This is a genomic window from Lentzea tibetensis, assembly GCF_007845675.1.
Lineage (GTDB): Bacteria > Actinomycetota > Actinomycetes > Mycobacteriales > Pseudonocardiaceae > Lentzea > Lentzea tibetensis.
The window spans coordinates 117,530-172,992 of the sequence record NZ_VOBR01000010.1 but is presented as its reverse complement, the minus strand read 5'-3'; the positions used below and the strand labels follow the sequence as shown (position 1 = coordinate 172,992).

Genomic DNA, 55,463 nt, shown 5'->3' with positions numbered 1-55,463 from the left:
TCAACGAGCGAGGTGTGACCTACTGCCTTGGGGATCGGCATCCCCGGCGCGCTCGTTACGCGATGTGATCCTTGCGGATCAAGGGTTCTGCCATTTGGTCCACCGAAGATGCACTCAGCGGACACGTGACTTGCGGAAGTTGCGGAGGGTATCCTCACGGCCTCTTCGCGTGAGTGAGACGAAGTCGTCACGCTCGGTTTATGAGTGACCTTCAATTATTCGTGATCCTAATTCCACATTTCCGTGACCGCATTGTGATCTTCGGATCAATGTGCATATGGTGATCGCCGCTGTGGGGCTGCCGCTTGCCCCGCGGTCGCCTCGGGGGGCGAAATGTACCCGGCTCGGAAGGATCTCATGTCCGCACGACCTCGCACGTCCGCGTCAGACTCGGCCAGCAGGAAGCCGAAGCTCGCGCTCGTGACGCTGCTGGGGGCAGCCGCCGCTTTCACCGCGGCGTGCGTCCCCGGTGCGGGAAACGCGCTGGTGCCGTCCTCGGCCACCAGCACGCCAAGCAGTACCGTCCCGGCCAGCAGCAGTTCCGCCACCAGCAGTTCCGCCGCAAGCACGACCACCACCGCGCCGACGTCCAAGGTCACGCAGCCCGTGAAGCCGCCCGCACCGGCTCCCGGCGGTTCCGTGGGTCCTGGCGTCGTCCCGAACGCGGGTCAGGTCGGTTTTCTCGGTGACCAGGGATCACTGAAGGTCATCGACGGTGCGGGAAATGCACCTGCCGGTTCCAAGTGGAACGCCGGCGTTCTCCAGGTGACCGCCAACGACCTGGTGCTCGACCGCGTTTTCGTGCGCGGCGGGATCACTTTCCAGGGGGGCGGCACGCTCACCATCAAGAATTCCATCGTCGAGGGAAACCGCAGCGCTCAGTCCGCGGTGCTCGGCCTGAAGGGCCACCTGGACATTTCGGACTCCACGATCCGCTGGAAGGCCGGTGACGGCGGTCCGCAGGCCCAGTGGGGCAACGGCGCCATCCACGGTGACTCGACGATGACGCTGCGTCGCAACGACATCTCGGGCACGCCGGACGGCATCCAGAACGGTCCCGGCCGGTCGACGATCGAGCAGAACTACATCCACGACCTGGCGCGGATCGGTGCGTACCCGAACAACACGCACAACGACGGCATCCAGAGCTACGGCGGCCCCGACCTGTTCATCCGGTACAACCGGATCGACATCGAGGGACCGGACGGCGTCGCGTACGACGGCACGCACCAGAACGGTGCCGTGTTCGTGCAGCCCGGTGGCGGCGGTGCGTCGAACCTCCAGGTGGTCGGCAACTTCCTCGCCGGCGGCGGTTACATCATGCGTCTCGAGGGCCCGATCACCGGTGCCGTCGTGACCGACAACAAGTTCGGCCCGACCACCGGCGGATGGGGTGAGGTGCTCTCCGAGAAGGGCGTCGCCATCGCCAAGTGGGCCAACAACGTCACGTCCTCCGGCAAGGCCATCGGCCAGCCGTAGTCCTCGATGAGGGGAGCTTTCACCAACCTGGAGTTGAGGAAAGCTCCCCTCATCAACGTGGCGAGGGCGATGAGGCGGAGGACACGAGCAGGCGGGGTTCGCCGCTGCCGTCCGCCGCGGACGCGTAGATCGCCGGTGCCTGGCCCTGCGGGACCTTCGCGTAGGCGAGGGTGGATCCGTCCAGCCACGCCGCCTGGTCGTCGAGGCCGTTGCTGCCCGGCAGCGGGGTCTCCTCGCCGCTCTCCAGGTCCAGCACGAACAGCTGCCACGCACCGAGCGTGCCCGCGCGCTTCTTGTACGCCACGCGCTTGCCGTCCGGCGACAGCGACGGGCACTCGGCGTTGGCGCGCAGGGTGCGCACCTCGCCGCGGGTGATGTCGCCCTTCACGAGCCAGGTCTGCGTGCCGGACCCGAGGGTGGCGTAGAACGTCTGGTCGTCGTCGGCGAACGTCATGCCCCAGAAGTTGAAGTTGTCGCGTTTGGTCGGTGTGCCGTCGATGTACGCGGTGTAGTGCTCCAGTGACTCGACGACGGTGCCGGTCCGCAGGTCCAGGTAGCCGGTGCGGGTGGAGAAACCGCCGGGCACGGCGTAGGAGTCACCGACCACGAAGACGGTCCACGACACGATCTTGCCGGACGCCGACACGCGCGCCCGGCTGGGCACACCGGGCAGGCCGACGGTCTTGAGCACCTCACCGGAGCCGCCGAGCACGGCCACCTCGTAGGACGGGCCGAGCCCCGCGAGCCGCAGGCACACGGTCGTGCCCGCCGCCGCGTACACGCGCTGGCAGCGCAGCGAACCCGCGGTGCGCGTGCCGTCCGGTGCCAGCTCGTCGACGCGGTTGCGGCCGTCGCTCTGGTCGACGAAGCGCAGCCCGGTCCCGCTGGCGCCGCCGGAGGACGCGGTCGCGGTGGGACGGTTGATCGTCCACACGACGTAGCCCGCTCCGAAGAGGACGACCGCCACGAGCGCGGCCACGCCGACCGCCACCCGGTTCACGCCTTCACCGCCGGGCGCATCAGCAGGTAGACCGCGACGAGCGCGGCGGCCAGCACCGTCACACCGAGCGCGACGGCAGTGCCGAAACCGAGGTACTGCAGCATGAAACCGAATCCGATCGACGACACCAGGCGTGCCATCGCCTGTCCGGTCTGGATGATCGACAGACCGGACGCGCGCAGCTCGGGCGAGATCAGCGTCGCCCCGTGCGCCATCAGGACACCGTCGGTGGCCGCGTAGAACAGGCCGTGCAGTGCCAGTGTGACCGCGACGAGCAGCCATCCGGTGACCGGGCCCAGCAGCAGGACGTACGCGAGCAGCAGCACCACGTGGCCCGCGAAGAACATCGCCCACCGGCCGAAGCGGTCCGCGAGCTTGCCGAGCGGGGTCGCGGCGAGCAGGAACACCGCCGCGGTGCCGACGGGCATCAGCGCCAGCCAGGTCGGGCCGATGCCGGACACCCGTTGCAGCACCACGAACACGAACGCGTCTGACATGGTCGCGAGGCCCAGCACGCCCGCCGCGATCGTGGTGCGGCGCACGCCGGTCACCCGCAGCAGGCCGGCGGACCGGCGCAGCGACACGCGTCGCGTCGGCGCCGAAGGCGGTGGCTGGCGCACGAAGAACGCCAGCACGATCACGCCCAGCAGCGCGAAGCAGAAGCTGATGACGAACACCGGCTCGGGCGAGGTGGTCATCCACGCCAGCACGGCGAACGTCGCGAGTGGACCGAGCAGCGCGCCGATCGTGTCCATCGTGCGGTGCACGCCGAACGCCGCGCCCAGCGCGTCCTCGGGCGTGGCGAGGGAGATCATCGCGTCACGGGGTGCCGTGCGCACGCCCTTGCCCGCGCGGTCGGCCGCCAGCACGCCGCCGATGCCGAACGCGGACGCGCCGACGAGCGGGAACGCCAGCTTGGTCACCGCCGACAGCCCGTAGCCGAACAGCGCCACGGTCTTGTGCCGGTTCGCCTTGTCCGCGACGTACCCGCCGACGAGCCGCAGCACGGCCGTGGCGCCGGTGTAGATGCCGTCCAGCACACCGAACTGGAGGTAGCTCATCTGCAGCCCGAACAGCAGGTACACCGGCAGGAACGCGGTCACCATCTCGGCCGAGATGTCGGTCAGCAGGCTGACCGTGCCGAGCGCGAAGACCGTGCCGGGCAACCGGGTCCGGAACTCGGTCTTGGCTGGACGGGACGAGGCGACGTACATGGGCTACTGCCTCGCCAGCTCGCGGTGCCACACCTCGAGCGACAGCAACGTCCACAGGCGCGGCTGCTCGTTGCGGGTGCCGGACGAGTGGTCGTCGAGCAGCGCGCGCACAGCCGGGCCGTCGAAAACGGAGCCCACGAAGGAGGACGGGCCGGTCAGCAGGTCGAACGCCATGTCGCGCAGCCCGTCGCGGAACCACGCGTCGAGCGGCACCTTGAAGCCGGACTTGGGGCGGTCGACGACGTCGGCGGGCAGGTGCTGGCGCGCGACCTCCTTCACCACCCACTTCGTGACGCCGCGGCGCACCTTCACGTCGCTGGGCAGGCGGAACGCGAGCTCGGCGACGCGGTGGTCGAGGAACGGCGGGCGCAGCTCCAGCGACGCGGCCATCGACATGCGGTCGCCGCGTTCGAGCAGGTTGTCCGCGAGCCAGGTGTGCGAGTCCGCGTACAGCATGCGGCGCAACGGGTCCCCGCCGCCGTTGACGTACGGGTCGAGCACCGACCGGGTCGCGGGACCAGCGAGCAGCGCGGCCCGCTCGGCCACGGTGAACGGCGCGAACCAGCCGCGCATCCGTTCCGCGTAGCCGGGTTCGGCCATCGCCCGCATCGCGATGCCCAGCCGTGCCTTGGACGCCGGCAGCATCTTCTCCGCCTTGCGCAGCAAGGAGCTCGGCAGCACGCCACCCCAGCGCGTGGGCAGTGCGAAGCGGTACTTGGGGTAACCGCCGAACAGCTCGTCGCTGCCCTCGCCCGACAGCACGACCTTCACGTCGCGGCGGGCCAGCTCGGCGAGCCGGAACACGGCCACGTCGGCCGGTTCGGACAGCGGTGCGTCGCGGTGCCAGCTGAGCTTCGCCCAGCTGTCGCGGAAGTCGTCGGCGGTGACGATCACGTCGTGGTGCTCGCTGCCGACGAGCGACGCGACCTTGCGCGCCCACGGCAGCTCGTCCACGCGCTCGTCGCCGAAGCCCGCGGAGAACGTGTGCAGGAGAGCGCCGTCGCGTTCCTTCGCCACGAGCGCGGTGATCAGCGACGAGTCGACGCCGCCGGAGAGGTACGCGCCGACCGGCACGTCCGCGACCAGCGCGTCGCGCACGGACGCCGTCAGCGCCTCGTCGACGAGTCGCACGGCCTCCTGCGGCGTGACGGACTGGATCTCGGGCTCGCGCGGCAGCTCCCAGTAGGCGCTGATGGCGATCGAGCCGTCCGGCCGCACCACGAGGTGGTGGCCCTGCGGGACCTTCCGCACGCCGCGCAGCAGCGTGTACGGCGCCGGAACCGACCGGTGCGCCAGGTAGTCGTGCAGGCTCTCGGCGTCCACCTCGGGGGAGCCGATCACCGGCAGCAGCGCCTTGATCTCGGACGCGAACGCGAACACGTCGCCGTCGCTGTAGTAGTACAGCGGCAGGATGCCGAGCCGGTCGCGGACCAGGTGCGTCTCACCGGTCGTCGAGTCGTGCAGCGCGTAGGCGAACTGCCCGCGCGGCTTGGAGATCCCGGCCGTGCCGTGCTGTTCGTACAGCGCCAGCAGCACCTCGGTGTCGCCGTTGGTGCGGAACGGGTACGCCAGCTGCTCGCGCAGCTGCCGGTAGTTCAGGATCTCGCCGTTGAACGCGATGTGCGTGTGCCCGCTCGCGCCGACCATCGGCTGCGGCGACCCGGCGAGGTCGATGATGGACAACCTGGTGTGCGCGAAGCCGACCGGCCCCTGCGCCCAGATGCCGCTGTCGTCCGGGCCGCGGTGGTGCAGCCGCTTCGCCATCTCCGCCAGCAGTTCCGGGTCGACGGCCCTGCCGTCGAACCGTCTGACTCCCGCGATTCCGCACATGACTAGTTCTCCTCGGCGAGCTTCATCAGCTCGCGAGCTCGGGAATCCCAGGACGCGGCCAGCACGGCGGTGCGCCGCTCTTCGGGGGTCTTGAGGCCGCCGTCGGCGAGCGTGCGGCGGATCTGGTCGACGAACGCGGTGTGGTCACCGGCGACCCTGATCACGTCGGAGTACCGCTCCACCTCGGGGAAGTCCGTGCTCACCACGGCGAGGCCGAGCGCGAGGTACTCCTTCATCTTGATCGGGTTCGCGTGCTTGATCCAGTCGTTGTCGAGCCACGGCATGAGCGCGACGTCGAAACCCGAGCCGTAGCCGGGGATCTCCTCGTAGGACTTGAAGTCGAGCCAGTGCACGTTCGAGAACTTGTCGTAGCGCTCCATCGAGCACGTCGCGTCGCCGATCAGCACGAGCGAGGCGTCGGGGAACTCGGCCGCGACCCGTTCCAGCAGGTCGAAGTCGACGAGGTAGTCGTCGAGGCTGCCGAAGAAACCGATGCGGGGACCGGGAATGCTCGCGAGGTCGGCGGGCAGCGCCGTCCTCATGGTGAAGTGCTCGAGGTCGACGCCGTGGTCGATGAAGCAGGCCCGCTCACCGGTCAGGCGCTGTTCTTCCTCTTGCAACGCACGGCTCACGTAGAGGACGTGGTCCGAGTTGGACAGCAGCGAGTCCTCCAGCGCCCTGATCGCGGACTGGTCCGCCTCGGGGAACGCCGAGTGCCGGTCCGAGCGGTTGAACAGCAGACCCTTGCGCTTCATGGGTTCCACGACGTCCCACGCGGTGGGAATCGTGGCGACCACGACGGGCGTGCCCATGCGGAGGAAGAAGCACACCGCGCGGACCTGGGCGCGCACGAGCACCGAGTTCAGCTTGCGCAGCCACGGTTTTCCGTAGAACGGCAGCGGAAGCGGCGTCATCACGTGGAATCCGGGCGTGTCCGGCAGCGGGCGGCGCACCAGCATCGCGACGCTGCGCAGCTTGCGCAGGATGCGGCGCAGGAACTGGGTGCTCTTGCCCGGCGTCGGCATGCGCAGGCCGATGCTGTTGACCAGCAACACCTTCCGGTGCTTCGCGACCCGGCGCAGCAGCTGGAAGTCCGAGTGCGCCCGGTTGTGGTACCACCAGTCCTGCGCCGAGAAGCACAGGTACGACGGCCCTTCGCCGGAGGTCTCCGCCGGCCACTTCGCCATCCCGAACAACTCGCGCAACGCCTTCCGGTGCTTGGGATCACGGGCCCGCAGCGCCTCGTTCAGCACCACCGCCAGCCACATGAAGAACGCCGCGAACCGGCCGTGCCGCTCGCGGTGCAGGCGGACCCGGTTCGTGGTGAGCAGCGACCACAGCCGCGGTGACGTGGACACCTCGCCGCCGATGTGCGTCGCCACCGCGCGGGGCTCGTACCAGACGCCGCCTGCCCGCAGCATGAACTCGGTTTCCTCGGAGTACAGGAAGTAGCGATCGTCCAAAAGGCCCAATCGCTCGATGCACGCACGTGAGATGAGCCACGCCGCACCGGTCGCCCATTCGGCCTGGTGCGCGTGCTCGTAGCTCTTCGGGTCCACAACGGTCTCACCGAGACCGATCCGGCCCGCCCGGCCACCGCCGAGCACGGCCTCGCCGAGCGAACGGAGGATGGTCGGCGTGCGCCGCAGGGAGTGGTGAAGCTCGCCCTCCGGCGAGACGAGACGGGGCGCGACGATGTCCTTTTCGTTAGCTCGCAGTGCTTCCACGGCTCCGGGGTGCAACCGGATGTCGGCGTTGAGCACGAGCACGTCGTGCCCCGCTGCCGCCTCGATGCCCAAGTTGACGCCACCGGCGAAGCCGGAGTTGACCGGGTTGCGGATGATCTCGGCACGGGGGAGTGCACGCTGAGCGACCGCCACGGTGCTGTCCGTGGACGCGTTGTCCACGACGATGACGCGGACGTCGTCAGGTAGCGAGCACAGGCATTCCGCGATCACCTGTTCGCTCTGGTAGCTGACGATGACCACCGCGACAGGTGACCGCTCCACCGCTTCTCCTCGCTGTGACGGCGCTTGTGCCCGCTACATCGAGAGGAGCGGAACCTCCGTTACGGATGTAACCGTTTTGCCCTCTGGAGCGAGAACACAGGCGTGACGCATTCCCCGCACGTGTTGATCGTCGTGCAGAACCTCCCGGTGCCGTTGGACCGCAGGGTGTGGCTGGAGTGCCGCGCTCTGATCGCGGCCGGCTACGAGGTGTCGGTCATCTGTCCGAAGGGGCCGGGAGATCCGGCCTACCAGCACCTCGACGGAGTGCACATCTACAAGTACGCTCCGCCGCCGCAGGCGGAAGGGGCGCTCGGGTACGCGTGGGAGTTCCTGTACTGCTGGGTGCGCACCGCGTTGCTGAGCGTGAAGGTCCGCCGCCGCAGCCGGTTCGACGTGCTCCAGGCGTGCAACCCGCCGGACACCTACTGGGCGCTCGCGCTGCTGTGGCGCCTGGGTGGCGTGCGGTTCGTCTTCGACCACCACGACCTCAACCCCGAGGTGTTCCTGTCCCGCTTCGGCGAGCCCACCGGGTTCGCGGGCAAGCTCCAGCTGCGGATCCTGCGCTGGCTGGAACGCCGCACCTTCCGCACGGCGCACCGGGTCATCTCCACGAACACCTCGTACCAGCGCATCGCGTGGGAACGCGGGGGAGTGCCGGTCGAGCACACGAGCGTCGTGCGCTCGGGCCCGGACACGTCGGTGATGCGTCCCGTCGAGCGGGTGGACGACCTGCGACGCGGTGGCAAACACCTGGTGGCCTACTTGGGAATCATGGGCCCGCAGGACGGCGTCGACGGAGTGCTGGAGGTGGCCCGCCGGATCGTGTTCGACCGCGGCCGCACCGACGTCCGGTTCGCGCTGCTCGGGTTCGGCGACTGCCTCGAGGACCTGAAGAAGCAGTCCACCTCGTGGGGACTGGACGAGTACGTGGAGTTCACCGGACGCGTCGGGCCGGAGCAGATCACCCGTTACCTGTCGACGGCGTCGGCCGGTCTCGGGCCGGATCCGTTGAGCCCGTTGAACGACGTCTCCACGATGAACAAGACCATGGAGTACATGGCGTACGCGCTGCCGGTGGTGTCGTACCGCCTCACCGAGACGGTCGTGTCCGCCGGTGACTGCGCGGTGTACGTGGAGCCGGGTGACGTCGAGGGGTTCACCACGGCTCTGCTCGACCTGCTGGACGACGCGGAGCGCCGGGCGCGGCTCGGCTCCGCCGGCCGCCGCCGCTGTGAGGCCGAGCTGGACTGGCGTCCGCAGGCGGCCAACTACCTCTCCGTCTTCGACGGGCTGACCGGGTTCGTGTCCAACGAGCCCGCGCCTCGGCCGGACCTCTCCGGCGGCGAGGACCAGTGGGGCAACAAGGTGATCGACATCGGCGACGACGCGGTGCTCCGCGCGTTCGCGGCCGATCGAACGGGAGAGTGACGCTGGTGTTCGTCAGACGGATCGCAGTGATCGGGACCGGCTACGTCGGTCTCACCACGGGCGCGTGCCTCGCGTCGCTCGGGCACCGCGTGGTGTGCGCCGACGTCGACGAGGCGAAGGTGCGGCGGTTGACCGCCGGTGAGGTCGACATCCTGGAGCCCGGCCTCGCGGAGCTGGTCGCCGAGGGCATCGCCTCCGGCAGGCTCTCGTTCGTGCTCGGTGCTTCGTCGGCGGTGACCGATGCGGAGGTCGTCTTCCTCTGCGTGCCAACGCCGATGGGCGTCGGCGGCATCGCGGACCTCTCGGCAGTCGAGTCCGTTGTGGACGAATGCCGGGACTTGCTGCCCGCCGGTTGCGTGATCGTGAACAAGTCCACCGTGCCGGTCGGCACGTCCGTGCGGACGTCCGAGCTGCTGAACCGCTCCGACGTCGCGGTGGTCTCGAACCCCGAGTTCCTGCGCGAGGGCACCGCGGTGTCGGACTTCCTCAACCCGGACCGCATCGTCGTCGGCTGCGACCAGCAGGACGCCGCCGAGCGCGTGGCGGCGTTGTACGCCCGGCTCGGCGCGCCGACCGTGCTCACCGACGCGGCATCGGCCGAGATGGTGAAGTACGCGGCGAACTGCTTCCTCGCGATGAAGCTGTCGTACGTCAACGCGGTCGCCGAGCTGTGCGAACGCCTGGGCGCCAACATCTCCGACGTCACCGAGGGCATGGGCTACGACCGCCGCATCGGGCAGGCGTTCCTCACGCCGGGGCCCGGCTGGGGCGGGTCGTGCCTGCCGAAGGACACCCACGCCATGCTCCAGGTCGCGGACGCCGCGGACTTCGAGTTCCGGCTGTTGCGTGCCACGATCGACACCAACGAGCGGCAGCGGCAGCGGATGGTCGAGAAGGTTCGCATGGCTGTCACCGGTAAGCGTGGTGGGTCGTTGTCGCATGTGCGGCTCGGGTTGCTCGGGCTGACGTTCAAGGCCGGTACCGACGATCTGCGTGACTCGCCTGCGTTGGCCGTGGCGACGCTGTTGCATCAGGCCGGTGCCGAGCTCGTGGGGTACGACCCTGCGTTGTCCGACGGGCACGATGTGGGCAAGGTGTCGTTGTCCGACGATCCGTATGTCGCTGCCAAGGACGTTGACGCGCTCGTTGTGCTCACCGAGTGGCCTGAGTTCCGGACGCTCGACTGGGCGCGGCTTGCTTCCGTGGTGCGCAAGCCCGTCGTCGTCGACTTGCGCAATCTGCTCGACCCCGACGTGGTGCGGCGGGCTGGGTTCACCGTCAGTGCGCTGGGGCGTAGTCACTGAGCCCTGCTTGGGTTCTTTCGGTGGGGGAGTGGGGAGGGGCTCGCTGATCACCTCACGGTCGCCACATCGACAATGCCTTGTCAAGGCGGAAAAGCTGCCTTGACAAGGCATTGTCGATGTGGCAAGGCTGCGCCTGATCAGCGAGACCCTCCCCACCCCCTGCCCTCCGGGAAAGTTTGTCCTGTTCATTTGGCTGCCGGTTTTGTTGTGGGGCCGCGCCCGTTTGGCAGTGCGGGGGTCGCTAGTGCGGCGGGCGCTCTCTTCTTTTGGCACCTGCCGGTTTTCGCTGGGCTCTCTTGGTACCTGCCGGTTGGGTCGGTGCTCTCTTGGTGCCTGCCTGTGCCGTCGTGCCCGCCACGCGCGTGCCGGGTGCCGCGTGCCGCGTGCCGCGTGCGAACTCTGTGCTCCCCTGGAGCCCCTCGTTCAGGCGCAGCCTGCGAACAGGTCTGTCTCGGGCAGCGGGGCGCCGGTGGTGTCCCGTGCCCGGACGTAGTCCTCGACGCCGAACGCCACAGCGAACTCGGCAGGCGGCAGCTTGCCCGCGAGCGACGACGCGAGCTGTGACGCGTGCGAGTGCAGAGCGGCGTACTTGCGCTCCACGACGTGCCGCGCGTCGATCGTCGTGGTGATGCGGCGGTCGACCTCGTCCAGCACGGCGCCGGACGGCTTGTCGCGGTGGATGCCTACCGACGCGGCTACAGCGATCAGGCGGTCCCAGTACGTCGTGCCGTGTGCTTTCAGGTACAGCTTCTGCGCGACCCCGGCCTGGTCGAACGCCGCTGCGGCGACCTGTGCGGCGTGCACGTGGTCGCGGTGCTGCAGTGGGTTCTCGTAGTCGTAGGTGACGACGACCTGCGGTTCGTAGTGCTCGATCAGCGCGGCCACCCGGTCCGCGACCACGGAGACGGGTACGTCGATGAACGCGTCCGCCGGCTTCTCCCAGGCCGGGATGCCCGAGTCGTGGTAGCCGAGGCGCTCGACGTCGGTGATCCCCAGCACCCGGCAGGCCGCCTGCAGTTCGCCGAGGCGGTGTCGCGCGACGGCCTGCGGGTCGTGGCCCGGAGTGAACGGCTTCGCGCCGGACGGAGCGTCGCCCAGCTCGCCGTTCGTGCAGGTCACGAGCACGATTCGGGCGCCTAGGGAGGCGTAGTGCGCGAGGATGCCGCCGGTCGACGTGGACTCGTCGTCGGGGTGGGCGTGTACCGCCAACAGCGTGAGAGGCATGGTCCTGTCCAGTACAGTGGATGGCTGATGGACGTCACTCGGGGGTGGCACGTGGCCAAGACGGACGATCATCCCGGTGCGTGGCTCGGTGCCACTATCCGGGGTTTCCTGAACGAGAGGTACGGGGGCAAGGTCCCCGGCGTGCGGCGGATCTCCGCCGACATCAAGGCAGCTTGCGACGGCGAGACGATCTCGCACGGGCACATCCACAACATCCTCGCCGGGGAGGCGGACAACCTCACCGACCGCACGAGAACGCTGCTGGCCAGGTTCTTCGGCAAGCCGATCACCGCGTTCCTGCCGGAAGAGGAGTCGGACGACACCGTCAGGGCGCTCGCCGCGCGGTTCGCCACGTTGGACGACAAACAGGTCGCCGCGATCAAGCAGGCGATCGAGATCGTCACGCGCGGTCAGTGAGATCGCTACGCTGGGGGGCCTGGAATGACTCGACGCTGCCCTGACTCGGGCGGACTGGAGCGGGCCGTGGGCTGGCGTGATGCGGACGGCGTGATCGAGGAACTGGTTGCGCTGCTGCCCGCGCTGCCCGACCCGTGGGACGTGGGCGTGCTGTGCGAACGGCTCTCCGAGCAGCGCGGACGGCCGTTGCTGCTGCACCCGATCGACCTGCCCGCGCTGCCGTTCGGGCTCTGGTACGACGACGGCGACCGCGACCACGTGCTGCACCGCTCCGGGGTCACCGGCTACCACCGCGACCACGTGGTGCTGCACGAGATCTGCCACATGCTGGCGCGGCACAACACCGTGCGGGCGTTCACCTTCGAGGATCTCGTGGAGAACGCGGCGCGCAACCGGTTCGACACCCGGCAGGAGGAGGTGGCCGAGCTGTTCGCCTCCAGGGTGCTCAGGACCGTCGGCCTGCGACGGCCCATGGACGAGGTCGAACGCAGGGCCAGCGAGGTGTTCGGCGCCGTCTGATGTTCGAGGAGATCTCCCGGACGGTCATCCTGACCGTCGTCTGGACCGTGCTGGTGCTGCGCACGCCCGCGATGCTGCGCGACCGCAGGCAGCGCAGGCTGTGGCTGGTGCTCGCGGTGTTCGCGCTGGGCTCGATCACGATCCAGTCGTGGTTCGGCAGGTTCGTCAACGAGGCCACCGGGATCCCGCAGTTCAACAACCTCGTGCAGGGCCTGTCCGGCATCCTCAACGCCGCGGTGGTGCTGGAGTTCGTCGCGTACCTGGTCGGTGTGCGCCGCTGGAGGCTCCGCATCGGCGCGGCCGTCGCGACCGCCGCCGGCATGTGCGTGACGTTCGCGCTGACGCCGGCCGCCGAACGCTTCAAGCCGCCGGTCGGCTTCACCGCCTTCACCGTCTACGCGCTGCTCGCGCTGGTGTACATGGTGGTCGCGGCCGGCGCCGCGTCCTACCTGCTGTTCCGGCAGCTGCCGCGGATCACCGGCAGGACGTTGTACGCGGGCCTGCTCATGGTCGCCGTCGGCCACGCCACACAGGTGCCGTTCATGCTCATCCGCACGTGGCAGCGGCTCGTGCCCGGCATCCCGCAGTGGCTGCTGGACGTGGCGTTCCAGCTCGGCACGGCCCGGTTCATCCTGGTGCCGCTGGGGTGCTCGATCGCCGCGCTGGAACCGGTCCGGCAGGCAGCGCTCTACTACTACCGCCGCGTCCGCCTGTACGGCCTGTGGCGGCGCCTGCGGGACGCGACGGGGGAGCTGGCGCTGGAGCCGCCGCCGTCGCGGCGGCGGGACCTGCTGACGTTCGGCCGCTCGTGGGAACGGCTGCACCGGCGCGTCGTGGAGATCCGCGACAGCGCGTTCTACCTGCACGACACGTGGGCGTGGCCCGAGCTGCTGCAGCAGGCGCGCGACACCCCGCACCCGGTCGCGCACTGGCTGGAGGTCACCCGCCGCGACGCGCTGGACGGGGCACCGCAGCGGCACAGCGGCGTCGGCCACGACCTGCTGCCGGAGCTGAAGGCGTCGCAGTCGACCATGCACGCCGAGATGCGCTACTTGATCGAGTTGGACAGGGCCATGCGCGTCCACTGAGAATCGTCCACTCAGCGTCCATCGTGCTTGACGCTGAGTGTTAACGTTGTCCCCATGCGAACGTCTACTGGAGTGGACACCCGCGAGTGGCAGGGCGCGGCGAGCTGAGGTCTCTCGACCCGGCGGACGCCGCCGTGGTCGCGAGCTGGCCCAGCTCAGCCGAGGAGACCCGGCTGTGGTGTTCGGCCTCCTCGGTCTCGGCCGAGGAGATCACCGGGTGGGCGGGTTTCGGGCTCTACGCGGACGAGCTCGTCGGCTACGGCGAGGTCTGGGTCGACGACGACGAGGTGGAGCTGGCCCGGCTGATCGTCGCTCCGCATGCACGCGGCCGCGGTGTCGGCCGCGAGCTGGTCGCCAGGCTCGTCGAGCAGGCGCTGGCGCATCACCCGAGCATCTTCATGCGAGTGCACCCGGACAACGCACGCGCGTTGCGGTGCTACGCCGGAGCGGGGTTCGTCCGGGTGTCCCAAGCTGACGCGGATGAGTGGAATCGGCTCCAGCCGACCCTCTACGTGTGGCTAACCTACGCCGCGTGAGCGATCTTCCGACCGGCCTGACCCCGTTGGAACTGGCGAAGCTGGTGCTGACCCGCATCGAGGACGCCAACGGCTACGCGAAGGTGCGCAAGCAGCGCTTTCGCTGGAAGTCCGTGGCCGTGCGGGTGTCGGTGCTCGTGATGACCGCGGCGTCCACGATCATCCTCGGCCTGCAGAACCTGAACCCGTGGACCGGCACGGCGTTCTCGCTCGTCGCCATCGCGACCGTGGTGGGCGCGCTGGAGCCGTTCTTCGCGTGGCGCTCGCTGTGGGTGTTGATGGAGGAGGCCGCCTACCGCTTCTACCGCCTGCACGACGAGCTCGAGTACTACCTCGCGTCGGTGCCGCCGGACGAGCTGGACGCCCGGCGGATCCGCGAGGTGTTCGACGAGTACCAGGGCATCTGGGACCGGCTCAGCAACCGGTGGTTGCAGTACCGCGAGATCAGCGACCGCTGAACCTCGCCTTGCCCGGTCCGTCGGCCAGGAACGACCGGACGGCGTTGGGCAGGTCCTCGGTGTCGTAGAGGTCGGCCGCGATGGACGTGACGTGCTCGTCGGCCGCCGCGACGCCACCGGACTCGAAGTGCGCCAGCACCTTCTTCGTCGCGGCGTGCGCCCGCGTCGGCCCGGAGGCCAGCTCCTGGGCGAACGAGCGGGCCGCGTCGTCGAAGCCCTCGTCGGGCAGGACGCGGTTGACGACGTTCCACCGCTCCAGCGTCTCGGCGTCGTAGCGGCCGCCGGTCATCACGAACTCCTTGGCCCGGCCGACGCCGGCGCGAGCGGCCAGGCGCTGGGTGCCGCCCATGGTCGGGGTCAGGCCGACGACCTTCTCCACGAGCCCGAACGACGCGCGCCGCGCGGCGAGCAGGATGTCGCACGCGACCGCGATCTCGAACGCCCAGGTCAGGCACAGCGCGTGCGCGGCGAAGACGGTCGGGATCTCCAGCGCGGCGATCCGCTGCGGCAGCAGCAGCATCCGGTCGAACAGCGCCTTGGCCTCGGTGCGCGAGGACTGGGCCGCGAAGACCGACACGTCGACACCGCCGCTGACGACCTTGCCGTCGGCGCGGATCAGCAGCGCCCGCGCGTCGCCCAGCTGCGACAGCGCGGCGTGGAACTGGGCGTCCAGCTCCGGGGTGTACAGGTTCAGCGGCGGGGCCGAGATGGTGATGACCGCGAGACCGTTCGAGACGTGGATCATGTTCACAGCCAATCACGCCTTTTGAACATCGCGTAGAGGTAAACGGACAGAACCACGATGCCGACCGTCGACATCCAGACCCCCCACGGCTGTTCGAAGCCGGGGTACGGGACGTTCATGCCGTAGTAGCCGCTCACCGCGGTCGGCACGGCGATGATCGCCGCCCAGCTCGTCACCTTCTTCATGATCAGGTTGAGCCGGTTGCCCTGCACGTTGAGCTGCGCCTCGCGCAGGTTCGTGACCAGCTCGCGCATCGACTCGGTCAGCTCGAACGTGAACAGCGCGTGGTCCTTGACGTCGTGGTAGTACGGCATCAGCTCGTCGCTGACCAGTCCGTTCCCCGTGGTCATGAGCGAGCCGAGCACCTCGCGCATCGGCAGCGCGACCTTTCGCAGCTCGGCCAGCGCCCGGCGCAGCCGCAACGCCTTGCGGCCCAGGTTCGGGCGCTCGTCGAAGATCTCGTCCTCGAGCGCCTCGATCTCGTCGTCGAGCTGCTGCGCCGTCGCGTAGTGCCCGTCCACGACCGCGTCGAGCAGGCCGTGCAGCAGGAAGCCGACGCCGTTGTTCACCAGATCGGACGCACGGTCCCAGCGGGCCGTCAGCGTGCTGACGTCGAAGGAGTCGCTCTGGCGCACGGTCAGAAGCACCTGATCGGTGATGAACGCGTCGATCTCCGTCGTGACCATCGTCTCGTCGTACTCGACCGCGTAGGCGGTCAGGAAGAGGTGCGACGGGTACCGGTCGAGCTTGGGCCGCTGGTGCTCCTGGAAGGCGTCCTCGATGGCGAGCTCGTGCAGCCCCAGCTCGTCGCGCACCAGCTCGATCTCGTGTTTCTCCGGTGCGCAGAGGTCGAACCAGATGATGTTCTCGGGTGACTTCACCAGCTCCGCGAGGCGTGTGATCGGGAAGTCGGATTCGACGAGCGCGCCGTCGCGGTAGAGCCGGGAACGAACCATGACTGTCAAAGATACGTAGAACTACGCAGACACTCGCCCGCTACCCTCGAACTGGTGAAGGTGGAGCAGCCCCAGCACGTCGGCGACTACCTGCTCGTCAGCAGGCTCGGTCGTGGTGCCATGGGGACGGTCTACCTCGGACAGGGCCGGGACGGGCGTCAGGTCGCCGTCAAGGTGGCTCGGGCCGAGCTGGCTGACGACCCCCGGTTCCGCGAGCGCTTCCGCCGCGAGGTGGAGATGGCGCGGGCTGTCGGTGGCGGCGCGACCGCCGCCGTCGTCGACTTCGACACGCGGGCCGCCCGGCCGTGGATGGCCACCCAGTACGTGCCCGGCCCGAACCTGCAGGAGGCCGTCGAGTCGCACGGCCCGCTGCCCGAGCACCACGTGCGCAGGCTCGCCGAGGGCCTCGCGGAGGCGCTGTCGGCGATCCACCGCGCCGGGCTCGTGCACCGCGACCTCAAGCCGTCCAACGTCCTGCTCGCGCCGGACGGGCCGCGGGTGATCGACTTCGGCATCTCGCGCGCGCTGGAGCACACCGCGCTCACCGAGACCGGCATGGTGTTCGGCACGCCCGGATTCCTGTCACCGGAGCAGATCACCGGCCAGGAGGTCGGCCCGGCCTCCGACGTGTTCTCGCTCGGCGCGGTGCTCGTCTACGCGGCCAGCGGCAACGGGCCGTTCGGCGAGGGCCCGACCTCGACGCTGCTGTACCGCGCGGTGCACAGCGCGCCTGAGCTCGGCGAGGTGCCCGCGTCGCTGCGCCCGCTGGTGACCCGCTGCCTGCACCGCGACCCGGTGCGCCGTCCCGATCCGGCCGAGATCACGCAGCTGCTGACGGTCAAGGCGCCGGCGACGGCGCCCGCGGTGAAGCCGCCGACCAAGGCACTCGTGAAGCCGCCGACCAAGTCGCTGGTGAAGGTGCCGTCGGTCAAGGCGCCCGAGGCGTCCACGCCACCGGGTGCGAAGTTCGCGACGTCGCGGATCGTGCCCGCGACGTGGGGCGCGCTCAACATGGCCGTCGCGCTGCTCGCCGCCGCCATCGCGGACCCGGCGGCCGGCGCCAACGGCGCGACGCAGCTGCTCGCGATCGCCGCGTTCGTCGTGCTGATGATCAGGGCGGCGCGGTTCTTCAGCATCGCGGTGCGCCGCAAGATGACGCTCGAGGTGAGCCGCGAGGGCATCGCGGTCACGCGGGCTGGCGTGTTCAAGCAGTACTGGTGGTACGAGCTGGCGCGCGTCCGCGTCGTGCCGCACCGGCGCCGCCCGTGGCTCGTGGTGTGGCTGAAGGAACCGGTGCGCCGCCGGTTCTTCCGCTCGCACCACGGCGGTGTGCGCCTCTACCCCGTGGCGCACGAACGGTCCCGGCGGCGGCGTGACCGCGACACGCACGAGCTGCGCGCCGCGCTCGCCTGGTACCTGCCGCGCGCCTACGACCCGCGTTAGGAGCTCGGCACGCAACGTTGGCCGGGCAACTGGCGTGCCATGAGGGGAGCTTTGCAAGCGCTGACCGCCATGAAAGCTCCCCTCATGGCATCAGCCGGATGGCATCTTGTCGGCCGCCTCGACGGTGATCTCGACCGAGTCCAGCACGGTGTCCGACGGCAGCCGGGACGGGGTCGGCACGAGTCGTTCGTAGCCGAGGAACCGGCCGCTCACCGGATCCACCTTCAGCCTCAGCCTGCCGCCGTCCAGCACCGAGTCCAGCTCGATCCACTCACCGGTGTAGCGCGCCGCGGGCACGAGCGCGAGCAGGCGGTAGACCTTGGCCTGCTCCTTGTTGGTCGTGAACGGGTAGTCGAGCCGGCTCCACGCGCCGTCGAAGACCTCGTGCGGCCTGGCGGGGTTGTTCCGCGCGTTCTCGAGCTCTTCCGCGGTCACGGCGGGCATCTCGCAGGGCGTGAGCGGGCAGTACCCGCGCAGGTCCGGTGGCAGCTCGGGAGCCGGGCGGTTCGCCAGCACGGACTCCGGCTCGGTGCCGCCGATCCAGCGGACTCCGCCCGTCGCCCGGTTGCTGAACCCGACCTGCTGGCCGGCCGCGGCGGGCACCCAGTACTCGACCAGGAACTCCTCGGCGTAGGTGTACCAGCGGTTGGCACCCAGCTCCACGGTGCGCCCCGTCCAGACCCGCCTGGTCACGTGGCGGTAGGGGCCGGACGGTTCCGGGATCGCGTCCAGCCGGTCCGCCGCCTCGGTGAGCGACGGCGCGGGGGCCAGCGGCAGCACGTGGTCCGGCAGGCGGAAGAAGACCGCGATGCCGGTGATGAGCACGACGACGGCCGCGGCCGCGACGGCGCCCGTCCAGTCGCGGCGGCGCTTCCGCGGGGCGAACAGCTTCTCGCGCAGTGCCGCCAGCGCGGCGTCGTCGCCGGGGCGCTGCGGGTAGAGCTCGGCGATCTCGATGTCGAGGTCGTCACGCATCGACCTGTGCTCCCTTCAGCTTCTGGCGCAGGCGGTGCAGTCGTGACCGCGCGGTGGCCGGGTTCATGCCGATCGCGATGGCGGCGTCGTGCGTGCTGAGGCCCGCGAGTGCGGTCAGCAGCAACAGGTCGCGGTCGTCCGCGCTGAGCCGCGCCAGCTCGCCGGCCAGCCTCCGCAGGTGCGACTGGGCGTCGATCCGCGCCACGACGACGGTCTCCAGCGCCTCCGCGGTGACCATGTCGATGCCGTAGCGCTCGGCGGCCCGCAACAGGCGCAGCTCGCGTTTCACGTGTCCGCGCAACAGGTTCGTGGCGATGCCGTACAACCAGCCGACGACGCTGCCGCGTTCGGCGTCGTAGCTCTCGTGCACGCGCATCGCGGTCAGGAACGTCTCGCTGACGAGGTCGTCGGCGACGTGCGCGCCGACCCGCCGCGCGAGGTAGCCGCGCAGCTGGCCCGCGTGGTCGTCGAACAGCTCGGCGAACATCACGCACCTCATTGGCTCGCCGTGGCGACCGTGTTGCACTTGTGTGATCCAGGTCACTTCTAGTGCGGTCGTCCCGCGCTCGTCAACCTACTGCGGTTACGCGGAGACAGAGCCGTATCACCGCGGGTTGTGCGCAGGCCGCTTATTCGGGAATCGGCTAACGGAACCGGCTGCGGTCGCGATGCCCTGACTAGGTCGGGATCCCGCGCGCCCAGGAGGCAAGCACATGCGGTTGCGTCCACTTGTGACGGTTGCGGCCGTCACAGCGGCAATGGTGGTGGCTCCGGCCTCCGCCGCTCCCGCTGGACGAGTACTCGGCTACGTCGCGAACAACGGTGGCGGCGTGTCCGTCATCGACACCGCGACCAACACGGTGACCGAGACCGTCACGGACAGCGGAGGCAGTTCTCCGTACATGGTGGACGTGGCGTTCGACGGCCGCCGCGGCTACGTCACGAACATCCGTGACAACACGCTCACAGTCATCGACACGCCGACCAACTCGGTGCAGACCTCGATCCCCGTCGGGCCCCGTCCCGCTGGTGTCGCGGTCGCTCCGGACGGCGGGCACGTCTACGTCACCAACTACGACGGCGGCTCGGTGTCCGTGGTGGACGTCGCGACCATGGCGGTCACGGCGACGATCCCGGTCGGTCCGAACCCGGACGGCGTGACCCTCACGCCCAACGGGCTGTTCGCCTACATCGCGCACGACCAGTCGTCGCCGTCCGGCACGGTGACCGTGCTCGACACGACGACGAACACGGTCGCCACGACCATCGCGGTCGGCAACACGCCGACGGCCGTCGACGTCACACCGGACGGCTCGAAGCTGCTGGTCGTGAACAAGCTGTCGAACAACGTGTCGATCGTCAGCACGGCGACGAACGCGGTGGTCGGCACGGTCGGCGTCGGCATCACGCCGCACGGCGTCGCGGTGTCGCCGAACGGCGCGCGCGCCTACGTGACCAACAGCAACTCGGGCAACGTCAGCGTGATCGACCTGGCGTCCGCCTCGGTGGCGGGCACGGTCGGTGTCGGCGACCGTCCGATCAGCGTGGCCTTCACCCCGGACGGCGCGAAGGCCTACGTCACGAACTTCAACAGCGGCACCGCTTCCGTGATCGACACGGCCGCGCTCGCGGTCACCGCCACGGTTCCGGTCGGTGTGAACCCGGTGGGTGTGGCGATCCAGTTCGTCCCGCCCGCGCCGACGAAGCTCGTCGCCGGGAACGCGGTGCTCACCATCCGCCTGCTCGGGTTCACCGTTCGCGGCCTGAACGCCAAGCTGACCGAGACCAAGACCGGTGCGCCGGTCGCCGGCCAGAAGGTCACGTTCACCACGGTCAAGGGCGGCAAGCTGTGCAGCGCCAACACGGATGCGACCGGTGTCGCCAAGTGCGACGCGGACGTGCCGCTGCTGGTCGGGCTCGGCACGCTGTTGCAGGGTTACACCGCGAGCTTCGCGGGCAACAACCAGCACGCCTCGTCCACCGGCCACGGCTCGATCGCCCTGCTCGCGGGCGGCGCGTCGTCGGTGAGGGTGGTCGTCGGCAGGCGCTGAGCGTTCAGGGTTGTTTCATCCCTTGACTCGGTCGAAAGCCCCGGCATACGGTCCGATTCATTGGATGTCTCCGGTGACCGCCGCCCCGGATCACGAGGGGAGTGTCCGTGGCGGTGAGAACCGTGACCCTGTGCGCACTGGTGGCAGGGCTGATAGTCGTGCCACCAGCATCGGCGCAGTTCAACGGGCCTAAAGCGGTAGTCACGAACGACAGCGCCACGGGCACCGTGGCGCTGTCGGTGACGGTCGGCGGGAAAACGGTGCTGGACCCGTCGCCCGTCGGAATCATCACCGAACGATCGGACCTTTCGAAGAACCTGAAGCCGGTCGGACGCAGTCAGCGCAAGGTGCTCGAGCGCTACGAGACGACGGTCGGCAAGAAGCGGAACAGGTTCGTAGACGCGACCGAGACGACCTACGAGTACGTGGGTGCCGGGGGAGCGCGGCTCGACCTCGTCGTGCGCACGTCCCGCGACGGTGTCGCGTACCGGTACGAGCTGCCGCAGGACACCGGCGCGGTGCTCGGCGAGGCGTCGGCGTTCCACGTCCCCGCGACCGCGACCGCGTGGCTCGCCAAGTTCCGGCGCGACTACGAGAACCCGTTCATCCAGATGACCGCGGGCACCGCGGAGCAGGCCGAGTACATGCACCCGGCGCTGTTCGACGTCGGCGGGACGTACCTGTTCGTCAGCGAGTCCGATGTGGACGGCCGCTACTCCGGCGGGCACCTGGTGCACACCGGCGCCGGCAAGTTCCAGATGAAGCTGTGGGACGAGAAGGTGCTCGTCAGCGGTGCGCTCAAGACGCCGTGGCGCACGATGATCGTCGGCAGCCTCGCGACCGTCACCGAGTCGACGCTGGTCGACGACCTGGCGCCGCCGTCGCGCATCCGCGACACGTCGTGGATCAAGCCCGGCCCGGCCGTGTGGACGTGGATCGCCGGTGGCCGCGGCGCGCAGCAGGACCTCGTGCGGCAGAAGGAGTTCGTCGACTACGCGGCGGCGCGCGGCTGGCCGTACGTGGTGGTCGACGCCGGGTGGTACGACGACCCGAACTGGCGGCAGACCAGCTGGATCCCCGAGCTGGTGCAGTACGCCGCCGCACGCGGGGTCGGCATCCACACGTGGGTGCGGTTCAGCAGCGTCGACACGCCGGACAAGCGCAAGGACTACCTGCCGTACCTGGAGAAGTGGGGCGTGCAGGGCCTGAAGATCGACTTCATGGACTCCGACGGCCAGGAGCGCTACCGCTGGTACGACGAGATCCTGCCCGAGACCGCGAAGATGCACTTCCTGATCAACTTCCACGGCGCGACGCTGCCGCACGGCATCCACCGCACGTGGCCGCACGTCATGACCACTGAGGCCGTGCACGGCGCGGAGAAGTCGACCGGCGTCACGACGTCGCACCTGACCGCGCTGCCGTTCACCCGCAACGTGGTCGGCGGCATGGACTACACGCCCGGCGCGTTCCACCGCACCAACCGCAGCAACACCGACGGCGGCGAGCTGGCGCTGTCCGTGCTGTTCGAGTCCGGCATCCAGAACCTCGCCGGACGGCCCGACTCCTACGACGCGCGTCCGCTGGTGCGCTGGTTCCTGGAGCAGACGCCGACCGCGTGGGACGAGACGCGGCTGCTCTCCGGTCGCCCGACCGAGAGCATCGTCATGGCGCGGCGCAGCGGCGACCGCTGGTTCGTCGGCGGCGCGGTGTCCGGTGACGCGCGCACGCTCGACCTGCCCGCGCTCGGCAACGGCAAGTGGCTCGTCGAGGTCGTCCGCGACGGCACCGGCGCGCTCGTCAAGGAAGACCACGTGACGTCGGAGAAGCTGTCGATCCCGGTCGCCAAGGACGGCGGGTTCGCGGCGCTCGCGTGCCGGTGGCGGCCCGGCCGCACGACGTGCGCGGAGCCGACCTACGGCGTGCCGCCGACCACCGTGGTCACCACGCCCGCGCAGGTGTCCGTGCAGCCCGGCCAGTCCTTCGAGATCGGCAGCACGTTCACCAACACCTCCACCCAGCCGCTCTACGAGGTGACGTTCGCGCCGCGCCTCCCGGACGGCTGGAACCTGCGGTCCGCACCGGTGCGCGCCTTCCGCGTCGCACCCGGTGAGTCGATCAGTGGCAAGTGGACGGTCACCGTCGGCGCGAACCCGGTCGTCGGGCTGACGGACGTGCCCGCGGTCGCGAAGTACAAGCCGTTCCTGCACGGGCGCGGCACGTTCGAGGCGGAGAAGGCGACCCGCACGCACGTGTGGAAGCCGTTGCCCGCCGGGCAGTCCTACGTCGCGGGCAACGACCGCTCGGTCGAGGGCCGGACGCTCACCACCGGTGGCGTGCGGTTCGGCAAGGGCATCGGCACCACGCCCGCCGAGGTGACCGTGGCCTTGGGCACCTGCAAGGCGTTCAACGCCACGGTCGGCGTGGACGACGAGGTCGACGGCCGCGTGGACCGCGCGTTCGCCGGTGGAACCGTGGTCTTCTCGGTCATCGGCGACGGCCGGGTGCTCTACCAGAGCGCGGTGCTGAAGTCGACCGACCAGGCGCTGCCGATCACCGCGGACGTCACCGGCGTGAAGTCGTTGACGCTCAAGGTGTCCGACGGCGGTGACGGCACGAGCCTCGACAACGCGGTGTGGGGTGACGCCCGGCTAACCTGCGAATAGCAGGGCCAGCCCGCCCGCTGTGTAGCCGACCATCAACAGCAGCAGCGGCACCTGACCCGTCAGGTGCCGCTGCTTCGGCAGCAACGCGAGCGTCCGGTCGTGCGCGGACACCACCGCCACGAGGTGCCCGGTGAGCACCGCGACCACCTGCACGGTCGCCACGATCACCGGCGCGGCAAGGGTTTCGTCAGCGCGAACGCTCTGGTCGAACACCCGCTGCCCCTCGATCACGAGCAACGAGTAGTAGTGCGCGACCACGTACCCCGCGATGATCGGGATCAACGAGTGCGCCAGCGGCCCGCCGAGCAACCGCGTGCACAGCAGGTAACTTCCCGCCACCACGGCGATCGCGACCACCAGGCCCAGCGCGTCCGGCAGCCCCCAGCGCGCCCACGTCGGCGTCGAGCCGATGCTGTCGAACGCCGTCGACCCGAGGCACACCGCGATCACCGCGACCAGACCGGGCCGCACGGGCGTGCTCATCAACCGCCGGAACGGGTTGCCGTGCAAGGGGGACAGGCGACCGAGCAGGGTCGAGTACACCTCGAACCCGTCCGCACGCGCGAACCACGTCGGCCCGAACACGACACCACCGGCGACGTTGACCACCGCGTACGCCACGAGGAACCACGGCAGCGCGTGCGGCGACACCAGCTCGACCCAGGTGAAAGCGAGGAGAGACAAGGCGGCCGGCCAGTGCCCGAGCCGCGGCGGGTAGGCGTGCCCGAGTGAGAAGCGGGCCGCGAAGCGCAACGGGTTCAGCACCCGCCACACCGGCCCGAGCAGCATCGACGCGAACGCCACGCCCACCCACAGCAGGACGAAGACCAGGTGCGGCCACGAGGGCACGAACAGCAGTCCCACCAGCACGAGCAGCCGCACCGGCCACCAGTCGCGGCCCTCCTCGTCCGGCGACGGCGTGAAGCGCGGCCTCGTCCACAGCAGACCGAGCCCGAGGAACGACGCGAGCAACGCGATCGCGGCGCCCTGCAGCACCAGGTCGAGCGGCAGCGGCAGGTCGTGCCGCTCACCCACGCCGTGGGCGAGGATCACCGCACCACCAGCTGCGCCAGCAGGGTGTCCGGGTGCGCCTCGACCTCGAACGTGCCCGTGCGGTCCGCCACGAACTTCAGCGACGCCGGCTTGCCGGCCGATGCCGTGGCCAGCACGTCGAACCCGTGCACGTGCACCTCGGCGTCCTTGGTGCTGGTCACCGTGATCTCCACCTGCTGGCCGCGACTCACGGAGGTGCGCTGCGGCGACGAGTTGTCCACGGAGAGGTTCAGCACCACCGGACCGGTCTCTGCGGTGGGTGCGGCGGAACACCCGGCCAGCATCAGCACGAGCAGCAGCCACCGGATCATGCCGCGGTTTCCCTTCTCATCCACGAAAATCCCCCCACCGCCAGCGCGAGCCCGCCGCCCAGCGTGATCGCGACCAGCGCCCGGTCGAGGTCCGCGCTGCCCGCGAACGGCAGCTGCGCGAACCGGAAGCTGTCGAAGTCCGGGATGCTCGCCACGACGAGCATCGCCCCCACGGTCGCCGCGACGAACGCCGTCGCGGGTTTGCGCGCGACCGCCGCGCCCGCGCACAGCACGGCGAGCGGCCAGCACACCAGCCCGACGCCGCTGGCGCCGACGAACAGCGGCAGGAACGATCCGCCGGTCACCACCATCGTGGAACCGAGCGCGTGCGCCACGTTCGCGGCCGTCACCAGCACCGTGGCCACGGCCAGCCAGGCGAGTCCGCGGCCGAGGAACACGCCGAGAGCGGCCACCGCCACGGTGATCAGCAACCACATCAGCGCGTTCGGGGCGTCATACCTGGTGGTGGTGCCCCGGACCACCGACTCGCCCAGCGGGATCTGCCAGGTGTCGGCGGTGGTGCGGTCGTCGCGAAACCGCGCCGTCTCGCCGGGGCGCACCGTGCGGCCGGCGATCACCAGCGGTGCCGAGCCGTCGTTGCGGACCTCGAGCTGCGTGCCGTGGTTGATCATCCGCACCTGGACGCCCGAGAGCGGTGGGTCGACGGACGTCACCGCGCTGAGGTGGTTCTGCGGCGTCAGCCCGCCCGCGTGCGCGTGCGCGACCGGCGTGCCGACGAGCAGGAGACCCAGCACCAGCAGCAGCACCCTCACAGCCGGACCGGCACCGGCTTCGGCACGAACAGCACCGCGAGCAGCAGGCCGCTGAGCGCCGCGACGAGCGGCACGCCGGTCCACGTCTCGGTGACGGTCGGGAACCTGCCCGTCAGCACGATCGCGCCGCCGAAGTAGAACAGCCACGTGATCAGCGGCATGAGGAACCCGAACAGCCGGTACTGCACGACCCGCTGCTCGGACGGCCGCAGCTTGACCAGCAGCAGGTCGGTCGCGACACCGGACAGGACCAGCGCGGCGGCGATCCCCAGGTTGGAGAACGCGGTGATCGACGCGCTCAGCCCGGCCACGATGACCTGCACCGTCGTCGCGGTGCCGAACGGCAGCGTCCAGCGGCGCGCGGCGAACAGCAGCGGCGCCAGCATGACCAGGTTCGTGACGAAGATCGACGCGGTGAGCTTGCCGACGATGCCCGTCGACTTGCCCTGCTCGTACGAGAACCGCTCGACGATCGCCTCGGCCGGGTAGACCGTCGCGTCCGCGTACTGGAGGAACAACAGCACCAGCGACGCGCAGAAACCCAGTGACAGCAAGGCGGGGAACGACGGCTTGTCGCGCGAGGTGTCCAGCCACGCGGTGCGCAGCGGCGTCGCCATGATGACGATCATCGCCGCGGCGAGCCCGAGGTGCGTGGGGCTGAACAGGATCTCGATGTCGGTCTCGATGCCCAGGATCGAGTGCCACGTGTAGTCCAGCACGCCCATCACCGCGAACACCGGCAGTGCCAGCACGGCGGGCCCGTACCCGACCGGCACGGCGTTCAGCCCGCGTCTGCCCTGCTGGTAGTTGCGGTAGACGAGCCAGCAGATCCACGCGGCGGTCGCCGAGAAGCCCGAGTAGAAGACCGCGTGCCACGGCGTGAAGAACGACTCCAGCTCGGTCAGGTTTGAGTGCGCCCAGGCGTCGAGGAACAGCCCCACCGAGAACCAGGTCCCCAGCACCACCGTGATCACGTCCGCTTTGGTACCGGCCCTCGTCCGGCCCTGTTGCAGCATGATCCCAGCGTGACGATCACCGGCCGCGTCACACCAGCGTGCTGGCCTCATGAAGGAGGTGCGGTTAACCGCACCATCTTTAGTTACCCGTTGAGATACCGGAGGACCGCGAGCACCCGCCGGTGGTCGTGCGGGCTCGCGGACAGGTCGAGCTTCGTGAAGATGTTCGTGCAGTGCTTCTCGACCGTGCGCTCGGCGATCGTCAGCCGCTGCGCGATGGCCTGGTTCGTGCGGCCCTCGGCCATCAGCGCGAGCACCGCGCGTTCCCGTTCGGTCAGCTGGTCGTCGTTCTGCCGCTGCCGCACCAGCAGCTGGCTGATCACCGTCGGGTCGAACGCGGACCCGCCCGCCCCGACCCGCCGGATGGCCGCCGCGAACTCCACCAGGTCCGACACCCGGTCCTTGAGCAGGTAACCGACGCCGTCCGCGCCCGTGTCGAGCAGCTCGGCGACGTAGCTGACCCGGACGTACTGCGACAGCACCAGCACCCCGGTGTTCGGGTGGTCCGTGCGCAGCTCGATCGCCGCGCGCAGGCCCTCGTCCGTGTGCGTCGGCGGCAGCCGGATGTCGACCAGCGCCACGTCCGGCGCGGTCTGCTCCACGGCGTCGAGCAGCCCGTCCGCGTCCTCCACCGCCGCCTCGACCTCGAAGCCCGCCTCGGCGAGCAGCCTGGTGAGGCCCTCGCGCAGCAACGTCGAGTCCTCCGCGATGACTACCCGCACGGCAGCTCCGCGCGCAGGCTCGTGCCGCGGCCCGGTTCGCTCGTGACGTGCAAAGTTCCCCCGCTCGCCTCCACGCGGTCGGTGAGACCGCGCAGCCCTGACCCCCGTGCGGCGTCCGCGCCGCCGCGCCCGTCGTCGTCGACGCGCACCACCAGGGTGCCAGCTCGGCTGGCGATCGCGATCTCGGTGCGCGTCGCGGCGGCGTGTTTGACCACGTTGGCCAGCGCTTCGGCGACGACGTAGTACGCGGTCGTCTCCACCTGGGGCGGCAGCGGATCGGTCAGCGCGATCGTCAGGTCGACCCCCGTGGTGACGGCGGTCAGCTCGCGCACCGCGCCGTGCAGGCCGCGCTCGGTCAGCACCGGCGGGTGGATGCCGTGGCACAGCGCGCGGAGCTCGTCGATGGTCGCCAGCACCGTGGTCTTGGCCTCGGACGTCAGCCGCTGCGACTTGTCGGGCGGCGTCGCCTCGGCGAGGCCCAGCGTCATGGCGACGGACAGGAGTCGTTGCTGCACGCCGTCGTGCAGGTCGCGCTCGATGCGCCGCCGCTCGGTCTCCGCGGCGCGCAGCACCCGGTCGCGCGACTCGGCGAGCTGCCGCAGCTGAGCGCGCAGCTCGGCGGTGAGGCGCTCGTTGTCCAGCGTGAGCGCGACGGTCGCGCAGGCCGCGTCGACCAGCTCCGGGTTGTCGAGCAGCACGGGGTCGTGCGCGAGCAGGGCGACCCGCTTGTCGCCGCGGTTGACCTGCGTCAGCACGGAGTCCGGGTCGTGCGTCATGGGGTTGCCGTCGGCCTCGACGTACCGCTGCTGCTCGGCCAGCCAGTAGCCGACCCGCAGGCCGGGGTCGTGCAACGCCGTGGCCAGCGCGTCGCGCACGCTCGCCCGGTGGTGTGCCGCGCTGAGCCGCACGACCAGGTCGGCGACGGCACCGCGGTCCATCCGCCTGCGCACCAGACCGGCGAGGTGGGCGATCGGGATGCCGCTCATCGACAGCACCAGCGCGAAGTACGGCGGCTCCATCCCCGCGCGGTACGCAGGCTCCCACGCCGTGAACACCAGCACCGCCACCACGGACGCGACGCCCATCGCGGTGAGCGTGCGGCGCTGCGCCGGGCTGCTGCACGTCCACTGCCGCACCAGCAGCACGAGCATGCACGCGCCCACAACGGCCGTCATCAGCGGTTCGGCGTCGACCACCGGCCGGCCCCACGAGGTCTGGTGCGCGACGACCAGCACGAGCATCTCGGCGTAGGCCGTGGCGACCACCACGCGCCGCGCCGGGGTGCGCAGCTTGCCCGTCGGGAACGCGACGACCAGGTGCCCGAGCATCGGCGCCCAGGCCTTCTGCGGGAGGGTCAGCAGGAACCCGTTGTCGTCCAGCCAGAAGTTCAGCATCCAGCTCACGCCTGCCAGCGCCATCAGCACGCCGGTCGGGTTGCCCGGCTGCGCGCGCCTGCTGACCACGCCGGTGCCGACGAACAGCAGACCGCTCACCACGTTCAGCACGTGCCCCAGCACCATGCCGACAACGTACCGAGACCGGCCGATTGGGCGTCGGATCAGCGCGGTGGGTACGTTCGGCTGATGACTGTGGAGCAGGTCGTCCTGTTGGCCGAGAACGGCACCGCGATCGGTGTCGAGGACAAGGCCGTGGTGCACCACGCCGACACGCCGCTGCACCTGGCGTTCTCCAGCTACGTCTTCGACGCGTCCGCGCGGGTCATGCTGTCGCGCCGCGCGCTGCACAAGAAGACGTGGCCAGGCATCTGGACGAACACCTGCTGCGGCCACCCGCTGCCCGGCGAGGACGTCACGTCCGCCGTGGTGCGGCGGCTCGACGACGAGCTCGGCATCACCGGCGTGACGCCCGAGCTCGTGCTGCCGAAGTTCCGCTACCGGGCCGTCATGGCCGACGGCATCGTCGAGAACGAGATGTGCCCGGTGTTCCGGGTCGTCTCCGACGTCGTCGCGGCACCCAACCCGGATGAAGTCGACTCGGTCGAGTGGGTGCCGTGGGACGAGTTCGTCCCGTCGGTGCTCGACGGCACCCGCGACATCTCGCCGTGGTGCCGCCTCCAGGTCGCCGAGCTGGTCGAGCTCGGCCCGGACCCGCTGAAGTGGGAGACCGGCGACGCCGCCGACCTCCCGCCCGCCGCCCGTCCCTAGGTCCTGGTGGGCAGCGCCGACAGGGTGCGCTGAACGACCGGGTCGTGCGCGGGCAGGCCATAACGGTGCAGGTAGACGCCGCGCACGAGGTCCGGCACGTCGATTGGATCCATTCCGGCTGGATCCGTTGCGGCGCCGAGGTTCGCGGCCATCAGCAGCATCGGGTGGGTGTCGTCGCCGTGCGGCGGCAGGTAGTCGCGCACTGGCAGGAGCTGCGCGCCCAGCCGTTCGTAGAACGCGATGCGGCGCTCGCGGATGACGACCTCGGCCGGCGCGGTGTCGTGCTCGGCCGGGTCCTCGACGTCGTAGACGATCCGGCTGTAGCGGGCGGCGAGGTGCGCGGTGATCGCGTGCCACAGCCGGGTGCCCGCGCCGTTGCCCCGCGAGGCGGCGACGAAGTAGCGCAGGAACACCCACCCGGTCGGGCCGAGCGGCCGCAGCACGGCCAGGCCCTGCGGATGGGAGTCCATCAGCACCAGCGCCTCGTCGGCCAGCAGGTCGGCGAACGGCGCGCGCAGGCGTGCCCCGAAGCCGTCCTCGTAGATGTCCCGCACTTCGCGCAACGTCGCCTCGTCGAGTGCGGAAGCGTTGATCAGCATCGGAACTTTCCACCCACCATGGTCCTGAGCACCGAGATGTCCTTGATGCGGTCGGTTGTCGTCGGGTCGCCGTCGAGCACGACGAGGTCGGCGAGCTTGCCGGTCGACAAGGTGCCCTTCACGTGCTCCTGGTGCGACGCGTAGGCGGACCCGATCGTGAAGGCGCGCAACGCGTCCAGCCCGCTCACCGCCTCGTCGGCGTTGAACACCGCACCGGACGACGTGCGCTGGTTGACCAGGTCGTGCATGCCGAGCAACGGCGCTCCTTGCACGACCGGACGGTCGGAGCTGCCCGGCACGACGAGTCCGGCGTCGAGCAGCGTCCGGTGCCGGTACGCCCACTTCGACCGCTCGGCACCGAGCGCGCGCAGCATGCCGTCGCCGATCTCGTTGACGAAACGCCCCTGCGGGACGGGAACCACGCCGAGCTCGGCCGCGCGCACCACCTGGTCCGGGCGGGCGACGCCGAAGTGCTCGATGCGGTGGCGCGGGTCGTCGCGCGGGAACTCCTGTTGCGCCAACGCGTACGCGTCCAGCACGAGGTCGATGGCCGCGTCGCCGATCGCGTGCGTGGCCACCCGCCAGCCGGACCGGTGCGCGTCGACGATCTTCCGCGTCAACGCGTCGGCCGACGACTGGAGGTAGCCGCGTTCACCGGGCGTGTCGGCGAAGTCGTGGCACATCGCGGCGGTGTGCCCGATGAGCGAGCCGTCGGAGAACACCTTGACCGGCCCGATGCTCAGCCAGTCGTCGCCGAACCCGCTGCGGATGCCCAGGTCCAGTCCGAACGACGAGCCGACCGGGTGCAGCACGTCGGACGCCACCATCAGCTCGACGCGGACGTGCAGCTTCCCCCGCTCGCGCGCGAGCTGGTACGCCTCGAGCTCGACCGGGCTCTTGCCGATCCACCCGCCGCCGATGCCCGCCTCGACGCAGCTCGTGATGCCGTCGGCCAGGTACTGCCGCCCGGCGCGGTCGATCGCGTCGACCAGCACGTCCGTCGGGTACGGCAGCACCAGCGCGTTGACCAGCGACTGCGCCTGCTCCTCCAGCAGCCCGGTGTCCCAGTGCACGACCCCGCCGTCGACCTCGCCGCGCGGCAGCAGGTCCAGCACGGCCGAGCTGACCACGCACATGTGCCCGCTGGTGTGCTTGAGCCACACCTTGCGGCCGGGTGCGATGCGGTCGAGCACCTCGCGGACCGGGTGCCCGCCGGTCTTGTTCTGGTCGTACCCGGACCCGATCAGCCAGTCGCCCGCGGGCGCCGCGGCCACCCGTGCGTAGAGCTCGTCCAGGCTGTCCGCTCGAAGGTCCACTTCGGACAGTGAGAGTCCGTACCAGGCCATGTGGTTGTGCGCGTCGTGGAAACCGGGCACCACGACGGCGCCGTCGAGGTCGATGGTCTCGTGCGCGGGCACGTCCTCCAGCGCCACGATCCGGTCGCCGAGGATCGCGATCGCGTCGGCCGGGCCGTCGAGCGTCACGAACTTCGCGTTGCGCAGCAACAGATCCGCTGTGATCACAGTGACGCGAACCTCTCCCGGTACCAGTCCGTCCACGGCGCGGGCCGTCCCGTCTCCGGGTCGACCTTCACGATCACCCGGTACCCGGACGCGTAGTCGCCGCAGCGGAACCCGTACCGCGCGCTGGTCGTGCCGATCTTGTCTGCGGTGATCTCCACCCGCAGCACGCCGGGCGCGGTGAACGCCCGGTGGAACTCGATGTGGAACTCGCGCACCACGTAGTGCAGATCGGGATCGCGCTCCGCGAACGACGCCCACTCCTTGCCGAGCGACTCGAACAGCGCCGACTGCGCCCGCTCCACGTGCAGCGCGAACCGCGCGTTGTGCAGCGTGCCGTTGAGGTCGAGCTCGTCGAAGTAGACCGGGCTGTCCCAGACGAAGCTCATGACTCCGCCAGCAGGTGCTTGGCGACCCGCTCGGACGCGGTGCGCGGCAGGTCGTCGCGGAACTCCCAGAACCGGGGGACCTTGAACGACGCCAGCCGGTCCGCGCAGTACGCGGTGAGCTCGTCTTCGGTGGCCGTCGAGACGACGAACGCCTTGACCTCCTCGCCGCGGATCTCGTCCGGCACGCCGACGACGGCAGCCAGCGTGACCAGCGGGTGGCTGAGCAGGACCTCTTCGACCTCGTGCGCCGCGACGTTCTCGCCGCCGCGCCGGATCATGTCCTTGCGCCGCCCCAGGTGGTAGACGCGCCCGTCGTCGTCGATCCGCGCCAGGTCGCCGGTGGCGAACCAGCCGTCGACCGGCTCGTGCCCGAGGTAGCCGTCCATCATGCCGGGACCGCGCAGCTGCAGCTCGCCGTCGACGACGCGCGCCTCGCGGTGCGCGGCCGGCCTGCCGAGGCAGCCGGTGCCGACCAGCTCGTCGTGGTCGTCGGCGCCGACCCGGATGTCCGCGCCCGTCTCGGTCATGCCGAACGCCTCGTACCAGCCGACACCCCACCGGTCTTCCAGCATCTCGTGCAGCTGCGGCGGGATCGCCGAGCACTGCACCGCACGCACCCTGTGTTCCCGGTCCAGTGGGCCTTCCGGCATGCGCAGCAACAACGTCGGCATCGCGCCGAGGCAGTAGAAGTAGGTGACCCCGTGGGAGCGGACGGAGTCCCAGAACGTCGACGGGTGGAAGCCGTCCAGCACCACCAGATGCGCGCCTGCCATCAGCGCGGCGATGACGTTCCACTGCGGGTCGATGTAGTGGAACGGTTGCGCCGTCAGCATCACGTCGTCGGACGTCAGGTGCGGGAACTCGGTCAGCAGGCTGCCGCCGAGCGTCGTCCAGTAGGTGTGCGAGAGCACGCACCCCTTGGGGCTGCCGGTGGTGCCGGACGTGAACTGGATGTTCGCCGTCGCCTCGGCGGGCACCGGCTCCTGCGCGAAGCCGTCGGCGGGCGCGAGGTCGTAGAACACCGGTGGCGTCGAGGGAACCTGCTCCAGCAGCGGGCGGAACTCCTCGGTCGTCACGATCGCCTTGGCACCGGACGTGCGCAGCAGGTGCTCGGTGTCGTGGGTGCGGTACTTGACGTTCACCGGCACCATCGCCGCACCCAGCCTGGCCAGCGCGAGCCAGGTCAGCGGGAACTCGGGCACGTTGCACAGCAGCACCGCGACCCGGTCACCGGCCTGGATCCCCTTGAGCCGCAACGCCTGCGCGTACCCGGCGGTGAGCCGGTCGACGTCGGCGAACGTGAAGGTCCGGTCGAACGTCCACGCGGGACGGTCCGGCCACCGCGCGGCGGCCCGCTGGACGACGGTCGCGAGGTCAGCCACGGTTGAACTCCTCCCGTGGCGCGTCCCCCTCGCCGGAGAGACTGGTGATGATCGCGTGCTCGACCTCGGTCGCGAGCGCGGCCTCGACCGACGAGTCCAGCCCCAGGTCGAGCACCTTCTTGGCGAGACTGACGGCGGTGCGCGGCCGCGCGGCGACGCGTTCGGCGATCTCGATCGCCTGCTTCTCGTGCTCGCCGGGCGGCGTGACGCGGCTGATCAGGCCGATCTTCGCGGCTTCGGCGGCGGGCACGCGGTCGCCGAGCAGCAGCAGTTCCTTGGCCTTGGCGAGCCCGACGAGGTGGGGGAGCAGCCGCGAGATGCCGCCGGTGACGCTCAGCCCGACGCTGACCTCGGGGAACCCGAACTGCGCGTCCTCGGACGCCACGACCAGGTCGCACGCGAGCGCGAACTCGCAGCCCGCGCCCAGCGCGTACCCGTGCACGGCGGCGACCACGACGCCGGGGAAGCGGCGGATCAGCCTGGTCACGTCCTGGATCTGCTCCAGCCGGGCCCTGGTCTCGGTGACGGTCTCGACCGGCTCCGGCTCCTTGAGGTCGTGCCCGGCGCAGAACGCGCGCCCGTTGCCGGAGAGGACGACCGCGGCGGCGCCGTCCCGCGCGGCGCGTTCCAGCGCGTCGATCAACCCGCTGGTCAGCGCTGGGACGACGGCGTTGAGGCGCTCGGGCCGGTTGAGGTGGATGTGCGCGACACCGTCGCGGCACACGTATTCGACGACCACTCGACACCCTCCTCGCGTTCCCGATCGATCGATCGATCGGGCATGATGATGGTGCGGGTTTCGGGACCGACGGGTCAAGAGGTGTGTCGATGGGAACAACCGAGCAGCGGGTGCGGCGCGCGGCGATCGAGCTGTTCGCGGAACGGGGCTTCCACGGCACCGGCATCCGCGACCTGGCCGAACGCGCAGGCCTGTCGTCCGCGACGCTCTACCACTACATGGGCACCAAGGAGGACCTGCTCGTCTCGATCATGCGGGAGAGCCTGACCAGGCTCGTCACCGCGGGCGAGCGGCTGCCGGGCGCGTCACCGCAGGAGCGCGTCGCGGGGCTCGTGCAGCTGCACGTGCTGACGCACGCCGTCCAGCAGGAGGAGACCCGCGTCGTCGACGACGAGATGCGCTCGCTCACCCCGGCGCGGCGGGCGGAGGTCGTGGCGCTGCGCGACCGGTACGAGGCGCTCTGGCAGAGCGCGATCGACGACGGGTGCTCGGTGGGCGCGTTCACCGTGAGCGCGCCGCGCGTGGCCCGGCTGGCGCTGCTGGAGATGTGCAGCGGTGTCGCCAGGTGGTACGCGCCGGACGGTCCGATCCCGCTGCCGGAACTGGCCGTCCGCTACACCGAGATGGCGCTCGGCCTGCTCGGCGGTGCCGAGGTGCCACCCGCTGACGTGGCCGGGATTCGGGTACTGGTGGACACCGTGTGGGCGTCTCAAAACTAGCTTTCGTCTACGGTCCGGCCCGCATCGTTGACGCGTCGGAGTCGAATAACTTCCACTCCTGACATGACGAGGGCGCACGTCTCACCGCCGGTCGCGGCGACGATCAGGGACCTGACGAAGCTGGTCGAGGACGGCATGTCGGCGTTCCTCGCCAGGGAGCAGGCCCGGCGCGCGGTGCCCGACCCGCGCGGTGCGATGCCGGTGATGGAGATCGCGTCGCTCGCACGGGCAGGTGGCAAGCGGCTGCGCCCGGTGTTCTGCCTGAGCGGGTACCTCGCCGCGGGTGGCTCGTCCACCGAGGAACCGGTGCGGGCGGCGATGGCGCTGGAGCTGCTGCACATCGGCGCGCTGATCCACGACGACGTGATGGACGACTCCGACCTGCGGCGCGGCGTGCCGACCACGCACGTCAAGCACGCCCAGGCGCACGAAACCCAGTGCTGGCAAGGCGAGTCGCGCCGCTACGGCGACGCGATCGCGATCATGGCGGGCCTGCTGGCGTGGACGTACGCGGACAAGCTCATGGCCGACCTCTCGCCCGCTGTCACGCGCGAGTGGTTCGAACTGCGCGCCGAGCTCGTCGCGGGCCAGACGCTCGACGTCGTCGCGGCGGCCGAGTTCGCCGCGGACCCCTTGCTGGCGCGGCACATCGCGGTCGTGAAGTCCGGCCGCTACACCATCCACCGCCCGCTGGTCATCGGCGCGACCCTGGCCGGCCGCCCCGAGCTGGCGCCCGCGTTCGAGGTCTACGGCGAGGCGCTCGGCGAGGCGTTCCAGCTGCGCGACGACCTGATCGACGCGTTCGGGTCGGCCTCGGCCAGCGGCAAGCCCGCCGGGCTGGACTTCGAGCAGCACAAGATGACGCTGCTGCTCGCGCTGGCGATGCGCGAGGACGTGGCGGTCCGCGAGCTCGTCGAACGGGGCGCGTTCGACGAGCTGCGCGGCCACCTGATCGGGGTGCGCGACACCGTTGAGGACCACATCGCCGACCTGGTGCGCAAGGCGCGCACCGCGATCGGCGACGCGCCGATCAGTCCGGAGTGGATCGGCGAGCTGTCCGCGATGGCGGGGAAGGTGGCTTACCGGGATCGCTGACCGGGTTCGGCCGAGTCCGCTACGGTTCGTACCGTGGCACGGCTCGCATCCGGGACCCGAGGAGCGCAACGGTGATCGACAAGGTCGCGTGGATCCACCTCGTCGACGGCGAGGTCCTCGGCACCCGGTCGCACGGCAAGGACACCTACTACCTGCCCGGCGGCAAACGCGAACCGGGAGAGTCCGATGTGGACACGCTCGTTCGCGAGATCCGGGAGGAGCTGTCGGTCCGGATCGACCCGGCGACCGCCGAGCACCTCGGCACGTTCGAGGCGCAGGCGCACGGCCGCGCCGACGGGACGATCGTGCGGATGACGTGCTACACCGCGCGGCACAGCGGGGAACTGGCGCCCGCCAACGAGATCGCCGAGCTGGCGTGGCTGACGCTGGCCGACCTCGACCGCGTGTCCCCCGTCGACCGGATCATCTTCGCCCATCTGCACGAGCAGGGTGTGCTGACATGACCGAGCTGATCTTCGAGGACAGGTTCGACGCGCTCGGGGAACACTGGTTCCCGCACTACCTGCCGCACTGGAGCTCGAGGGCGGCGACCGCGGCCAGGTACGAGGTGGGCGGCGGCCTGCGGCTGCGGATCGACGAGGGCCAGCCGCCGTGGTGCCCGGAGTTCGACGACGAGAACAAGGTTTCCGGCTTCCAGACCGGGGTCTTCTCCGGACCCGTCGGCGGCGCGATCGGCCAGTCGCGGTTCCGGCCCGAGCTGCGGGTGCGCGAGGAGCAGGAGAACGTCCAGCTGTTCACGCCGACGTACGGGCGGTTCGAGCTGCGCGCCAAGGCGCTCGACGACCCGAGGTTCATGGTGGCGCTGTGGATGATCGGCTACGAGGACGTGCCGGAGCGTTCCGCCGAGATCTGCATCGCCGAGATCTTCGGCAAGAACGTGCGCGACGGCAGCGCGGGCGTCGGCATGGGCCTGCACCCCTTCGGGGATCCGGGGATCACCGACGAGTTCGAGGTCGTCGACGTGCCGATCGATGCGCGTGAGTTCCACGTGTACGCGGCGGAGTGGCGGCCGGAAGGCGTGCGGTTCTTCGTGGACGACCAGCTGGTCAAGGAGTCCGACCAGTCACCGGACTACCCGATGCAGTTCCAGCTCGCGATCTTCGAGTTCCCCGGTGAGAGCGGTGCGACCTACCCGCAGGTGTTCGAGGTCGACTACTTCCGCGCGTACCGCTGAAGGAACTCGAGCACCTCGGCCTTCATCCGCTCCTGGTACGCGACGCGGTCGAAGCCGGGCGGGTCCTGCGACGCGTGCCACGACGTGGTGTGCTCGTCCTTCTCGCCGCTCAGCATCAGGATCGGGACGCGGACGTCGTCCAGCGCGCCGTCGAGCATGAACCACGGTGTCGCGGGGGCGAGCAGCACCAGCGCCTGCACCCGGTCGTCGTGCTCGACCGCGAGTGGTTCGGGTTCGCCGCCGGTCTCGTGCGGCGACGCGGTCGGCTTGCCGCCCACCAGCGCCAGCCCGGTGTAGCCGCCGAGCGAGTGCCCGACGACCGCGACCGACGAGATCCGCCACTCCGCGCAGGCGAAGTCGATCACGGCGCGCAGGTGCCGGGGCCGGTTCGTCAGGTTCTCCACCGTGCCGGTGAGCGACCTGTCGTCGCGGTGGTTGCCGGGGTGCTCGGGCAGGGCGACGACGAAACCGTTGCGCGCCAGGTGGAGCGCGAGATCGCGGTACAGCCGTCCAGCTCGAGCGACCGGTAGCCCGCGCTCACGAGTCGGTGCCTGCGAACTCGTGCGCCTCGGGGACGGACGGGTCGGCCAGCTGCCGCGCGATCTCCGCCTGCGCGCGTTCCAGCGTGACGCCGCGCGAGACGAGCGGCGGGTAGCCCTGCCGCAGTACGGCCATCAGCAGCTGCGGCGTGCCGATCCTGGTGGTGTGCTCGTCCATCATCCGCGGCATGAGGTCGCTGGCCTCCTGCGACATCCGCAGCTCGCCCGGTGTCGCGGCGGCGGGTCGCTGCAGCTCGGTGCGCAACGCCGCCACGTCGACGCCCAGCGCGGTCAGCACGTGGACCGCGACGCCTTCCTGGCAGTCCAGCAGGCCCAGCACCAGGTGGTCGATGCCGACCGGCGCGTCCTGCTCCTGTGCGATGTCGAACGCCCTGCGGTTGGCCGAGGCGAACCACGTGGTCGATGCGAGGTACATCAGGATCCCTCCCCAGAGAACCCGCAGTACATCACGTGCAGACCCACGTGGCCCAGCGTCGGATGGGCGAACGCGCCGGGAACCGTGCCGACGATCTCGAAGCCCAGCCGCTCGTACACCTTCACCGCGGAGGTGTTCGACGCGGCGACCGCGTTGAACTGCATGCCGGCGAAACCCCGGTCGCGCGCCCAGTCCAGCGCGAACCGGCACATCGCCGTGCCAACACCCCGTCCGCGTGCCTCCGCGGCGACCATGAAGCTGGCCGTGGCCACGTGCGCGCCAGGTCCAGCCTTGTTGGGCCCCATCTTGGCCGTGCCGAGCGCACCGCCGTCGGCCGCGACGACCGTCAAGCCGGGCGGCCGCTCTACCCAGATGGCGCGCGCGTCGGACTCGGTCATGTCCGGTTCGTAGGTGAAGGTGTCCGCCGCGCGCACGACCTCGCGCACGATCGGCCACACCAGCGGCCAGTCCCCGTCGGCGAACTCCCTGATCTCCACCCGGCGGACGCTACTGAGGCCCTACAGGCCGGACAACGCATTTGGGCCGTGTCCTGCAAGTCTCGTCCGCGATAGTCGCGGCCGAGGGGCCCGTGACTCTCATCGAACGGACTTACAGGACACGGCCCAGGTGCGCGGTGGCGATGCGGCCGGTCGTGTGCTGGTAGCGCCGGACGATGTCGTTGTGCCGCACCGACCTGCCGATCCGCCGCTCGGCGCGCAGGAACGCGTTGCGCCGCGGCGGCGGGAACTGGGCGACCAGCTCGGCGAGCATCGCCTCCCGGTCGAGGCCCGCGGTGGCGAGCACCCACGCGACGCCGGGGTCGAGCGCCAGCAACGCCATCGCGAGGTGGTGCGGGCGGTGCACGCGTTCACGCCGGGCCAGCGCGAGCCGCAGGGACGCCTCGTAGACCGCCTGCGCGTCCAGCCCCAGCGGCGGGTCCAGCCGGGCGCAGCGCTGCCGCGCCTTCGCGACTCCCAGCGGCAGCAACGGTTCCCTGCGCGGCGGGCGGTCCACCGACGTCAGGTCGACGAGGTGCGCGACACCCAGCGGAGCCAGCACCTCGCGGTCGGCCGCGGCGCCGGCGCCGAGTGGTGCGGCGGCATGCACGGCGGCCCTGATCGCGGGGTTGTCCGGGTGCAGCGCGAGGAGCAGGTGCTCGCTGCCCGTGCGCGGGTGCCCGAGGTCGCGTGCCGCCTTGATCGCCCTGCCGACGAGCCGGTCCAGTGCGGGGTCGCTGCGGAACATCAGTCCTCCCGGTGCTTGCGGTGCACGGTCTGCTTCGTGACGCCGAGGCGCAGCGCGATGTCCCGCCACGACCAGCCCGCCCGGCGCGCCGCCGCGACCTGGTCGGCCTCCAGCTGCTCCACCAGGCGACGCAGCCGCGCCACGGCCCGCAGCCCGGCGTCCGGGTCGGTGCTGTCCGCGGCCTCGTCGAGATCGGTCACATCGTCAGCATATGCTGACGCCCGCCTCGGTGACCAGGTCGCGTCGCGTGAACCGGACCTCCTCGTCCAGCGACCACGTGCCGCCGACGTCCTCGGTCGCCGTTCTCGCTTCGGCCAGGAACGCGGTGAGCCGGGGCGTGTGCCGCTCGGCGAGCGGGCGGTTGTCGTGGCTCGGCGTCACCTCGAACGTCTCGGCGAGGAAGCCGAGCACCCACGGGAACCAGATGTCGCTGCGCAGCCGGAAGTGCACGCGCGCCCGGCCGGGACCGGCGAGCAACGGGCCGTACAGGTCGATCGGCGGGCAGTCGACCATCAGTCCGGCGGAGACGTCGACGTCGGCGGGACGCAGCTCGCGCAGCAGTGCCCCCAGGTTCTCGACCCGGCGCTCGACGACCTCACCGGACTCCGCGTACGCCATCAGCGCCGCGACCCGCAGCGTGACGCCGTCGCGCGGCGCCATCCCGGACGACGCGAAGTGGCACAGGTCGAGCACCCCGTCCTCGGCGAACCGGCGTTCGATCCCCATCAGAAGATCGCCCTGGTAGCCGGGTGCCTCGACCACCTCGTACACCTGGTGCCGCACACCGGCGTCGAGCACGCGGCGCAGCCAGCCGAGCAGCGCGGCGGGCTCGGCGTCGCTCAGATCGGCCGTCCACTCGACGAGGTGGTCGCCGTTGGTGATCCAGAGGTTGTCCACGGCTGTGTTGTCAGATTCCGGCGATGAGCGTTACGCCGAGCGCGACCATGGTCGCGGCGACGAGCCCGTCGAGCACCCGCCACGACGCTGGCCGCGCGAAGAACCCGCTGAGCAGCCGCGCGCCGAACCCGAGCGCGGAGAACCAGGTGATGCTGGCGAGCACCGCGCCGAGTGCGAACGACCAGCTGCCCGCCGCGATGGAACCCAGCAGCAGGATGTCCAGGTACACGTGCGGGTTGAGCCACGTCAGCGCGAGGCACGTCACCACCGTCGAACCGCCTGCCGCGGGCACCAGCGCGTGCGGCCGCACCGCCCGCCGAGCGGCCAGGAACCCGTAGCACAGCAGGAAACCGCCGCCGACGACACCGATGACCTTCAGCGCGTCGGGGAACTTCGCCACCACCGCACCGACTCCGCCCACGCCGAGCGCGATGAGCACCGCGTCCGACAGCGCGCAGATGGCCACCACCGCGAGCACCGAGTGGCGGCGGATGCCTTGGCGCAGCACGAAAGCGTTCTGCGCGCCGATCGCGACGATGAGCGAGAGTCCGGTCCCGTAGCCGAGCAGCAGGTTCCCCATGGCACTGACGCTAGGAACCGCCTCGTCATCAGTACAGCTAAAGTTCTTTACGTATCATTAGCGCTCGTGATGGAACTCGCGCGCACCCTGCTGGCCGTCGTCGACGAGGGCACGTTCGACGCGGCGGCCGCGGTGCTGCACGTGACGCCGTCCGCGGTGAGCCAGCGGATCAAGGCGCTCGAACAGCGCACCGGCCGCGTGCTGCTGACCCGGTCGAAGCCGGTGCGGGTGACCGAGTCCGGCGAGGTCGTGGTGCGGTTCGCGCGCCAGCTCGTGCGCCTGGAACACGACACGTGGTCCGAGCTGGGCATGACCGACGACGGCGAGCCCGTGCGGCTGCCGATCGCGGTGAACTCGGACTCGCTGTCGACGTGGTTCCTGCCCGCGCTCACCCGCGTGCCGCTGCGCATCTGCTTCGAGCTGCACCGCGAGGACCAGGACCACACCGTCGCACTGCTGCGCGAGGGCAGGGTGATGGCGGCCGTGACGTCCTCGCCCGAGCCGGTCGCGGGCTGCTCGGTGCGCAGGCTCGGCAGCCTGCGCTACGTGCCGGTGGCGAGCCCCGCGTTCGTCGCCCGCTGGCTGCCTGCCGGCACGCCTTTGCGGCAGTCGCTGCCCGACGCGCCCGTCGTGGTGTTCGACCGCAACGACGACCTGCAGGACGAGTTCGTCCGGTCACTCACCGGAGGCCGCGGCGCCGGCCGGTGGCGCCACCACCTGCCCGCGCTGGACGCGTTCCTCGAGGCCGTCGTGGCCGGGATGGGGTGGGGGATGCTCGGCATCCAGGCCGCTGAGCCGCTGGAACGCTCGGGTGCGCTGGTCAACCTCGCTCCTGGGCGTCCGATCGACTCTCCGCTGTACTGGCAGCAGTGGAAGCTCGACTCGCCCGCGCTGGCGGCCGTGGCCGAAGCGGTGGCGGCTACGGCCGCCGAGCAGTTGGCGTAGCTGTCGACTTCCTCAAGCCAGGAACCGGACGATTCGCCCAGCCGTTGGGCAGGCGTGATACCCCGACTCACCGCCATCGGCGGATCCCTGGCCGTACTCGCCACCGTGCTCATGATCGGCACCCTCGACCTGACCGTGGGCGCGATGCGGCGCACCATCAGCGTGTACGCGCTGGGCCCGTACCGCTGGGTGTTCGACAGCGCGGTGCTGCTGCTCGCGGCCGGGTCGCTCGCGATCCTCGCGGTGCTGGTCCACCGGGGGCTCGCGCGGTGGCGGTCGGGTGGCGCGGTCGCGCTGGTGCTGTGGTCGGTGGGGCTGGCGCTGGTCGTGGCGTTCCCCAAGCACGACTGGTCGGTCGGGCCGAGCGCCAGCGGCAGCATCCACCGGTTCGCCAGCATGATGGCGTTCATCAGCCTGCCGATCGCGATGATGCTGCTCGCGCGGCCGTGGCTGCGGCACCGCGAGTGGGCGGGCCACGCGCGCTGGACGTTCGGGTTCGGCGTGCTGTCGGTGCTCGCGTTCACGCCGATCCTGTACGCGATCGTCATGAACGTGGTCGCGGGCACCGCGTGGTGGCGGGTGTTCCCGCTCGGCTACACCGAACGGCTGCTGGTGGTCACCGAGGTGGCCGCGCTGCTCGTCGTCGCGGTGTGGGCGCTGGCTAGTACAGGCCGTCGAGCACTTCCGCGTAGCGCTTCTCGATCTCCCGTCGCCGCGGCTTGAGGCTCGCGGTCAGCAGGCCGTCCTCGACGCTGAAGTCGTGCTGCAGCACGGCGAACTTCTTGATCGTCTCGTGCCGGGCCAGCGTGGCGTTGACGGTGTCGACGGCGTGGCGCACCTCGGCCTGGGTATCCACTTCGGACGACACGGTGTCCGGGTCGAGCGTCACCAGCGCGACGCAGTACTGGCGGCGATCGCCGTGCACCAGCACGTTGCTGATGTAGGGCGACGCGGCCTTGACGCGCGACTCGATCGGCGTCGGCGCGACGTACTTGCCGCCCGAGGTCTTGATCAGCTCCTTCTTGCGGTCGGTGATCCGCAGCCTGCCCGCGGAGTCCAGTTCGCCGATGTCGCCGGTGTGCAGCCAGCCGTCGACGATCGAGGTCGCGGTCTCGTCCGGCCGGTTGTGGTAGCCGCGCATGACGCCGGGGCCGTGGATCAGGACCTCGCCGTCGTCGGCGATGCGCACGTCCATGCCGGGGATGGGCGGGCCGACCGTGCCGAACGCGTGCTGGCCAGGCCGGTTGAGGAACGTCGCCGCGGACGACTCGGTCAGGCCGTAGCCCTCCAGGATCGTGATGCCCGCGCGTTCGAAGAAGCGGCCGATCTCCGGTGACAACGGCGCCGAGCCGGACACGAAGTACCGGATCCGCCCGCCGACCCGGTCACGCAACTTGCTGTACACCAACCGGTCCGCGAGCCAGTGCGTCCACTTCGGGTGGTCGCGGTCGGCCCACTCGAACATCTTCTGCGCGACCGCGCCCTTGGCCCGCGCACCGGCGACGATCCGGCCGTGGATCTTCTCGAAGATCCGCGGCGCGGCGGCGACGATCGTGGGACGAAGCTCGCCCAGGTTGTCGACGATCCGCTCCACCGAGCCGTCGACGGCGGTCGGCACGCCGGCCGCGATCATCGCCATGGTGAGCACCTTGCCGAACGCGTGCGACAGCGGCAGCCACAGGAAGTGCAGGTCGTCGGGGCGCAGGATGCCCAGCGACGCCACGGCCTCCGACGTGCGCAGCCAGTTCTCGTGGGTCAGCTCGACGCCCTTCGGCGTCCCGGTCGTGCCGGACGTGTAGATCAGCGTGGCGAGGTCGTGCGCACCGCGCGCGTCGACCAGCGCGTCGTAGTCGCCGTCGGCCTCGGGGACCTGTCCGAACCGCAGCACGTGCGGCACGTCGAGCATCGCGGCCTGCGCGTCGGTGTCGACGACCGCGATGGCGCTGCCCGAGTCGCTGATGATGTGCGCGCACTCGCCCGCGGTGCTGTTCGGGTAGATCGTCGTGGTGGCGCCACCGGCCGCGAGCACGGCGAGGTCGGTGATGATCCAGTCGATCGTCGTGCCGCCCATGAGCGCGACCCGGTCACCCGGCCGCAGCCCCAGCTCCACGAGCCCGAACGCCTGGCGCCGGACGCGTTCCTGCAGCTCGGCCCATGTGAGCCGAGCCCAGCCGTCGCCTGCTCGGTAGCGCATCGCCTCGGCGTCGGGGGTCTGTCCGACGCGGGCGCGCAGCAGGTCCGGGATCGAGTGCGCCATTGCCATCTCCTCTGGAGCGTTGCTCTAGAGCGGTACTCTAGCGTCTATGACCGATGCGAGACAGTCTGTGCTGGACGCCGCGCTCGCGCTGGTCGACGCGGGCGGCCTGGACGCCGTCACGATCACCGCGCTGACCGACCGCTCCGGCGTGTCGAACGGCAGCATCTACCACCACTTCGGCAGCAGGGCGGGCGTCTTCGCGGCCCTGTACGTCGACAGCTTCGCCCGCTGCGTCGCGGCGATGCGCCCAGCGCTCGACGACCGCCCCGCGTCCGTCGTGGTCCGCGAGGTCGCCGAGCGCTACCTGCACTGGGTCGAGTCGAACCCGTCGCGCGCCCGTTTCCTCTACACCGCACCGGCGACGGCCGACGTGTCCGCGAAGCTCGAGCTGTTCGAACCGGTGCTCGCGTGGTTCGGCGCCCGGATGGAGGCGGGGGAGATCCGCGCTTTGCCGCAGTGGGCGTTGGACCCGGTGGTGATGGGCCCCGCGCACGAGTCGGTGCGCCGTTTCCTGATGGGCGCGTTCTCCCTTGCCGATGCTCGTTCCCTGGTGGCTGACGCCGTGTGGGCGGTCGTTCGCCCGTAGGGTTGTTGTCATGGCAACGTGGGCAGATCTCGCGGAGTACGTCCGCCGCTCTTACGAAGTGATCAGCGACGAGCCCGAGGAGCTGCGCATCCTCGTCGGCTTCGGCGACGAGGACGAGGACGACGACCCGCGCACCCAGGTCGTCATCATCTGCCGCGAGGTGCTCGACCGGCGGCACGAGTGGGTGCAGATCGCCTCGCCGTGCGGCCTGGTCGCCACGGTCGACCTCAAGGCACTGCTGGAAGAGGTCGGCAAGTCCACCGTCGCGTGCGGTGTCGCGATCATGGGCGACCACGTCGTCGTCCGCCACGCGCTGCCGCTCGCGAACCTGGACATCGAGGAGTTCACCGAGCCTCTCGCGTTGCTCGCCGGCACGGCGGACACGCTGGAGGAGCAGTTCTGGGGAGGAGACGGATACTGATGCACGATCTGGGGCCGGCGGCACGGTGCATGGCCGCCTTGTTGGCTGACATCAAGGACGACCAGCTCTCGCTGGCAACGCCTTGTCCCGACTACGTGCTGGGCGACCTCGTCGAGCACGTGGGCGGCCTGGCGCTGGCGTTCCACGGTGCCGCGATCAAGAAACCGTTGCAGAGCGCGCCTTCCGGCGACGCGTCGCGCCTCGAGGACGGCTGGCGCGAGACGTTCGCCGAGCGCCTGGACGCGCTGGCGGAGGCGTGGCGCGCACCCGACGCGTGGGAGGGCATGACGCAGGCCGGTGGCGTCGACCTGCCGGGCGACGTGGCCGGTTGCGTGGCGCTGAACGAGCTCGTCGTGCACGGCTGGGACATCTCCCGTGCGCTGGGCCAGGACTACGAGCCGTCCGCCGAGTCGGTGGCCGGTGCGCTGGAGTTCGTGGCGGAGTTCCCGCCTTCCGGGCCGGAGCGCGGCGGTGCGTTCGCCGACGCACTCCCGGTGCCCGGCGACGCGTCCCAGTTGGACAGGTTGATCCTGCTCACGGGGCGGGGTCTGGCACCGCCAGCATCTTGATCAACGGCAGCACCCTCGGGTGGACCGCGCCGAGCTCGGCCAGCCGAGTGATCCACGCGGTCCGCTCGTCGGGTGCGAGTTCACAGGCGTCGCGAAGGTGGCCTCCGCAGTCGTCGTCCCCGTCGATCGCGCTCGCGACCTCGAAGTAGAACAGCGCGTTCATCGCCTCGACGTTCTCCTCGGACGTCAGGAACGCGACCATCGCGATGTGCGCCAGGGCCGGTGCGTCGGGGCGGCGGGCGGTCTCGTCCAGCAGCGCGGCCAGCCGGTCGCGCTGCTCCAGCGCGTCCAATGTCGCGGTGAGCTGCTCGTCGTGGCCCGCCTGGGCGAAGTCGATCAACGCCAGTGCGATCCTCGCCCGGTTGCCGACGTTCTGGTCCAGGTCGTCTTCCGTGGCCATCCGCTTCAGCGGTTCGACGAACTCCTCGTCGAACAGCTCGGCGCGGCGTTCGGTGAGCAGCAGGCGCCGGGTGGCCGGATCCGCCCACAGGAAGTCCGCCGCGAGGCTCACCCTGACCAGCTTCCGGTACGAGGCGTCGACCCCGGCTGAGCGCGCTTCGTCCCGATGAGCCGAGTAGGCCTTCGCGACCTCCCGGCTCTCCCCGGCCAGAGCTTCGCGCACCGCCAGGTCGAAGGACGCGTCGAGCAACTCCGGGTGCGCCCGCAGAACCTCTCTCTGGCCCTCGACCGAGCCCGCGCTGATCCATTCCTTCGCCAGCGCCAACTCGTCCTCGTCGACGGTCAGCCAACTGGGCAGCGTGTCGGTGTTCGTCGTGACCGCCCACGCGGTCGCCCACGCGTCAGAACTGGCACGCCAGTGCCCGCGCGCCCGATCGCGCGCGGCCGCGACGACTCGGCGATCGCCATCCCGCTCGGCCACCTGCAACCAGGCGGCTGTCCGCGGATCGCCCCGTTCTGCCGCGTCCGAGCGGGACACCAGCAACCTGGTCGCGTCGCCGGTGGGCACGGCGTCGAGCGCGTGCTGCCAGGCCGCCTCGACCCGTTCGTCGTCGGAGTCCTCCAGCAGACGGGTCAGATCGGTGAGTGCGGAGGCGAGTTCGGGCAGGAGCGTCGGGTTGCCGGCCGCTGCCGTCGTGAGCAGCTCGATGGACTCCTCGAGTGGTTCGACGGCCTCGGCGAGCTGCGCGAGCTCGACGTGCCACGAGCCGATGTTCTTGAGCGCCTTGGCCAGGTCCGGGACGTGTGCGGGATTGTGCGTCGCCAAGGGACGACGCAGCTCGACGGCCTCGCGGGTGGTGGCGATCGCTTCGGCGTGGTGGTTCGTCCTGCTCTTCCAGACGCCGACGCTGTGGAGTGCCAGAGCGAGGTCGGGCAGATGGGCGGAGCTGGTGGCGGCCGCCTCGCGCAGCAACGTCACGGCTTCCTCGGCGCAGGCGATCGCTTCGGTGTGGCGCTCGACCTCTCCGTGGCACCGGGCGAGGTTGATGAGCATCCCGGCGAGACCGGGCCGGTGCGCGGGGTTGCCGGTCGCCGCGTCCCGGTACAGCGCGACGGCTTCCTCCAGTGCGGCGATCGCCGCGGTGGTGTGCGCGTTGTTCTTGCAGTTGACTCCCAGGTTGCTGAGTGCCGAGGCGAGTGCGGGTACGTGCATGGGATTGACGGCCACCGCTGCGCGGAAGAGGTCGACCGCTTCCGCGGCCAGCTCGAGGGTTTCGGAACCGCGCCCGAGTCTGTGCCGCACGTTCACGAGGTTGTGCAGGGCTCCGCCGAGGTCGGCGATGTGGGCGGGGTTGGTCGCTGCCGCCTCACGCAGGAGCGTGATGGCTTCTTCGATCGGGGCGAGCGCCTCGGCGTGGCGACCGACGCTGCAGTAGGAGCTGCAAAGGCCGTTCAACGCACTGGCGAGGTCGGTCCGATGCGCTGGATGCCGGACCACCAGCGCACGCCGCAGGGCGACCGCCTCTTCGGCGGGTGCGATGGCGTCGGAGTCGCGCCCCACCGCGCGGTACCGCATGCCCAGGTGGATGAGCGCCTTGGCGAGGTCGCCCGCGCAGCCGGGGTTGTGCTCCGCGAGAACGCGCGCGTTGGCCACGGCTTCCTCCGCTGGAGCGAGGGCCTCGGCCCAGCGGCCGACCTTGTCGTACGAGGAGCCGAGGTTGATGAGAGCCCTGACGAGCCTGGGCAACTCCTCCGGATTTCCCGCCGCGGCCAAGCGGGCGAGGACGACCGAGTTCTCGATGCACTCGATCGCTTCGGCGTGGCGGCCGAGATGGTTGTAGAGGTTGCTGAGATTGGTGAGCAGGCCGGCGAAGTCCGCCGCTCGGACGGGTTTCCCCGTCGACCGGTAGAGCGCGACGGCTTCCTCGGCGGGCGCGAGCGCGTCGGCGTACCTGCCCACGTCGCCGTACATGACGCCGAGGTTGCTGAGCGCGGTGGCGAGGGTCGGCCAGAGGTCCGGGCTGGTGGTCATCGCGGCGCGCACGAGCGAGACCGCTTCCTCGGTCGCGGCGATCGCGTCCGCCTGGCGGCCGACCCCGCTGTACCAGTTGCCGAGGTTGATGAGCGTGCCCGCGAAGCCGGGCACGAACACGGGGTGGTGCGCGGCCAGCTCGCGCACGAGCGCGGAGGCCTGCTCCGTCGGTGCGATGGCGTCGGAGGTCCGGCCCACCTCGTCGTAGCAGATGCCGAGCTGCATCTGCGCGCGGATGAGATCGGACGTGTACACGGGGTCGTCCTCGGCGAGGGCCGTGTACAGGAGAACCGCGTCCTCGATGGGCGCGATCGCCTCGGTGTGGCGGCCGCGGGTCCGGGCGTCGTTGCTGAGGTACATCGACGCGTCGGCGACGTCCGCGCGCAGGCCGGTGGTCCTGGTGGCCAGCTCGCGCAGCGCGACCAGCCCGTCGTTGCCCGCTTTCGCCGCGTGCAGCCACGCGTAGTCGCGCAGGTAGGCGGGTTCCCAGGACTTCTGCCCATCAGCGAGCAGCTGTTCGTACCGTGCGAGCAACGCACCGAGCACGCGGAGCGCGCCGGGATCGGCGGTGGAGTCGCGGGCTGGGCGCAGGTGGTCCGACAGGCTCTGGTGGGCGAGCCGGTAGACCGCGACTCCTCCCGCACCGTCCTGCACGACGTACCGGCCGAGCTGGTCCACCGCCCAGCTCACGTGGTCGCGGTCGAGCGGCGTGTCCGCCAGGGCCGAGGCGACCGCGAGCCACTCCGCCTCGGGGAATCCGGCGCCCATGCCCCAGGTCAGTGCGGTCAGCATCGTTCGCGCCAGCTGCTGGGGAGTCAGCCCGGACGTCGAGTCCGGAGGCGGCGGCTCGGCGCGGCCCAGGTCGTGGTCGAAGGCTTCTTCGATCGAACCGGCGACGCGCTGCCGCCAGTCCGGTCGCGAGGTGTCCACCGGGGTGGCGCGGAGCTGATCGGTGATCACCCGCGCCAACAGGAACGGGCGCTTCGTCACCGAAGACGACTCGAGGTGTCGCGCGACCTCCTCGGCGTCCATCGTGACGTCCACATCGGACAGCCGGTGGCGGACGTAGTCGTTGATCGCGGCTCGGCCGGACTCCTGGTGGCGCGGCAGGTCGAGGTCGAGCACTTCGGTCGCGGACAGGACGTCCCGCGGGCCGTCGCCACCGATGACGGTCAACGGGCGGGTGGAGACCACGACCGACGCGAACGGTGCGAGGCGCGAGATCACGTCGGAGGCGATCGCGAGCGAGTCACCCCTGGCCTCGTCCAGGCCGTCGATCACGATCACCGGAACCGTCGAGCTCTCGGTGACCGCGCGCTGGACCGCGCCGACCAGCTCAGCGGCGTTCCGGCGGCCCGCGGGTTCCGGTGGCAGCAGTCCGGCGCGCACCAGCTGGCCGTCCAGCACGTCGGCCACGAGGTCGGCGGTCAGGCCGCGGGCGTGGACGTGCGCGGTGACCGAACCCCGGCCGGGATCGGCGTGGGTCCACCGCAGCCCGGCGCGTTCCTCCGCGTTCGACATCGACACGACCCGGCCGACGATGGCGGACTTGCCCGTACCCGCTGAGCCCGTCACCACCCGCACGCCGGGTTCCGCGGCGACCACCCACGAGACGACCTGGTCGACCTCCGCCGCACGGCCGGTGAACCAGGAGCGGCGGTCCTCGGACGCACCACCTCGTGCGGCCAGGAGGAGATGTTCCACGACCTCCTCGGGGGCGTCTTCGGTCCACAGCGGATTCGGCAGCATGTACCAGCCGCGGCCACGCCGCAGGAAGTCCGGTCGCTGCTCGCCCCGCCACTCCTCGAGCAGCGCTTGGCCGAGGTCCTCACCGAGGATGAACCTGTTGTGCCTCGACCAGCGGCGCTTCTGGTCCGGGGAGTCGGGTCCGTGCTTCAGCAGCTTGACCAGCAGCGCGCCGAACGCGCCGTCACGGGCCCCGTAGTCGGCGGTCGAGCAGGACACCAGGAAGCCGAACCACACGTGCTCGTGCGGCGCCTCCAGGTTGGTGATCCACTCGGCCGCCTGGTGCGCGGCGTGCAACACGGCTTCGGCCTGGCAGGTGTCGATGATGAACAGCAGCTGGTTCGCGCGCGACCGCACGCACCGGCGGATGACCTCGGCCGCGGCCAGGTCGTCGACGTCGTTCCGCGTCGCCAGGCGCAGACCCGCGTCGTTGCTCCCGTGGCCGCTCCACAACAACACCAGCGCACGGCCGTCGGCCTTGCCCTCGAACGACTTCAGGTGCCGGGTGACGTCGTCGGTGGTTCCGTTGAGCAGCGGTTCACCTTCGTACGACGTGGAAAGGCACTCCGCGACGGCACTCACGTCGGCGACGGCGTGGTCGAGCCGGCGCAGTCCGACGTCGTAGGTGTCGATGCCGACGCCGATGAACACGCCGCGCTTCCCCATGTGCGTCCCCTCGTTGGATCCCTGTACATCGGCGCGTCCGCGCGTCGACTTGAACAGCCGGAACCGGCGGACCGTCGAGGCTCGCCGGAGTACGTTTGGGCCCGATGGACGAGAACCCGCGCAACGAGGTCTCCGGGACCGTGCACGGCCCGAGCGTGCAGGCGCACCTGATCAGCGGTGTCGTGCACGTGCACGCGGGCGGCGAGAAGCTGCTCGCCGTTCACGAGGAGCTCAACCGGGTGCGGGCGCAGCTCGTCGAGAGCATGCGCGCCGAACGCGACATCACGCAGGTCGTGTGGGTGCTGCAGACCGTGCTCATGCAGTTGCAGGCCACGATCGCCAGGCTGACCTGGGAACGGGACGGCCACCGCGAGGAGCTGCACCGCACCCGCGACTCGCACGCCAGGACCGAGCAACGCCTGGTGCGCGCGGAGTCGGAACGCGAGCAGGCGTTGCGGCTGGTGGAGATCGCGCGCGCCAGGGTGCTGGCGCTGGAGTCGCGGCTGGGCAGCTCGCCACCCGCACCGGTGTTGCCGAGCTTGGCGGCCGACCAGGTCGACATCGGGCTGGACATGGTCGACCGGTACCTCGACGAGCAGGGCGAGCGGTTGCGAGACCTGTCCGCCGCGCTCGACAAGTCCCAGCTGCCGGGGCTCACGCGGGACAAGCTGACCGGGCTGCTGACCAAACGGTCGGCCGTGCAGCTGCTGGACCACCTGCTCGCCGCGGGCGACCAACCGGCGGTGCTGGTCGCCGACCTGGACAGGTTCAAGCTCGTCAACGACGCGATCGGCCACCGCGCCGGTGACGAGGTGCTCGTCGCACTCGCGAAGATCCTCGAGGAACGGTTGCCCGCCAACTGCTCCGCGGCGCGGTACTCCGGCGACGAGTTCATGGTCGTCTGCACGGACACCGGGGTGCACGGCGGGATCGACGCACTCGCGGTGAACGTCTCCGTCCTGTTCCGGGCGGACGTTCCGGTGCGCGGCAGGCAGGTCGCGGTCACGGCGTCGCTCGGCGCCGCCGAGCCGGGAGGGCGGCCGGCGACCGGTGAGGACCTGGTCAGGTTCGCGAGCACCGCGATGGCCCACGCCAAGCTGCGCGGTCCCGGACTGGTGTCCGTCGCGAGCCGGAACCAGATGGTGATGATCGAAAATGCCGTGGACCTGGATGGCCAGCTGCGCGACTGCCTGCTGCACGGCTTGCTGCGGCTGGACTTCCAGCCGATCGTTCACCAGGACGGCCGGGTGGACATGGTCGAGGCGCTCGTGCGCTGGCCGCACCCCTACCGCGGGCTGCTGCTGCCGGACCAGATCCTGAGGGTGGCCGAGTACTCCGGCAAGCTGCGGGACCTGGACATCTGGGTGCTGGGCGCGGCGTTGCGCGAGGCCGTGAACTGGCCGGGGGACGTCGCCGTGACGGTGAACCTGTCCGGGCTGACACCGGACGACCCCGAGTTCGTCGACGTCGTCGAGAGCGCCGTCGACGAGGCGGGCATCGCCTGGAACCGCGTGGTGCTGGAGCTGACTGAGACGGTGGTGCTCGCGAGCCTGTCGCGCGCCGACTCGTCGATGCGGCACCTGGTGGATCGGGGCGTCCGCTTCGCTCTCGACGGGTTCGGCACCGGGTACTCCTCGCTGGCGAGGTTGCGCGACCTGCCGGTGCAGATCATCAAGGTCGACCGCACGTTGGTCGCGCAGGTGGGTCACGACGGGGCGGGGTCCGCCGTTGCGCTGGCGGCCGTGAGCGTGGCGAGGGCCATGGAGTTCCGTTGCGTCGCCGTCGGCGTGGAGACGCCCGCCCAGTTCCACGTCCTGCGTGGCCTCGGCGTGGACTCCTACCAGGGATGGCTGTTCGCCCGGCCGGTGCCGGGCGAACAGCTGCGGGATCTCCTCGCTCGCGGGCCGCTGCCGGTGCCGTTGACTTAGTGCTGGGCGCCCAGGCCCCCGACGATCGTCGTCTCCTGGCCGCTGAACTCACCGGTGAGCATCGGCATCGCTTTCGCGATGGCCTCTTTGGTCTCCGGCAGCTGGAGCGAAGCCGCGTGCGCGTCCTTGGACCGCCACGACTCGAACACCCAGATGGTGTCCGGTTCGGTGTCCGACACCGAAACGACGTACAGATCACACCCGTGTTCGCGGAGGCCGTCCACGCCGCTGAGCAGGATCGACACCACGTCGTCGCGGTGACCGGGCTTCGTCTTCATCGAACCTAGGTAGCCGTAAGACACAACCGAGAGCGTAGTGGGTTAGGGTTGCCTAACCAGGTGAACGGTGAGGCTGCGTTGAGAACCATGACGGTCCAGGTGCGTGCCGGGTTGGGCGAGGGGCGGCTCGTGACCGCCGTGGAGTCGGTGCTCTGCCGACACCCCGAACTGCGCGGCGACGCGGCACGATGTTTCCACCGCGTCGAGGTCGGCGACCCGGTCGCGGCCACGCCGGCGCGGCTCGCCGAGGCAGGGGACCGGCTCGAGTCCGAAGAGGGACTGCTTCAAGCCGTGTGGCTCGACGCCGGGCCTGAGCGGTCCGGGCGGCTGCTGCTCGTGCTGCACGAGCAGGCCGGCGTGTCGTGGCAGACGTTGTTGCCCGAGCTGGTCAGCGGCTGGACGTCCTCGGCCTGAGCTCAGCTCGGATCCCACACGAGTGTTTGAGCGGTGACTCAGGACGTCGGCCAGTGGCGCGAAGTTCGTAGCCGCCGGGCGGCAGATCCTCGAACGTCGCGCGTGCCAGCACGTCGACGATCCGCGGTTCGCGGGCGATCGGCCTGCCCTGTTCTGGCACAACGGTGATCAGCAGTGCCTTCCGCGCCTCCGGGTCCATCTGCGCGGTGACCGGAAGTGGTTCGCCCGCAACGATGAGCTCGGGCACCGCGACGCCCACCGGCACGGTGCCCTGCGCACGCCTGCGCACCGGCTCAGCGGTGATGATCTCTTCGAGCTGGTCCAGCGCGAACGGGTTGGCCTGCAGACTGCCGTGCTGGTCGACGACCCGGCTGCTGTCCATCGTTAGCCGTGGCCCACTCCGCCGGTGAGCGGAACTGTGCCGTCGCCGGAGTCGTTGTCCCCGCCGATCGTGTCCAGCGGCACCGTTGTCTCACCTTCGATGCGCACCGTCGTGCAGGTGGGCTGCCGCGCGCCAACGATCGTGTGCGTCAACCTGGTGCAGCGACGGCATGCTGCGCGCGAACTCGGTGAGGGCGACTGTCAGCGGCCCGATCTTTCTGCGCACCCCGTTGACCAACCGCGCCACGGCCGTCGCGGCTCCGCGGTACGGCGTGCCGAACGTGATCAGCTTGCGCGTTCTCTCTGCGCCACCGCACTTCTCGACGTACCATCGCGCCACCAGGCCGCCCATCGAGTGGTACAGCTTCTTGTCCTGTTGTTGCTCCAGGATCTTGACCAGTGGCTCCCCGTGGTACCGATTGGACAGTCGCCAGCCGTGCGGCACGGTGCAGGTCCGACAATAGTTTGGTCGGGACCACCCCATCCTCGGGATGGTTGTCGCCGATGCCTTCCGGCAGCTTCAACGCGCCGATGTTGCGGCCGAGGTGCCTGATGCCGCTGATGATTGCTTTGCCGACACGTCCCACACCGGTCTGCCGTGCTGTTCGAGCGCGCTTCCCATGATGCCGGGCAACACGACGACCAGGTCGTCACTCGCCATCGTCGGTCTCCGTCAACACGTCGATCAGCGCCAGCACCTCTGGGTGCACTCTGCCGATCCTGGCCAGCTGGCTGATCCACTTGTTTCGCTGGTCGGGGTTGTATTCGATTGCCGCACGCAAGCGTTCGTCAGCTTCGTCGTTGGTTGTGATGGCGCCGGCGACGGCGCCGTAGAAGAGGGCGTTCGCCGCTTCAGGCTCTGTGCTGGCCGTGTAGAACGCCACCAACGCGATGTCTTCTAGCGCCGGGGTATTGGATTTCAAAGCGGTTGACTCCAGGAGAGCCGCGAACAGTTCAGGGTCGTTGAGCGCGTCGAACGTCGCGGACAATGGCTCGTTCTGGCCGGTGCGGGCGAGATCGAGTAGTGACATCGCGACCTCCAACCTACCGTCCGACTCGTCGCCCTCCACGTGTTGTTGCATGTACTCCATGACCAGGTCATCTTGCAGTTCGTCGCGGCGCTCCTCCAAGAGTTGTTGCTGTCGCACAGGATCAGCGTTGGTGAACGTCGCGACAAGACTTCCGAGCACTAGTGGTTGGTAGGCGGCAACCGCACCGACGGATTGTGCTGTTGCTCGTAGTTCCAGGTAGCGACGGGCCTCAGCTTCGTCGCATGCAAGAAGTACCTCCTGCACGGCTACATCGAAGACCTCGTCAAGGAGTTCTGGGTGCGTCGCGAGGTGGTCACGCTCTGCTTCATACGTCGGCGTGGCCAGCCACGCCTCCACCAACTCGAGTTTGTTCGGATCGACCGTCAGCCAGGCAGGCAGCGTCGACTCGTGTGCCGCTTCAGTCCATGCCTTGGCCCACGCGTCAGGGTTGGCGCGCCAGTGCTTCCGTCCAAGCTCATGCGCAAAACCGAGAAGGTCACGTTGCCCGGTCGTTTCGATTGCACGCAGCCACTTGGCACTGTCTGGTGATCCGATCGGCGAGGCGTCAGTTCGGTACAACAACAGCATTGCCGCTGCATCGCTTCCAACTGAGTCGAGCGCGTCCCGCCAGATCTCCTCGACACGACCGCCGCCATCGAAAAGTACGAGAAGTTGGGTCAGGTTGTTGAGTGCGCTGGCCAGGTTGGGCAGGTAGCTGGGGTTGGTGGCGGCGAGTGCGCGGTAGTGGGTGACTGCTTCTTCGGTGGGGCTGACGGCGTCGTTGTGGCGTCCGATGTTGCTGTAGCGGTTGCCGAGGTTGTTGAGGGCCATGGCGAGGTCGGGTAGGTAGGCGGGGTTGTCGGCGGATTGAACACGGCGCAGGGTGACTGCTTCTTCAGTTGGGCTGACGGCGTCGTTGTGGCGTCCGATGTTGCCGTACCGAGTGCCGAGGTTGTTGAGTGCGCTGGCGAGGTCGGGTAGGTAGCTGGGGTTGGTGGCGGCGAGTGCGCGGTAGTGGGTGGTGGCTTCTTCGGTGGGGCTGACGGCGTCGTTGTGGCGTCTGAGGTCGGTGTAGCAGCCGCCGAGGTTGTTG

56 protein-coding genes are annotated in these 55,463 nt (G+C 70.1%); 23 read left to right on the top strand and 33 right to left on the bottom strand.

The genetic code is table 11. The annotated features are described in order from the left end of the window. The first annotated feature begins 357 nt into the window (after positions 1-357). Positions 358-1,479 carry a right-handed parallel beta-helix repeat-containing protein gene (locus tag FKR81_RS17960; RefSeq protein WP_146353208.1) on the top strand — a complete coding sequence of 374 codons (1,122 nt, stop codon included), beginning with the start codon at positions 358-360 and terminating at the stop codon, positions 1,477-1,479. Positions 1,480-1,531: 52 nt separating this feature from the next. Here FKR81_RS17960 and FKR81_RS17955 read toward each other — a convergent pair whose 3' ends face one another. The 4 genes from FKR81_RS17955 to FKR81_RS17940 are packed head-to-tail and all read right to left on the bottom strand — an operon-like array spanning position 1,532 to position 7,532. Further along, entirely contained in the window at positions 1,532-2,479 is a 948-nt protein-coding gene (locus tag FKR81_RS17955; RefSeq protein WP_146353207.1) for a TolB family protein, read from the bottom strand. Continuing rightward, a complete protein-coding gene (locus FKR81_RS17950) occupies positions 2,476-3,693 on the bottom strand; it encodes an MFS transporter (protein ID WP_146353206.1) in 1,218 nt (405 codons plus the stop codon). Before FKR81_RS17950 ends, FKR81_RS17955 begins: the two co-directional genes overlap by 4 nt. Positions 3,694-3,696: 3 nt before the next feature. Continuing rightward, on the bottom strand, positions 3,697-5,523 hold the full coding sequence (gene asnB, locus FKR81_RS17945; RefSeq protein WP_146353205.1) for an asparagine synthase (glutamine-hydrolyzing): 1,827 nt from the start codon (positions 5,521-5,523) through the stop codon (positions 3,697-3,699). Between the two features lie 2 nt (positions 5,524-5,525). Beyond that, positions 5,526-7,532 carry a glycosyltransferase gene (locus FKR81_RS17940; RefSeq protein ID WP_146353204.1) on the bottom strand — a complete coding sequence of 669 codons (2,007 nt, stop codon included), beginning with the start codon at positions 7,530-7,532 and terminating at the stop codon, positions 5,526-5,528. Between the two features lie 102 nt (positions 7,533-7,634). Between FKR81_RS17940 and FKR81_RS17935 the strand changes: the two genes are divergently transcribed. After that, on the top strand, positions 7,635-8,960 hold the full coding sequence (locus tag FKR81_RS17935; protein ID WP_146353203.1) for a glycosyltransferase family 4 protein: 1,326 nt from the start codon (positions 7,635-7,637) through the stop codon (positions 8,958-8,960). A 5-nt stretch (positions 8,961-8,965) separates the two neighbouring features. Then, the gene (locus FKR81_RS17930) at positions 8,966-10,264 is read left to right on the top strand and encodes a UDP-glucose dehydrogenase family protein (RefSeq protein ID WP_146353202.1); all 1,299 of its coding nucleotides are present in this window, start codon (positions 8,966-8,968) and stop codon (positions 10,262-10,264) included. Positions 10,265-10,687: 423 nt separating this feature from the next. Here the strand turns inward: FKR81_RS17930 and FKR81_RS17925 are convergent, their stop codons facing one another. After that, the gene (locus tag FKR81_RS17925; RefSeq protein WP_186763023.1) at positions 10,688-11,488 is read right to left on the bottom strand and encodes a PIG-L family deacetylase; all 801 of its coding nucleotides are present in this window, start codon (positions 11,486-11,488) and stop codon (positions 10,688-10,690) included. A gap of 27 nt (positions 11,489-11,515) precedes the next feature. Here FKR81_RS17925 and FKR81_RS17920 point away from each other — a divergent pair, with 27 nt between their 5' ends. From FKR81_RS17920 to FKR81_RS17900, 5 genes are all read left to right on the top strand, one after another. Further along, complete coding sequence (locus tag FKR81_RS17920) at positions 11,516-11,905, top strand: hypothetical protein (protein WP_186763022.1); 390 nt, start codon at positions 11,516-11,518, stop codon at positions 11,903-11,905. Positions 11,906-11,971: 66 nt separating this feature from the next. Next, a complete protein-coding gene (locus FKR81_RS17915; RefSeq protein WP_222598306.1) occupies positions 11,972-12,424 on the top strand; it encodes an ImmA/IrrE family metallo-endopeptidase in 453 nt (150 codons plus the stop codon). Then, entirely contained in the window at positions 12,424-13,512 is a 1,089-nt protein-coding gene (locus FKR81_RS17910) for an MAB_1171c family putative transporter (protein ID WP_146353199.1), read from the top strand. The genes FKR81_RS17915 and FKR81_RS17910 overlap by 1 nt, the downstream gene beginning before the upstream one ends. An 86-nt stretch (positions 13,513-13,598) precedes the next feature. Beyond that, positions 13,599-14,048: a GNAT family N-acetyltransferase gene (locus FKR81_RS17905; protein ID WP_146353198.1), complete on the top strand. Its 450-nt coding sequence runs from the start codon at positions 13,599-13,601 to the stop codon at positions 14,046-14,048. Then, positions 14,045-14,506, top strand: coding sequence for an SLATT domain-containing protein (locus FKR81_RS17900; RefSeq protein WP_235921620.1), 462 nt, complete (start codon positions 14,045-14,047; stop codon positions 14,504-14,506). Before FKR81_RS17905 ends, FKR81_RS17900 begins: the two co-directional genes overlap by 4 nt. Here FKR81_RS17900 and FKR81_RS17895 read toward each other — a convergent pair. Together FKR81_RS17895 and FKR81_RS17890 are read right to left on the bottom strand one after the other, a co-directional pair. Further along, positions 14,493-15,251 (bottom strand): enoyl-CoA hydratase/isomerase family protein, encoded by a 759-nt coding sequence (locus tag FKR81_RS17895; protein WP_146353196.1) that lies wholly within the window; start codon positions 15,249-15,251, stop codon positions 14,493-14,495. The genes FKR81_RS17900 and FKR81_RS17895 overlap by 14 nt on opposite strands. 2 nt (positions 15,252-15,253) lie before the next feature. Then, positions 15,254-16,207, bottom strand: a complete 954-nt coding sequence (locus FKR81_RS17890; protein ID WP_146353195.1) for a magnesium transporter CorA family protein — start codon at positions 16,205-16,207, stop codon at positions 15,254-15,256. 54 nt (positions 16,208-16,261) lie between these two features. Between FKR81_RS17890 and FKR81_RS17885 the strand changes: the two genes are divergently transcribed. Further along, positions 16,262-17,650: a serine/threonine-protein kinase gene (locus FKR81_RS17885; protein ID WP_235921619.1), complete on the top strand. Its 1,389-nt coding sequence runs from the start codon at positions 16,262-16,264 to the stop codon at positions 17,648-17,650. A gap of 90 nt (positions 17,651-17,740) precedes the next feature. On the opposite strand, the gene FKR81_RS17880 is transcribed toward FKR81_RS17885, so the two are convergent. Both FKR81_RS17880 and FKR81_RS17875 read right to left on the bottom strand, forming a co-directional pair. Continuing rightward, positions 17,741-18,625, bottom strand: coding sequence for a hypothetical protein (locus tag FKR81_RS17880; RefSeq protein ID WP_146353194.1), 885 nt, complete (start codon positions 18,623-18,625; stop codon positions 17,741-17,743). Then, the gene (locus FKR81_RS17875) at positions 18,618-19,151 is read right to left on the bottom strand and encodes an RNA polymerase sigma factor (protein ID WP_268891569.1); all 534 of its coding nucleotides are present in this window, start codon (positions 19,149-19,151) and stop codon (positions 18,618-18,620) included. Before FKR81_RS17875 ends, FKR81_RS17880 begins: the two co-directional genes overlap by 8 nt. 232 nt (positions 19,152-19,383) lie before the next feature. On the opposite strand from FKR81_RS17875, the gene FKR81_RS17870 reads away from it, so the two are divergent. Beyond that, the gene (locus tag FKR81_RS17870) at positions 19,384-20,676 is read left to right on the top strand and encodes a cytochrome D1 domain-containing protein (RefSeq protein ID WP_407936529.1); all 1,293 of its coding nucleotides are present in this window, start codon (positions 19,384-19,386) and stop codon (positions 20,674-20,676) included. A 107-nt stretch (positions 20,677-20,783) separates the two neighbouring features. Further along, on the top strand, positions 20,784-23,342 hold the full coding sequence (locus FKR81_RS17865; protein ID WP_222598305.1) for a glycoside hydrolase family 97 catalytic domain-containing protein: 2,559 nt from the start codon (positions 20,784-20,786) through the stop codon (positions 23,340-23,342). On the opposite strand, the gene FKR81_RS17860 is transcribed toward FKR81_RS17865, so the two are convergent. From FKR81_RS17860 to FKR81_RS17835, 6 genes are all read right to left on the bottom strand, one after another. Then, positions 23,328-24,395 (bottom strand): hypothetical protein, encoded by a 1,068-nt coding sequence (locus tag FKR81_RS17860; RefSeq protein WP_146353190.1) that lies wholly within the window; start codon positions 24,393-24,395, stop codon positions 23,328-23,330. The two genes, FKR81_RS17865 and FKR81_RS17860, sit on opposite strands and share 15 nt — an antisense overlap. Then, positions 24,392-24,730, bottom strand: a complete 339-nt coding sequence (locus FKR81_RS17855; RefSeq protein WP_146353189.1) for a putative periplasmic lipoprotein — start codon at positions 24,728-24,730, stop codon at positions 24,392-24,394. Before FKR81_RS17855 ends, FKR81_RS17860 begins: the two co-directional genes overlap by 4 nt. Next, complete coding sequence (locus FKR81_RS17850) at positions 24,703-25,479, bottom strand: hypothetical protein (protein WP_146353188.1); 777 nt, start codon at positions 25,477-25,479, stop codon at positions 24,703-24,705. Before FKR81_RS17850 ends, FKR81_RS17855 begins: the two co-directional genes overlap by 28 nt. Then, positions 25,476-26,495, bottom strand: a complete 1,020-nt coding sequence (locus FKR81_RS17845) for a hypothetical protein (protein WP_146353187.1) — start codon at positions 26,493-26,495, stop codon at positions 25,476-25,478. The genes FKR81_RS17850 and FKR81_RS17845 overlap by 4 nt, the downstream gene beginning before the upstream one ends. A gap of 83 nt (positions 26,496-26,578) precedes the next feature. Beyond that, on the bottom strand, positions 26,579-27,217 hold the full coding sequence (locus FKR81_RS17840) for a response regulator (RefSeq protein ID WP_146353186.1): 639 nt from the start codon (positions 27,215-27,217) through the stop codon (positions 26,579-26,581). Further along, positions 27,208-28,737 carry a sensor histidine kinase gene (locus FKR81_RS17835; protein WP_146353185.1) on the bottom strand — a complete coding sequence of 510 codons (1,530 nt, stop codon included), beginning with the start codon at positions 28,735-28,737 and terminating at the stop codon, positions 27,208-27,210. The genes FKR81_RS17840 and FKR81_RS17835 overlap by 10 nt, the downstream gene beginning before the upstream one ends. A 69-nt stretch (positions 28,738-28,806) precedes the next feature. Between FKR81_RS17835 and idi the strand changes: the two genes are divergently transcribed. Continuing rightward, entirely contained in the window at positions 28,807-29,382 is a 576-nt protein-coding gene (gene idi / locus FKR81_RS17830; protein ID WP_146353319.1) for an isopentenyl-diphosphate Delta-isomerase, read from the top strand. Here idi and FKR81_RS17825 read toward each other — a convergent pair. From FKR81_RS17825 to FKR81_RS17805, 5 genes are read right to left on the bottom strand one after another with little or no spacing between them, the layout of a single operon-like run. Further along, positions 29,379-29,981 (bottom strand): GNAT family N-acetyltransferase, encoded by a 603-nt coding sequence (locus FKR81_RS17825; RefSeq protein ID WP_146353184.1) that lies wholly within the window; start codon positions 29,979-29,981, stop codon positions 29,379-29,381. The two genes, idi and FKR81_RS17825, sit on opposite strands and share 4 nt — an antisense overlap. Next, positions 29,975-31,501: an amidohydrolase gene (locus FKR81_RS17820; RefSeq protein ID WP_146353318.1), complete on the bottom strand. Its 1,527-nt coding sequence runs from the start codon at positions 31,499-31,501 to the stop codon at positions 29,975-29,977. Before FKR81_RS17820 ends, FKR81_RS17825 begins: the two co-directional genes overlap by 7 nt. Then, positions 31,501-31,890, bottom strand: coding sequence for an acyl-CoA thioesterase (locus FKR81_RS17815; protein WP_146353183.1), 390 nt, complete (start codon positions 31,888-31,890; stop codon positions 31,501-31,503). Before FKR81_RS17815 ends, FKR81_RS17820 begins: the two co-directional genes overlap by 1 nt. After that, positions 31,887-33,272, bottom strand: coding sequence for an AMP-binding protein (locus FKR81_RS17810; RefSeq protein WP_146353182.1), 1,386 nt, complete (start codon positions 33,270-33,272; stop codon positions 31,887-31,889). The genes FKR81_RS17815 and FKR81_RS17810 overlap by 4 nt, the downstream gene beginning before the upstream one ends. Then, complete coding sequence (locus tag FKR81_RS17805; protein WP_146353181.1) at positions 33,265-34,011, bottom strand: enoyl-CoA hydratase/isomerase family protein; 747 nt, start codon at positions 34,009-34,011, stop codon at positions 33,265-33,267. Before FKR81_RS17805 ends, FKR81_RS17810 begins: the two co-directional genes overlap by 8 nt. A gap of 89 nt (positions 34,012-34,100) precedes the next feature. On the opposite strand from FKR81_RS17805, the gene FKR81_RS17800 reads away from it, so the two are divergent. From FKR81_RS17800 to FKR81_RS17785, 4 genes are all read left to right on the top strand, one after another. Beyond that, positions 34,101-34,730 (top strand): TetR/AcrR family transcriptional regulator, encoded by a 630-nt coding sequence (locus FKR81_RS17800; protein WP_146353180.1) that lies wholly within the window; start codon positions 34,101-34,103, stop codon positions 34,728-34,730. Between the two features lie 63 nt (positions 34,731-34,793). Then, positions 34,794-35,825, top strand: coding sequence for a polyprenyl synthetase family protein (locus FKR81_RS17795; RefSeq protein WP_146353179.1), 1,032 nt, complete (start codon positions 34,794-34,796; stop codon positions 35,823-35,825). A gap of 71 nt (positions 35,826-35,896) precedes the next feature. After that, on the top strand, positions 35,897-36,289 hold the full coding sequence (locus FKR81_RS17790) for an NUDIX hydrolase (RefSeq protein WP_146353178.1): 393 nt from the start codon (positions 35,897-35,899) through the stop codon (positions 36,287-36,289). Further along, entirely contained in the window at positions 36,286-37,020 is a 735-nt protein-coding gene (locus tag FKR81_RS17785) for a glycoside hydrolase family 16 protein (protein WP_146353177.1), read from the top strand. Before FKR81_RS17790 ends, FKR81_RS17785 begins: the two co-directional genes overlap by 4 nt. Here the strand turns inward: FKR81_RS17785 and FKR81_RS17780 are convergent. The 7 genes from FKR81_RS17780 to FKR81_RS17750 all read right to left on the bottom strand — a co-directional run bounded on the left by FKR81_RS17780 (position 36,999) and on the right by FKR81_RS17750 (position 40,717). Then, positions 36,999-37,526, bottom strand: a complete 528-nt coding sequence (locus FKR81_RS17780; RefSeq protein ID WP_146353176.1) for an alpha/beta hydrolase family protein — start codon at positions 37,524-37,526, stop codon at positions 36,999-37,001. The two genes, FKR81_RS17785 and FKR81_RS17780, sit on opposite strands and share 22 nt — an antisense overlap. Before the next feature lie 31 nt (positions 37,527-37,557). Then, entirely contained in the window at positions 37,558-37,995 is a 438-nt protein-coding gene (locus FKR81_RS17775) for a Clp protease N-terminal domain-containing protein (RefSeq protein ID WP_146353175.1), read from the bottom strand. Further along, positions 37,995-38,492: a GNAT family N-acetyltransferase gene (locus FKR81_RS17770; protein WP_146353174.1), complete on the bottom strand. Its 498-nt coding sequence runs from the start codon at positions 38,490-38,492 to the stop codon at positions 37,995-37,997. The genes FKR81_RS17775 and FKR81_RS17770 overlap by 1 nt, the downstream gene beginning before the upstream one ends. A gap of 112 nt (positions 38,493-38,604) precedes the next feature. Further along, positions 38,605-39,240 (bottom strand): Clp protease N-terminal domain-containing protein, encoded by a 636-nt coding sequence (locus FKR81_RS17765; RefSeq protein ID WP_146353173.1) that lies wholly within the window; start codon positions 39,238-39,240, stop codon positions 38,605-38,607. Beyond that, entirely contained in the window at positions 39,240-39,440 is a 201-nt protein-coding gene (locus tag FKR81_RS17760; RefSeq protein WP_146353172.1) for an RNA polymerase subunit sigma-70, read from the bottom strand. The genes FKR81_RS17765 and FKR81_RS17760 overlap by 1 nt, the downstream gene beginning before the upstream one ends. A gap of 4 nt (positions 39,441-39,444) precedes the next feature. Further along, the gene (locus tag FKR81_RS17755; protein ID WP_146353171.1) at positions 39,445-40,137 is read right to left on the bottom strand and encodes a hypothetical protein; all 693 of its coding nucleotides are present in this window, start codon (positions 40,135-40,137) and stop codon (positions 39,445-39,447) included. A gap of 10 nt (positions 40,138-40,147) precedes the next feature. After that, positions 40,148-40,717, bottom strand: a complete 570-nt coding sequence (locus tag FKR81_RS17750) for a LysE/ArgO family amino acid transporter (protein WP_146353170.1) — start codon at positions 40,715-40,717, stop codon at positions 40,148-40,150. 69 nt (positions 40,718-40,786) lie between these two features. Between FKR81_RS17750 and FKR81_RS17745 the strand changes: the two genes are divergently transcribed. Continuing rightward, positions 40,787-41,662 (top strand): LysR family transcriptional regulator ArgP, encoded by an 876-nt coding sequence (locus tag FKR81_RS17745; protein ID WP_146353317.1) that lies wholly within the window; start codon positions 40,787-40,789, stop codon positions 41,660-41,662. A gap of 54 nt (positions 41,663-41,716) precedes the next feature. Then, positions 41,717-42,385: a DUF998 domain-containing protein gene (locus tag FKR81_RS17740; RefSeq protein WP_235921615.1), complete on the top strand. Its 669-nt coding sequence runs from the start codon at positions 41,717-41,719 to the stop codon at positions 42,383-42,385. Here FKR81_RS17740 and FKR81_RS17735 read toward each other — a convergent pair. Further along, positions 42,324-43,919 (bottom strand): AMP-dependent synthetase/ligase, encoded by a 1,596-nt coding sequence (locus FKR81_RS17735; RefSeq protein ID WP_146353169.1) that lies wholly within the window; start codon positions 43,917-43,919, stop codon positions 42,324-42,326. The genes FKR81_RS17740 and FKR81_RS17735 overlap by 62 nt on opposite strands. 46 nt (positions 43,920-43,965) lie before the next feature. Between FKR81_RS17735 and FKR81_RS17730 the strand changes: the two genes are divergently transcribed. The 3 genes from FKR81_RS17730 to FKR81_RS17720 are packed head-to-tail and all read left to right on the top strand — an operon-like array spanning position 43,966 to position 45,495. Further along, a complete protein-coding gene (locus FKR81_RS17730; RefSeq protein ID WP_146353168.1) occupies positions 43,966-44,505 on the top strand; it encodes a TetR/AcrR family transcriptional regulator in 540 nt (179 codons plus the stop codon). 10 nt (positions 44,506-44,515) lie between these two features. Then, on the top strand, positions 44,516-44,926 hold the full coding sequence (locus FKR81_RS17725) for a type III secretion system chaperone family protein (protein ID WP_146353167.1): 411 nt from the start codon (positions 44,516-44,518) through the stop codon (positions 44,924-44,926). After that, the gene (locus tag FKR81_RS17720) at positions 44,926-45,495 is read left to right on the top strand and encodes a TIGR03086 family metal-binding protein (RefSeq protein WP_146353166.1); all 570 of its coding nucleotides are present in this window, start codon (positions 44,926-44,928) and stop codon (positions 45,493-45,495) included. Before FKR81_RS17725 ends, FKR81_RS17720 begins: the two co-directional genes overlap by 1 nt. Here FKR81_RS17720 and FKR81_RS17715 read toward each other — a convergent pair. Continuing rightward, positions 45,461-50,338 carry a tetratricopeptide repeat protein gene (locus FKR81_RS17715; protein ID WP_146353165.1) on the bottom strand — a complete coding sequence of 1,626 codons (4,878 nt, stop codon included), beginning with the start codon at positions 50,336-50,338 and terminating at the stop codon, positions 45,461-45,463. The genes FKR81_RS17720 and FKR81_RS17715 overlap by 35 nt on opposite strands. A 104-nt stretch (positions 50,339-50,442) precedes the next feature. Here FKR81_RS17715 and FKR81_RS17710 point away from each other — a divergent pair, with 104 nt between their 5' ends. Continuing rightward, positions 50,443-52,266, top strand: a complete 1,824-nt coding sequence (locus FKR81_RS17710) for a putative bifunctional diguanylate cyclase/phosphodiesterase (protein ID WP_146353164.1) — start codon at positions 50,443-50,445, stop codon at positions 52,264-52,266. Here the strand turns inward: FKR81_RS17710 and FKR81_RS17705 are convergent. Beyond that, a complete protein-coding gene (locus FKR81_RS17705) occupies positions 52,263-52,544 on the bottom strand; it encodes a putative quinol monooxygenase (RefSeq protein ID WP_222598303.1) in 282 nt (93 codons plus the stop codon). The two genes, FKR81_RS17710 and FKR81_RS17705, sit on opposite strands and share 4 nt — an antisense overlap. An 87-nt stretch (positions 52,545-52,631) precedes the next feature. Between FKR81_RS17705 and FKR81_RS17700 the strand changes: the two genes are divergently transcribed. Further along, positions 52,632-52,958, top strand: a complete 327-nt coding sequence (locus tag FKR81_RS17700) for a condensation domain-containing protein (protein ID WP_146353162.1) — start codon at positions 52,632-52,634, stop codon at positions 52,956-52,958. On the opposite strand, the gene FKR81_RS44355 is transcribed toward FKR81_RS17700, so the two are convergent. From FKR81_RS44355 to FKR81_RS44345, 3 genes are all read right to left on the bottom strand, one after another. Continuing rightward, on the bottom strand, positions 52,933-53,340 hold the full coding sequence (locus FKR81_RS44355) for a hypothetical protein (protein ID WP_222598302.1): 408 nt from the start codon (positions 53,338-53,340) through the stop codon (positions 52,933-52,935). The two genes, FKR81_RS17700 and FKR81_RS44355, sit on opposite strands and share 26 nt — an antisense overlap. Before the next feature lie 90 nt (positions 53,341-53,430). Then, the gene (locus FKR81_RS44350; protein WP_222598301.1) at positions 53,431-53,784 is read right to left on the bottom strand and encodes an esterase/lipase family protein; all 354 of its coding nucleotides are present in this window, start codon (positions 53,782-53,784) and stop codon (positions 53,431-53,433) included. A 205-nt stretch (positions 53,785-53,989) separates the two neighbouring features. After that, positions 53,990-55,463 (bottom strand): tetratricopeptide repeat protein (locus FKR81_RS44345; RefSeq protein ID WP_222598300.1); only part of this gene is annotated, 1,474 nt, incomplete at its 5' end.

Excerpts from the sequence above, each read along its gene's own strand:
- FKR81_RS17960 (WP_146353208.1), top strand. The coding sequence starts at position 358 with ATGTCCGCACGACCTCGCACGTCCGCGTCAGACTCGGCCAGCAGGAAG.
- FKR81_RS17950 (WP_146353206.1), bottom strand. The coding sequence starts at position 3,693 with ATGTACGTCGCCTCGTCCCGTCCAGCCAAGACCGAGTTCCGGACCCGG.
- asnB (WP_146353205.1), bottom strand. The coding sequence starts at position 5,523 with ATGTGCGGAATCGCGGGAGTCAGACGGTTCGACGGCAGGGCCGTCGAC.
- FKR81_RS17925 (WP_186763023.1), bottom strand. The coding sequence starts at position 11,488 with ATGCCTCTCACGCTGTTGGCGGTACACGCCCACCCCGACGACGAGTCC.
- FKR81_RS17920 (WP_186763022.1), top strand. The coding sequence starts at position 11,516 with ATGGACGTCACTCGGGGGTGGCACGTGGCCAAGACGGACGATCATCCC.
- FKR81_RS17910 (WP_146353199.1), top strand. The coding sequence starts at position 12,424 with ATGTTCGAGGAGATCTCCCGGACGGTCATCCTGACCGTCGTCTGGACC.
- FKR81_RS17895 (WP_146353196.1), bottom strand. The coding sequence starts at position 15,251 with ATGATCCACGTCTCGAACGGTCTCGCGGTCATCACCATCTCGGCCCCG.
- FKR81_RS17890 (WP_146353195.1), bottom strand. The coding sequence starts at position 16,207 with ATGGTTCGTTCCCGGCTCTACCGCGACGGCGCGCTCGTCGAATCCGAC.
- FKR81_RS17880 (WP_146353194.1), bottom strand. The coding sequence starts at position 18,625 with ATGCGTGACGACCTCGACATCGAGATCGCCGAGCTCTACCCGCAGCGC.
- FKR81_RS17870 (WP_407936529.1), top strand. The coding sequence starts at position 19,384 with ATGGTGGTGGCTCCGGCCTCCGCCGCTCCCGCTGGACGAGTACTCGGC.
- FKR81_RS17845 (WP_146353187.1), bottom strand. The coding sequence starts at position 26,495 with ATGCTGCAACAGGGCCGGACGAGGGCCGGTACCAAAGCGGACGTGATC.
- FKR81_RS17835 (WP_146353185.1), bottom strand. The coding sequence starts at position 28,737 with ATGGTGCTGGGGCACGTGCTGAACGTGGTGAGCGGTCTGCTGTTCGTC.
- FKR81_RS17825 (WP_146353184.1), bottom strand. The coding sequence starts at position 29,981 with ATGCTGATCAACGCTTCCGCACTCGACGAGGCGACGTTGCGCGAAGTG.
- FKR81_RS17815 (WP_146353183.1), bottom strand. The coding sequence starts at position 31,890 with ATGAGCTTCGTCTGGGACAGCCCGGTCTACTTCGACGAGCTCGACCTC.
- FKR81_RS17800 (WP_146353180.1), top strand. The coding sequence starts at position 34,101 with ATGGGAACAACCGAGCAGCGGGTGCGGCGCGCGGCGATCGAGCTGTTC.
- FKR81_RS17795 (WP_146353179.1), top strand. The coding sequence starts at position 34,794 with ATGACGAGGGCGCACGTCTCACCGCCGGTCGCGGCGACGATCAGGGAC.
- FKR81_RS17785 (WP_146353177.1), top strand. The coding sequence starts at position 36,286 with ATGACCGAGCTGATCTTCGAGGACAGGTTCGACGCGCTCGGGGAACAC.
- FKR81_RS17775 (WP_146353175.1), bottom strand. The coding sequence starts at position 37,995 with ATGTACCTCGCATCGACCACGTGGTTCGCCTCGGCCAACCGCAGGGCG.
- FKR81_RS17765 (WP_146353173.1), bottom strand. The coding sequence starts at position 39,240 with ATGTTCCGCAGCGACCCCGCACTGGACCGGCTCGTCGGCAGGGCGATC.
- FKR81_RS17750 (WP_146353170.1), bottom strand. The coding sequence starts at position 40,717 with ATGGGGAACCTGCTGCTCGGCTACGGGACCGGACTCTCGCTCATCGTC.
- FKR81_RS17745 (WP_146353317.1), top strand. The coding sequence starts at position 40,787 with ATGGAACTCGCGCGCACCCTGCTGGCCGTCGTCGACGAGGGCACGTTC.
- FKR81_RS17735 (WP_146353169.1), bottom strand. The coding sequence starts at position 43,919 with ATGGCGCACTCGATCCCGGACCTGCTGCGCGCCCGCGTCGGACAGACC.
- FKR81_RS17730 (WP_146353168.1), top strand. The coding sequence starts at position 43,966 with ATGACCGATGCGAGACAGTCTGTGCTGGACGCCGCGCTCGCGCTGGTC.
- FKR81_RS17725 (WP_146353167.1), top strand. The coding sequence starts at position 44,516 with ATGGCAACGTGGGCAGATCTCGCGGAGTACGTCCGCCGCTCTTACGAA.
- FKR81_RS17720 (WP_146353166.1), top strand. The coding sequence starts at position 44,926 with ATGCACGATCTGGGGCCGGCGGCACGGTGCATGGCCGCCTTGTTGGCT.
- FKR81_RS17715 (WP_146353165.1), bottom strand. The coding sequence starts at position 50,338 with ATGGGGAAGCGCGGCGTGTTCATCGGCGTCGGCATCGACACCTACGAC.
- FKR81_RS17710 (WP_146353164.1), top strand. The coding sequence starts at position 50,443 with ATGGACGAGAACCCGCGCAACGAGGTCTCCGGGACCGTGCACGGCCCG.
- FKR81_RS17705 (WP_222598303.1), bottom strand. The coding sequence starts at position 52,544 with ATGAAGACGAAGCCCGGTCACCGCGACGACGTGGTGTCGATCCTGCTC.
- FKR81_RS17700 (WP_146353162.1), top strand. The coding sequence starts at position 52,632 with ATGACGGTCCAGGTGCGTGCCGGGTTGGGCGAGGGGCGGCTCGTGACC.
- FKR81_RS44355 (WP_222598302.1), bottom strand. The coding sequence starts at position 53,340 with ATGGACAGCAGCCGGGTCGTCGACCAGCACGGCAGTCTGCAGGCCAAC.